The 57,671-nt window shown below is 33.5% G+C and carries 58 protein-coding genes (2 of these 58 only partly in view); 31 read left to right on the top strand and 27 right to left on the bottom strand.

The features are described from left to right. A protein-coding gene (locus MKS83_RS14750; protein ID WP_240580285.1) for a phosphoglycerate kinase crosses the window boundary here: on the top strand, nt 1-709 show its 3' portion. It extends 482 nt beyond the left edge of the window; 709 of the gene's 1,191 nt are visible here — the last part of the coding sequence; the start codon falls outside the window, past its left edge; it ends in the stop codon at nt 707-709. A 777-nt stretch (nt 710-1,486) separates the two neighbouring features. Here MKS83_RS14750 and MKS83_RS14745 read toward each other — a convergent pair. From MKS83_RS14745 to MKS83_RS14720, 6 genes are all read right to left on the bottom strand, one after another. After that, nucleotides 1,487-2,308 carry a class I SAM-dependent methyltransferase gene (locus MKS83_RS14745; protein WP_240580284.1) on the bottom strand — a complete coding sequence of 274 codons (822 nt, stop codon included), beginning with the start codon at nt 2,306-2,308 and terminating at the stop codon, nt 1,487-1,489. Nucleotides 2,309-2,421: 113 nt separating this feature from the next. Then, a complete protein-coding gene (gene mnmG, locus MKS83_RS14740) occupies nt 2,422-4,284 on the bottom strand; it encodes a tRNA uridine-5-carboxymethylaminomethyl(34) synthesis enzyme MnmG (RefSeq protein WP_240580283.1) in 1,863 nt (620 codons plus the stop codon). A gap of 104 nt (nt 4,285-4,388) precedes the next feature. Beyond that, nucleotides 4,389-4,808: an rRNA maturation RNase YbeY gene (gene ybeY, locus MKS83_RS14735; RefSeq protein WP_240580282.1), complete on the bottom strand. Its 420-nt coding sequence runs from the start codon at nt 4,806-4,808 to the stop codon at nt 4,389-4,391. Between the two features lie 5 nt (nt 4,809-4,813). Next, nucleotides 4,814-6,973: a patatin-like phospholipase family protein gene (locus tag MKS83_RS14730; RefSeq protein WP_240580281.1), complete on the bottom strand. Its 2,160-nt coding sequence runs from the start codon at nt 6,971-6,973 to the stop codon at nt 4,814-4,816. 4 nt (nt 6,974-6,977) lie between these two features. Beyond that, nucleotides 6,978-9,425 (bottom strand): bifunctional UDP-N-acetylmuramoyl-tripeptide:D-alanyl-D-alanine ligase/alanine racemase, encoded by a 2,448-nt coding sequence (locus tag MKS83_RS14725; protein WP_240580280.1) that lies wholly within the window; start codon nt 9,423-9,425, stop codon nt 6,978-6,980. Between the two features lie 149 nt (nt 9,426-9,574). After that, nucleotides 9,575-10,168, bottom strand: a complete 594-nt coding sequence (locus tag MKS83_RS14720) for a thymidine kinase (protein WP_100377536.1) — start codon at nt 10,166-10,168, stop codon at nt 9,575-9,577. A 61-nt stretch (nt 10,169-10,229) separates the two neighbouring features. Between MKS83_RS14720 and MKS83_RS14715 the strand changes: the two genes are divergently transcribed. From MKS83_RS14715 to fabG, 4 genes are all read left to right on the top strand, one after another. Further along, nucleotides 10,230-11,699 (top strand): hypothetical protein, encoded by a 1,470-nt coding sequence (locus tag MKS83_RS14715; protein WP_240580279.1) that lies wholly within the window; start codon nt 10,230-10,232, stop codon nt 11,697-11,699. A 2-nt stretch (nt 11,700-11,701) separates the two neighbouring features. Beyond that, on the top strand, nt 11,702-12,376 hold the full coding sequence (gene rsmI / locus MKS83_RS14710) for a 16S rRNA (cytidine(1402)-2'-O)-methyltransferase (protein ID WP_100377534.1): 675 nt from the start codon (nt 11,702-11,704) through the stop codon (nt 12,374-12,376). Nucleotides 12,377-12,382: 6 nt separating this feature from the next. Next, complete coding sequence (locus tag MKS83_RS14705) at nt 12,383-13,885, top strand: WG repeat-containing protein (RefSeq protein WP_240580278.1); 1,503 nt, start codon at nt 12,383-12,385, stop codon at nt 13,883-13,885. 184 nt (nt 13,886-14,069) lie between these two features. Next, nucleotides 14,070-14,813 (top strand): 3-oxoacyl-[acyl-carrier-protein] reductase, encoded by a 744-nt coding sequence (fabG, locus tag MKS83_RS14700; RefSeq protein WP_100377532.1) that lies wholly within the window; start codon nt 14,070-14,072, stop codon nt 14,811-14,813. Nucleotides 14,814-15,007: 194 nt separating this feature from the next. On the opposite strand, the gene MKS83_RS14695 is transcribed toward fabG, so the two are convergent. After that, the gene (locus MKS83_RS14695) at nt 15,008-16,045 is read right to left on the bottom strand and encodes a GMP reductase (protein ID WP_240580277.1); all 1,038 of its coding nucleotides are present in this window, start codon (nt 16,043-16,045) and stop codon (nt 15,008-15,010) included. A 339-nt stretch (nt 16,046-16,384) separates the two neighbouring features. On the opposite strand from MKS83_RS14695, the gene MKS83_RS14690 reads away from it, so the two are divergent. From MKS83_RS14690 to MKS83_RS14680, 3 genes are read left to right on the top strand one after another with little or no spacing between them, the layout of a single operon-like run. Further along, the gene (locus MKS83_RS14690; protein WP_240580276.1) at nt 16,385-17,203 is read left to right on the top strand and encodes a prolipoprotein diacylglyceryl transferase; all 819 of its coding nucleotides are present in this window, start codon (nt 16,385-16,387) and stop codon (nt 17,201-17,203) included. Nucleotides 17,204-17,213: 10 nt separating this feature from the next. Then, nucleotides 17,214-17,450: a hypothetical protein gene (locus MKS83_RS14685; protein ID WP_240580275.1), complete on the top strand. Its 237-nt coding sequence runs from the start codon at nt 17,214-17,216 to the stop codon at nt 17,448-17,450. A gap of 9 nt (nt 17,451-17,459) precedes the next feature. Next, nucleotides 17,460-18,863: a radical SAM protein gene (locus MKS83_RS14680; protein ID WP_240580274.1), complete on the top strand. Its 1,404-nt coding sequence runs from the start codon at nt 17,460-17,462 to the stop codon at nt 18,861-18,863. 290 nt (nt 18,864-19,153) lie between these two features. Here MKS83_RS14680 and surE read toward each other — a convergent pair whose 3' ends face one another. Beyond that, entirely contained in the window at nt 19,154-19,924 is a 771-nt protein-coding gene (surE, locus tag MKS83_RS14675; RefSeq protein ID WP_240580273.1) for a 5'/3'-nucleotidase SurE, read from the bottom strand. Between the two features lie 238 nt (nt 19,925-20,162). Here surE and MKS83_RS14670 point away from each other — a divergent pair, with 238 nt between their 5' ends. The 3 genes from MKS83_RS14670 (at nt 20,163) to MKS83_RS14660 (ending at nt 25,649) form a co-directional block, all read left to right on the top strand. Next, the gene (locus tag MKS83_RS14670) at nt 20,163-22,502 is read left to right on the top strand and encodes a TonB-dependent receptor (RefSeq protein WP_240580272.1); all 2,340 of its coding nucleotides are present in this window, start codon (nt 20,163-20,165) and stop codon (nt 22,500-22,502) included. Between the two features lie 3 nt (nt 22,503-22,505). Beyond that, complete coding sequence (locus MKS83_RS14665) at nt 22,506-23,312, top strand: DUF4249 domain-containing protein (RefSeq protein ID WP_240580271.1); 807 nt, start codon at nt 22,506-22,508, stop codon at nt 23,310-23,312. 207 nt (nt 23,313-23,519) lie between these two features. Continuing rightward, nucleotides 23,520-25,649, top strand: a complete 2,130-nt coding sequence (locus tag MKS83_RS14660) for a carboxy terminal-processing peptidase (protein ID WP_240580270.1) — start codon at nt 23,520-23,522, stop codon at nt 25,647-25,649. Nucleotides 25,650-25,701: 52 nt separating this feature from the next. On the opposite strand, the gene MKS83_RS14655 is transcribed toward MKS83_RS14660, so the two are convergent. Further along, complete coding sequence (locus MKS83_RS14655) at nt 25,702-26,205, bottom strand: superoxide dismutase family protein (protein ID WP_240580269.1); 504 nt, start codon at nt 26,203-26,205, stop codon at nt 25,702-25,704. A gap of 134 nt (nt 26,206-26,339) precedes the next feature. Here MKS83_RS14655 and MKS83_RS14650 point away from each other — a divergent pair, with 134 nt between their 5' ends. From MKS83_RS14650 to MKS83_RS14610, 9 genes are all read left to right on the top strand, one after another. After that, entirely contained in the window at nt 26,340-27,242 is a 903-nt protein-coding gene (locus MKS83_RS14650; RefSeq protein WP_240580268.1) for a GyrI-like domain-containing protein, read from the top strand. A 347-nt stretch (nt 27,243-27,589) separates the two neighbouring features. Then, on the top strand, nt 27,590-29,824 hold the full coding sequence (locus MKS83_RS14645) for a TonB-dependent receptor (protein WP_240580267.1): 2,235 nt from the start codon (nt 27,590-27,592) through the stop codon (nt 29,822-29,824). A 48-nt stretch (nt 29,825-29,872) separates the two neighbouring features. Then, entirely contained in the window at nt 29,873-30,523 is a 651-nt protein-coding gene (locus tag MKS83_RS14640; protein ID WP_240580266.1) for a hypothetical protein, read from the top strand. Between the two features lie 70 nt (nt 30,524-30,593). Then, nucleotides 30,594-31,916, top strand: coding sequence for a 2TM domain-containing protein (locus tag MKS83_RS14635; RefSeq protein ID WP_240580265.1), 1,323 nt, complete (start codon nt 30,594-30,596; stop codon nt 31,914-31,916). Nucleotides 31,917-31,918: 2 nt separating this feature from the next. After that, complete coding sequence (locus MKS83_RS14630; RefSeq protein WP_240580264.1) at nt 31,919-32,215, top strand: 2TM domain-containing protein; 297 nt, start codon at nt 31,919-31,921, stop codon at nt 32,213-32,215. Nucleotide 32,216: 1 nt separating this feature from the next. After that, a complete protein-coding gene (locus MKS83_RS14625) occupies nt 32,217-32,783 on the top strand; it encodes a methyltransferase family protein (protein ID WP_240580263.1) in 567 nt (188 codons plus the stop codon). Between the two features lie 175 nt (nt 32,784-32,958). Beyond that, complete coding sequence (locus MKS83_RS14620) at nt 32,959-33,255, top strand: 2TM domain-containing protein (RefSeq protein WP_100377517.1); 297 nt, start codon at nt 32,959-32,961, stop codon at nt 33,253-33,255. A 33-nt stretch (nt 33,256-33,288) separates the two neighbouring features. Then, the gene (locus MKS83_RS14615; protein WP_240580262.1) at nt 33,289-33,564 is read left to right on the top strand and encodes a 2TM domain-containing protein; all 276 of its coding nucleotides are present in this window, start codon (nt 33,289-33,291) and stop codon (nt 33,562-33,564) included. Nucleotides 33,565-33,621: 57 nt separating this feature from the next. Continuing rightward, on the top strand, nt 33,622-34,365 hold the full coding sequence (locus MKS83_RS14610) for a LytR/AlgR family response regulator transcription factor (protein ID WP_240580261.1): 744 nt from the start codon (nt 33,622-33,624) through the stop codon (nt 34,363-34,365). A gap of 64 nt (nt 34,366-34,429) precedes the next feature. Here the strand turns inward: MKS83_RS14610 and MKS83_RS14605 are convergent, their stop codons facing one another. Next, on the bottom strand, nt 34,430-35,326 hold the full coding sequence (locus MKS83_RS14605; protein ID WP_240580260.1) for a hypothetical protein: 897 nt from the start codon (nt 35,324-35,326) through the stop codon (nt 34,430-34,432). Nucleotides 35,327-35,439: 113 nt separating this feature from the next. Between MKS83_RS14605 and MKS83_RS14600 the strand changes: the two genes are divergently transcribed. Both MKS83_RS14600 and MKS83_RS14595 read left to right on the top strand, forming a co-directional pair. Then, nucleotides 35,440-36,150 carry a glycine-rich domain-containing protein gene (locus MKS83_RS14600; RefSeq protein WP_240580259.1) on the top strand — a complete coding sequence of 237 codons (711 nt, stop codon included), beginning with the start codon at nt 35,440-35,442 and terminating at the stop codon, nt 36,148-36,150. A gap of 15 nt (nt 36,151-36,165) precedes the next feature. Continuing rightward, nucleotides 36,166-36,516, top strand: a complete 351-nt coding sequence (locus MKS83_RS14595; protein ID WP_240580258.1) for a hypothetical protein — start codon at nt 36,166-36,168, stop codon at nt 36,514-36,516. Nucleotides 36,517-36,587: 71 nt separating this feature from the next. On the opposite strand, the gene MKS83_RS14590 is transcribed toward MKS83_RS14595, so the two are convergent. Together MKS83_RS14590 and MKS83_RS14585 are read right to left on the bottom strand one after the other, a co-directional pair. After that, on the bottom strand, nt 36,588-36,794 hold the full coding sequence (locus MKS83_RS14590) for a hypothetical protein (protein WP_240580257.1): 207 nt from the start codon (nt 36,792-36,794) through the stop codon (nt 36,588-36,590). A gap of 118 nt (nt 36,795-36,912) precedes the next feature. Continuing rightward, nucleotides 36,913-37,206, bottom strand: coding sequence for a hypothetical protein (locus tag MKS83_RS14585; protein ID WP_240580256.1), 294 nt, complete (start codon nt 37,204-37,206; stop codon nt 36,913-36,915). Between the two features lie 118 nt (nt 37,207-37,324). Here MKS83_RS14585 and MKS83_RS14580 point away from each other — a divergent pair, with 118 nt between their 5' ends. Next, the gene (locus MKS83_RS14580; RefSeq protein WP_240580255.1) at nt 37,325-37,546 is read left to right on the top strand and encodes a hypothetical protein; all 222 of its coding nucleotides are present in this window, start codon (nt 37,325-37,327) and stop codon (nt 37,544-37,546) included. A gap of 52 nt (nt 37,547-37,598) precedes the next feature. Here MKS83_RS14580 and mnmA read toward each other — a convergent pair whose 3' ends face one another. Continuing rightward, complete coding sequence (gene mnmA / locus MKS83_RS14575; RefSeq protein ID WP_240580254.1) at nt 37,599-38,786, bottom strand: tRNA 2-thiouridine(34) synthase MnmA; 1,188 nt, start codon at nt 38,784-38,786, stop codon at nt 37,599-37,601. A 116-nt stretch (nt 38,787-38,902) separates the two neighbouring features. On the opposite strand from mnmA, the gene MKS83_RS14570 reads away from it, so the two are divergent. Continuing rightward, entirely contained in the window at nt 38,903-39,430 is a 528-nt protein-coding gene (locus MKS83_RS14570) for a hypothetical protein (protein ID WP_240580253.1), read from the top strand. Nucleotides 39,431-39,494: 64 nt separating this feature from the next. Here the strand turns inward: MKS83_RS14570 and MKS83_RS14565 are convergent, their stop codons facing one another. The 5 genes from MKS83_RS14565 to MKS83_RS14545 form a co-directional block, all read right to left on the bottom strand. Continuing rightward, on the bottom strand, nt 39,495-40,064 hold the full coding sequence (locus MKS83_RS14565) for a hypothetical protein (RefSeq protein ID WP_240580252.1): 570 nt from the start codon (nt 40,062-40,064) through the stop codon (nt 39,495-39,497). A gap of 4 nt (nt 40,065-40,068) precedes the next feature. After that, complete coding sequence (locus MKS83_RS14560) at nt 40,069-40,443, bottom strand: hypothetical protein (protein WP_240580251.1); 375 nt, start codon at nt 40,441-40,443, stop codon at nt 40,069-40,071. Between the two features lie 72 nt (nt 40,444-40,515). After that, the gene (locus tag MKS83_RS14555; RefSeq protein WP_240580250.1) at nt 40,516-41,061 is read right to left on the bottom strand and encodes a hypothetical protein; all 546 of its coding nucleotides are present in this window, start codon (nt 41,059-41,061) and stop codon (nt 40,516-40,518) included. A gap of 4 nt (nt 41,062-41,065) precedes the next feature. After that, a complete protein-coding gene (locus MKS83_RS14550) occupies nt 41,066-41,446 on the bottom strand; it encodes a hypothetical protein (RefSeq protein ID WP_240580249.1) in 381 nt (126 codons plus the stop codon). Between the two features lie 144 nt (nt 41,447-41,590). Beyond that, nucleotides 41,591-44,128 (bottom strand): ATP-dependent Clp protease ATP-binding subunit, encoded by a 2,538-nt coding sequence (locus MKS83_RS14545; RefSeq protein ID WP_100377503.1) that lies wholly within the window; start codon nt 44,126-44,128, stop codon nt 41,591-41,593. A gap of 152 nt (nt 44,129-44,280) precedes the next feature. Here MKS83_RS14545 and MKS83_RS14540 point away from each other — a divergent pair, with 152 nt between their 5' ends. The 5 genes from MKS83_RS14540 to MKS83_RS14520 all read left to right on the top strand — a co-directional run bounded on the left by MKS83_RS14540 (nt 44,281) and on the right by MKS83_RS14520 (nt 47,360). After that, on the top strand, nt 44,281-44,505 hold the full coding sequence (locus MKS83_RS14540) for a uroporphyrinogen decarboxylase (RefSeq protein ID WP_100377502.1): 225 nt from the start codon (nt 44,281-44,283) through the stop codon (nt 44,503-44,505). Beyond that, nucleotides 44,505-45,608 carry a glycosyltransferase gene (locus MKS83_RS14535; RefSeq protein ID WP_240580248.1) on the top strand — a complete coding sequence of 368 codons (1,104 nt, stop codon included), beginning with the start codon at nt 44,505-44,507 and terminating at the stop codon, nt 45,606-45,608. Before MKS83_RS14540 ends, MKS83_RS14535 begins: the two co-directional genes overlap by 1 nt. Before the next feature lie 117 nt (nt 45,609-45,725). After that, complete coding sequence (locus MKS83_RS14530; protein ID WP_240580247.1) at nt 45,726-46,145, top strand: SufE family protein; 420 nt, start codon at nt 45,726-45,728, stop codon at nt 46,143-46,145. A gap of 2 nt (nt 46,146-46,147) precedes the next feature. After that, nucleotides 46,148-47,113 (top strand): glycosyltransferase family 9 protein, encoded by a 966-nt coding sequence (locus MKS83_RS14525; RefSeq protein WP_240580246.1) that lies wholly within the window; start codon nt 46,148-46,150, stop codon nt 47,111-47,113. Nucleotides 47,114-47,195: 82 nt separating this feature from the next. Beyond that, entirely contained in the window at nt 47,196-47,360 is a 165-nt protein-coding gene (locus MKS83_RS14520; RefSeq protein ID WP_240580245.1) for a hypothetical protein, read from the top strand. Between the two features lie 202 nt (nt 47,361-47,562). Here MKS83_RS14520 and MKS83_RS14515 read toward each other — a convergent pair whose 3' ends face one another. Next, nucleotides 47,563-47,985 carry a hypothetical protein gene (locus MKS83_RS14515; protein ID WP_240580244.1) on the bottom strand — a complete coding sequence of 141 codons (423 nt, stop codon included), beginning with the start codon at nt 47,983-47,985 and terminating at the stop codon, nt 47,563-47,565. Nucleotides 47,986-48,049: 64 nt separating this feature from the next. Then, entirely contained in the window at nt 48,050-48,574 is a 525-nt protein-coding gene (locus MKS83_RS14510) for a hypothetical protein (protein WP_240580243.1), read from the bottom strand. A gap of 436 nt (nt 48,575-49,010) precedes the next feature. Between MKS83_RS14510 and MKS83_RS14505 the strand changes: the two genes are divergently transcribed. Continuing rightward, nucleotides 49,011-49,247 carry a helix-turn-helix domain-containing protein gene (locus tag MKS83_RS14505; protein ID WP_240580242.1) on the top strand — a complete coding sequence of 79 codons (237 nt, stop codon included), beginning with the start codon at nt 49,011-49,013 and terminating at the stop codon, nt 49,245-49,247. Between the two features lie 234 nt (nt 49,248-49,481). Here the strand turns inward: MKS83_RS14505 and MKS83_RS14500 are convergent, their stop codons facing one another. The 3 genes from MKS83_RS14500 to MKS83_RS14490 all read right to left on the bottom strand — a co-directional run bounded on the left by MKS83_RS14500 (nt 49,482) and on the right by MKS83_RS14490 (nt 51,062). After that, nucleotides 49,482-49,862: a hypothetical protein gene (locus MKS83_RS14500; RefSeq protein ID WP_240580241.1), complete on the bottom strand. Its 381-nt coding sequence runs from the start codon at nt 49,860-49,862 to the stop codon at nt 49,482-49,484. A gap of 253 nt (nt 49,863-50,115) precedes the next feature. Beyond that, on the bottom strand, nt 50,116-50,358 hold the full coding sequence (locus MKS83_RS14495; protein WP_240580240.1) for a hypothetical protein: 243 nt from the start codon (nt 50,356-50,358) through the stop codon (nt 50,116-50,118). 113 nt (nt 50,359-50,471) lie between these two features. After that, nucleotides 50,472-51,062, bottom strand: a complete 591-nt coding sequence (locus MKS83_RS14490) for a hypothetical protein (RefSeq protein WP_240580239.1) — start codon at nt 51,060-51,062, stop codon at nt 50,472-50,474. A gap of 203 nt (nt 51,063-51,265) precedes the next feature. On the opposite strand from MKS83_RS14490, the gene MKS83_RS14485 reads away from it, so the two are divergent. Continuing rightward, nucleotides 51,266-52,108, top strand: a complete 843-nt coding sequence (locus MKS83_RS14485) for a hypothetical protein (protein ID WP_240580238.1) — start codon at nt 51,266-51,268, stop codon at nt 52,106-52,108. Here the strand turns inward: MKS83_RS14485 and MKS83_RS14480 are convergent. From MKS83_RS14480 to MKS83_RS14465, 4 genes are all read right to left on the bottom strand, one after another. Beyond that, nucleotides 52,085-53,551: a hypothetical protein gene (locus MKS83_RS14480; protein WP_240580237.1), complete on the bottom strand. Its 1,467-nt coding sequence runs from the start codon at nt 53,549-53,551 to the stop codon at nt 52,085-52,087. The two genes, MKS83_RS14485 and MKS83_RS14480, sit on opposite strands and share 24 nt — an antisense overlap. Nucleotides 53,552-53,605: 54 nt before the next feature. Further along, nucleotides 53,606-54,733, bottom strand: coding sequence for a DUF3871 family protein (locus MKS83_RS14475; RefSeq protein WP_240580236.1), 1,128 nt, complete (start codon nt 54,731-54,733; stop codon nt 53,606-53,608). 133 nt (nt 54,734-54,866) lie between these two features. Continuing rightward, nucleotides 54,867-55,790 carry an AAA family ATPase gene (locus tag MKS83_RS14470; RefSeq protein WP_240580235.1) on the bottom strand — a complete coding sequence of 308 codons (924 nt, stop codon included), beginning with the start codon at nt 55,788-55,790 and terminating at the stop codon, nt 54,867-54,869. Between the two features lie 96 nt (nt 55,791-55,886). Continuing rightward, nucleotides 55,887-57,671: the 3' portion of a DEAD/DEAH box helicase family protein gene (locus MKS83_RS14465; RefSeq protein WP_240580234.1), read on the bottom strand. 528 nt of this gene lie beyond the right edge of the window; the window shows 1,785 of its 2,313 coding nt (coding positions 529-2,313); the start codon falls outside the window, past its right edge; it ends in the stop codon at nt 55,887-55,889.

Below are 57,671 nucleotides of genomic sequence, written 5' to 3'. Positions count from 1 at the left end.
CTTTCCTTCAACTAAGTTTTTCGGTTTATTGATGGCTAAAGAGCTTCAGGCAATTGATAAAGTTTTGAAAAGTGGGGAACGTCCTGTAACTGCGATACTTGGCGGATCCAAAGTTTCTACTAAAATTACAATTATAGAAAATATTTTACCGGCAGTTGATAATTTAATTATCGGTGGCGGAATGGCATTTACTTTTATTAAAGCTCTTGGAGGTAAGATCGGAACTTCTCTGGTTGAAGAAGATAAATTGCCTTTAGCTCTTGAGATTTTAGGAAAAGCTAAAGAACATAATGTAAAAGTTTACCTTCCTTCAGATACTATTATTGCTGAGAATTTCAGTAATGATGCTGAAAGAAAAGAAGTGGATATCTATGCTATTCCTGAAGGATGGATGGGACTAGATGCAGGTTCAAGATCAAGAGACCAGTTTAATGATGTGCTTTTAAATTCAAGAACAATTCTATGGAATGGACCGATCGGAGTTTTTGAAATGTCAAACTTTGCAGCAGGTACAGTTGCTCTAGGTGATAGTATTGCAGAATCTACGAGACAGGGAGCTTTTTCTTTAGTAGGAGGAGGTGACAGTGTTGCTTTCGTAAAGCAGTTTGGTTATGGTGACAAAGTAAGTTATGTTTCTACCGGAGGTGGAGCAATGCTTGAAAGTTTGGAAGGTTTAGAACTTCCTGGAGTTGCTGCAATTAACAACTAAATTTTAAAAAAATATTAAAAGTCTGCTATTTTATGGCAGACTTTTGTTTTTTCTATTCCAAATTTCCCGAATTTCTTTGGTATGCCTTTACTTTTGACATTTTACTTTTACTGATAGAATATTTTCTTAAAAATTTTGGGGTTTTCTGTGTCTGCTGTACTGTATTATTATCAATTTTAATAAATCTAGACGATTCTCAGAGGGTTTGTTTGAAGTTCGGTAAAGCATTAAATTTAAAAAATCACATTAATTTTTCTAAGAGATGTAAAATTTTAAATTAATTGTGTTTTCTTTTCTAAATGATTGCTATTTTCTTTCTGTTGTACTGAACAATTACTAATTAAAAAATCTAGACGATTCTCAGAGGCTTAGTTTGAAATTTTGATATAGCCATATTTTATACATCATTTAATTCTTTCAAAAAAGGTAATATTTAAAAATTATTCAGTTTTCTTCTTTTCAATTTGTACCATTTCCTTTGTGTTGTACTGAACAATTACTAAGAGAAAAAAATATAAGCGATTCTCAGGCCACTTGTTTAAGATATAAAATATTTTGTTTTTCTGCTCATTAGAGTACTTACTAAGATATTATCCATATTTTAGAAATTAATATTAAATTTCCACATTTTCTATTTTTTTTGAAAAATCTTAATTTAAAATAGAAGAGGGAGGAGCTTAACAAAATTAAAAAACTCAGAAAAAATTTCTGAGTTTTAATTTTTTATACTAAAAATTCGAAAAATTGACCTTTATAAATAGGTTAAAAATCGATTTTCTATTTTTTTTCGATAATATATATCAAACTTGAATATTCGTTCGAAAAAAGGGCTTTTACGTTAGAAATCGTTCCGTAGATTGTTGCTTTTAGCCAAAAAAGTGGTGATTTCTTGTATTTTTCGCTCAACATCGAGATATAGTAAGAGTCAAGAACCAATGGTTTGATTTTTCTCATTTTCCAATTTGGTTTCTTAGCGATAAGATTTTCCATTCCAACTTTTGAGAAATGGTAGATGTGTCTAGGCACATCATAAGCTGCCCAATATTCTTTATAATGCTTTGCATCGTAAGAAGTAGGATTGGGAACTGCAATAATTAATAATCCTTTTTCTTTTAATTTATTATTAAAAATTTCAAGCATTTCATCTTGGTTTTCTATGTGCTCGAAAACGTGCCAAAGAGTAATAGCATCTAAACTTTGATCTTCAATAGTATTGATATTATCTAAAATTGTAGCTTTCGATATTTTATTTTTTGCAGCTTTTCTGGCATCGGAATCTGGTTCAAATCCGAACGTTTCAAAATCATTTTCTATAAACTTTACAAATTCTCCGGCGCCACATCCATAATCCAATACTCTTGAGCCTTTTTTAATTCTGTCCAAAAGTATTGTTTTTTTATATTGTAAATTGAATGACTGTAAAAATTTATAAAGCTTTTCTTTTAAACTTCCTGAATCCTGATGATGGGAAATGTAATCTTCGCTTTCATAATATTTTGAAATATTCGATGGAATAGCGGAGGTTTTAAATACTCCTTTTGTTTCTGTTTCTTTAATTTCAAATATTTCCTGTGAAAGAAAATGATCTTTAATTTTCATTGAATTTGTTTCTTTAAATATAAAAATTAAGATATTCAGAGTTTATAATAAGCTCATAAATACCTTAATTTTCGCCTTTATTTTATCTATGTTTCACGTGAAACATTTTGTATTTAACGTCCTAAATAGACCAGTAAAACGTTTATATCGGCAGGTGAAACCCCACTGATTCTTCCTGCTTGGGCGATAGTTTTTGGTCTTACATTTGACATTTTTTGTTTCGCTTCAGCAGACAAACTTGATATTTTTGTGTAATCAAAATCTTCTGGAATCTTGATATTTTCTAAACGATTTAGTTTTGCTACGTTCTCTTTTTCCTTTTCAATATAACCTCTGTACTTAATATTTACTTCGGCCTGTTCTCTCACTTCATCATCAAAAGTAGAAGAAACCTCATTGATGAAGTCAATTCCATCCAATTTTTCTAGTGTCATATTAGGTCTTGTAAGGATTTGGGCAGCTCTATAAGCCTGATCAACAGGACTACTTTCAATACTTTCAAGAATAGGATTAATCACTCCAGGTTTTAAAGAAGTTTCTCGAAGGAAGTTCTCAAGTTCCTCACTTTTAGCTACTTTTTCGTTTACTCTTTGTAATCTGTCTTCTTTTGCCAAACCTAAATCAAAAGCTTTCTGAGTAAGTCTAATATCTGCATTATCTTGTCTTAAAAGGAGTCTGTATTCTGCTCTGGAAGTAAACATTCTATAAGGTTCTTCCGTTCCTTTGGTGATCAAATCATCAATTAAAACTCCAATATAAGCTTCGTCTCTATTTAAGATAAACTCATCCTTTTCTTTTACTTTATTGTGAGCATTGATCCCTGCAATAAGACCTTGTCCAGCCGCTTCTTCATATCCAGTTGTACCATTAATCTGCCCAGCAAAGTATAAATTATCGATCAATTTTGTCTCTAAGGTATGCTTTAATTGAGTAGGAGGGAAGTAATCATATTCAATAGCATAACCTGGACGGAATACTTTTACATTCTCAAATCCCGGAATATGCTTCATTGCTTTGATCTGAACATCTTCAGGAAGGGAAGAACTGAATCCATTTACATAGATTTCTACTGTTCTCCAGCCTTCTGGCTCTACGAATAACTGATGTCTGTTTCTTTCTGCAAAGCGGTTGATTTTGTCTTCAATACTCGGACAATATCTTGGTCCTAAACTCTGAATAGTACCATTGAACATAGGGCTTCTGTCGAATCCTTCACGTAAAATATCGTGTACTGTTTCGTTTGTATAAACTATATGGCAACTTAATTGTTTGGTTAATTTAGGAGTATCTAAATAGCTGAATTTTTGAGGGTTTTCATCTCCTTTCTGTTCTTCCATTTTAGAATAATCCAGGCTTCTTCCGTCTACTCTTGGTGGAGTACCTGTCTTCATTCTTCCTGCTTCAAAACCTAAGGAAACCAACTGTTCTGTGATCCCAAAAGCTCTTGGTTCACCCATTCTTCCTCCTCCTAACTGCTTATCTCCAACATGGATCAGGCCGTTAAGAAAAGTACCGTTTGTAAGTACTACTGAACGTCCTTTTATCTCAATTCCTAATGAAGTAACAACTCCTACTACTTTGTTATTCTCTATAATAAGCTGTTTTACCATATCCTGAAAGAAATCAAGATTTGGAGTGTTTTCTAATGCTAAACGCCATTCCTCTGCAAAAAGCATTCTATCGTTCTGTGTTCTTGGGGACCACATTGCGGGACCTTTGGAAAGGTTTAGCATTTTGAACTGTATGGCAGATTTGTCTGCTACAATCCCTGAATAACCTCCCATTGCATCAATTTCCCTTACAATTTGACCTTTTGCGATTCCTCCCATCGCAGGGTTACAGCTCATCTGCCCAATTGTCTGCATATTCATTGTAATAAGCAGAGTCTTTGAGCCCAGATTGGCTGCTGCAGCTGCTGCTTCACATCCTGCGTGACCGGCACCAACTACGATTACATCATATATTTCTGATATCATTTTTATTGCTTGTTTTAAGCCTTAAATTTTAATCTTCTCTATAAATGTTTCACGTGAAACATTGTTTGAAAATACGCGCTAAAATAGCTTGTATTACGGTTTCTTTAGCTTTGTTTATAATTGTATTTTGCTAAATATTGATCTTCTTTTCCCCGCATTCCTTTTTCTTCTTCTTCAGTTTTATCCTTGTATCCGCAAAGATGAAGTATACCGTGAGCTAAAACTCTTCTCAGTTCTTCTTCATAATCTTTGGATAGGGTAGAAGCATTATCTGAAATGCGCTGCAAAGATACGAAAATCTCTCCGTTTATTGTTTTGCCTTTCACATAGTCGAAAGTAATGATATCTGTATAGTAATCATGTTGTAAATAATCCTGGTTTACTTTCAATAAATATTCGTCGTCACAGAAGATATAATTGATTTCACCAAGTTTTTTTCCTTCTGAAAGAATAATGTCTTCCAGCCAATTTTTATAATCTGTATTTACAGATTCCGGTAAGTTTTCGTAAAAGAATTGTATCATTGTTTTTAAAACCAGTGCCCTAAAATAACACTGAATATGCCTTTTTGATTATTTTTAAGTGAATGGCTAAAATTAATTTTTATCTGTCCGAAAGGAGATTTATAGCCTGCTGTAATTCCCAGTGAACTGTAATTTAACTTTACAGCATCTTCAAAACTAATATCATTTGATAGGTTTGCAAAAGAGAAGTTTCCACTTACGAAGTAGTTTTTATTAAACTTAAATTGAACATCGTTGGAAATTAAAATTAAATTATTGGTATTAAGCTGAGCAAAATTAAAACCTGTAAAGCTTTTAAAATTAACTACATTTTGTTCGAAAATGCCCCCCAATCTGTATTGATAGAATTGAGGAAGGTTCTCACCAATCGTAATTCCTCCATATAAATTAAGACGATAACTGAAATATTTTGTCAAAGGAATATTGAGTCTGATATCTGCTTTAATCTGAACCAGTCTTTTATCGACTTCAGATTTTAATAAGTCTATTACCTTACCCTCGGCGTTGATATAAATTCCGCGGGTAGGGAAGTCTTTATCATTCTGGGTATCGCTTTTTAAAAAGATGTAAGGATTGAGGAATCGGTTATACCTTTTATTCGTACCATTCGATTCTGCTTCGAAATAATCGTGGCTTAACCCTCCTCCGATTGCGAATTTATCTTTCCAGATTGATTGGATGTATATTTCATTTCGGAGCCATTCCCATTTGTCTATATCGTAATTATTAATATCTCTAAGGGTGAAGCTCATTCCGGATGAATAGATTCCCAATCCGGGAATATAGCCGTTATCTATAAAATAGTTTAAGTAATATCTTGGCTGGTCTCCTACAATTACATCCAATGATAAATTAGTGTTTTTAAAAAGAAGACGTTTGGCTGAATAATTTAGGAGTAATCCTGTTTTGAAAATTTCATCATAATGTAGCCCGAATTTCAAGAAATGGCGAGTTTCATCTTCTGTTACGTATAGTTTAAGATAATTTGCATCGTTTTCAGGAACTATATCATAATTGATGAAACGGTAATTATTGGTGGCAACAAGCTTATCAATTTTTTTGTTGATACTTCCGTAAGTTTCCAAAGAGGGGAGTCGTAGTCCCATTTTCCCCAGAACATAATTTTTACCGTATATTTTTCCTCCATCTATGGAAATGCTGTCAATCTTATAAACGTTTGAATAAATAGGGTTTATTTGCTGTCTGAGACGCTCAAATGGACGTTTAGGTAATTGATCAAGGATATTAACATATTTTAGTCCTTCCACATAGCCGCTATCGAGAATTTTTTTCTTATCATCATAGCTTGTGGCGGTCATTCCTTTCAGGTCAGGTTTAATATTAATATCGGTATATTTATACTGTCTTCTGGTATCTTTTTTAATACCGAAATCGATGACCTGGTTTAAAATCGCTATAATATTGTTTAAATCCTCTCTTTTTGATAGATCCTGATTAAGGTCCACACCGATCACAATATCGATTCCTTTGTCTTTTAAAGGCTTCGAAGGGTAGTTTACACTCATCGCTCCATCGATGTAAATGCTGTCACCTATTTTTACAGGATCCATTAAAGATGGAAAGGCCGAACTTGCCATTATTGATTGTACGAGATCTCCTTTTTCAAAAATCTGCATATTTCCGCTTTCGAGATTGGTGGCAACACACATAAAAGGTATCGGAAGTTTGGAAAAATCATCAATATTCGAAACGTTCTTAAAAAGTTCTTTCAATAAGTAAACATTTTTTTGTCCTGTACTGATGGAAGATGGAAGAGTGATTTTTCCGTTTTTTAAAGGAATTGATAAAAGATATTTATCTACGGATTTGTTATAAAAAGAAGTTTCCTGACGTTTTGCTTTAGGATCCATGATCAATGAATAGAAATCTGTATCCATTACGATCTTTTCAATCTCTTTTCCGGAATATCCGGAAGCGTACAGTCCTCCTACAATGGCTCCCATACTGGTTCCGGCAATATAATCTACTTTTACTCCCAAAGAATCCAATACTTTAAGTACTCCCACATGAGAAAATCCTTTAGCTCCGCCACCAGCAAGGGAAAGTCCAATTCTTGGATTCTTCGGAATCACTAAATCTTTCTTGATCTGAGACTGAAATAAAATCAGCTGAAATGCAAATAAAATGATCAGGATTTTTCGCATAGGCTTAATCTTTTATATAGATCCGTTTCACCCGGGGTGAAATAGAGGTTAGTACTTCATAGGTTATCGTTTGGCAGTAGCCTGCGAATTCTTTAAGGCTAGGATAAGCATTAAAAACGGTTACTGTATCTCCTTCTTTTACATTGGGAATATGATCTATATTAATCATCATCATATCCATACAAATGCTTCCAACAATAGGGGCTAGAGTTTTATTAATTCCCACATTTCCTACTTGATTTCCGATTAATCTTGGAATTCCATCTGCATATCCTACAGGAATTGTGGCGATTTTTGTTTTATGATCCGTCTTAAATCGTCGACTGTAACCTACTGATTCACCGCTCTCCACTATAGAAATTTGGGAAATCACCGTTTTAAAGCTTACAACGGACCGCAATTGTTTCTGTATTTCACTATTTGGTGATTCTCCTAACATTCCAATTCCTATTCTAACCATATCGTATTGATGGTCAGTATAACTTGTTATTCCAGAAGAATTTAATATATGTCTGATAGGAGTGTAGCCCAATTTTTCAATTAAATATCCTGAATTTTTCTCAAAGCTTTCCAGCTGATGCTTAGTAAATTCCTTCTCTTCAGGCATATCTGAAGACGAAAGATGGCTGAAAATACTTTGAACCTTAACATTTTTGTGCTTTAAAGTTTCACTTAGCTGCTCCAATTCATACTCTTTAAAACCAAGACGATGCATTCCGGTTTCCAGCTTAATATGGATAGGATATTTTTTATCATAACCCGATTTCTGAACCGCTTCATAAAATAATTCCAAAACCCTGAAACTATAGATTTCAGGTTCTAAATTATATTCTATTACTGTTTCGTAGCTATGTTGTTCCGGGTTCATAACAACAATAGGCACCGTAATTCCTTTTTTACGAAGCTCTACACCTTCATCTACGAAAGCAACTCCTAAGTAATCAATATGGTGGTGCTGTAAGAATTCCGAAATTTCATAACTCCCTAAGCCGTAAGAGTTTGCTTTTACCATGGCCATCATCTTAGTGGTGGGTTTAAGCAAAGACTTATGATAATTGATGTTATGTAAAATAGCATTCAGGTTGATTTCTAAAACCGTATCATGCTTTCTCAGTTCAAGAATATCTTTAAGCTTTTCAATTTCAAATTTTCTGGCTCCTTTTAACAGGATAATCTGATTTTCAATTTCAGTAATATGTTTACTTTCAATTAATTCCTGAGTGTTGATGAAAGTAAAAGTTTTAGCTTTAAATAATTCACTAAATTTTGATATTTCATTCCCGATTAAGAAAACAGAATCAAAATTCTGTTCATTTACCAACTCAGAGACTTCTTCGTACAGTTCTTTAGAATTGGAATTAACACCAACGATATCGGTGAGTACCAAAGATTTCTTCGGCTTATTGTATTCGTTTAAAAATTGCAGTGCCGTTTTTAAAGAATCCAGATCAAGATTGAAAGAATCATTAATGATAATATTTCCTTTAATTCCTTCAATAGCTTCAAGCCTCATTTCAACGGCCTTCAGAGCGTTGATTTTTTCGACGATCTTTTGATTTTCGACTCCTAACTCCTTTAAGACCGTTACAAGAGCCAGAGCATTGGTTAACGTCGCTTCGTCTCTTTGATGAACCGGAAAAGAGATTTCTTCACCAAAATATTGCACAACAACATTTTCGTCTTTTGAAATATTATTTTTAAAAGAGATCTGATTGTTTTCTTTAAATCCGTAAGAAATTAATTTTTTACTTGAATATAGCTCCTTTATTTTTTTATCAACCAATGAATTGTCTCCATTGTAAATGATGACTTCAGAGTGTTTGAAAAGCTTGATTTTTTCGTCAATAAGTTCTTCCTCCGATTGGAAATTGGCAAGGTGGGCAGTCCCGATATGGGTCAATAAACCGATCTGTGGATGGAAAATAGCTTCCAGCTTATCCATTTCATTTGGTTTGGAAATTCCGACTTCAAAAATTCCCAGTTCATGAGAAGTATTGATTTGAAGCAGAGAAAGAGGGAGACCGATCTGAGAATTGAAACTTTTCGGGCTTTTAACTGTAGGAAATTCATTCCACAGACATTGATACAGCCATTCTTTTAAAATCGTTTTCCCGTTACTTCCGGTAATTCCGATAGATTTTAAATGGGCATTTTCAAAATGAAATTTTGCCAGTTTTTGAAGAAAATTGACAGAATTCTCAACAATAATCCATGTTATATTCTCAAATTGATCATATTCATGTTCAGAAATAATAATATTGATTCCTCTATCAATAGCAGATTCAATGAACTTTTCACCCGAATTTTTATGGGTATTGATGGCGATAAATGCAGTATTTTTTGTGGAATATATGATTCTGCTATCAAAAGCTATATTTTTGATAATTAAACTCTTATCACCAATTACTTTAGCATTGGTGATGTCTGCAATTTGATTTACTGTATAGTTCATTGGTGCCCTTTCTGCTGGTATTTTGTGTTTGCTTTTTCTTGTCGATCATAAAGCATCTATATTATAATCAACTTATTTTATAAGCTGATTTGTACTGTTATGTTCAACAAAATATATTTTAAGATTTAAAATTTAATCTTATGTCTAATTTAACTATTTTTCTTCTTCGAAAGTACTTCATCAATAAAAACACGTCGGCTTACTGCTTCATAACTCTCTGTTTCGCCTAATTCAACTAAATTATTACCTTGAGAAATCCTCATGGAATAATTGGCCAGATTTCCTGTTCTCTTACAAATGGCATGCACTTTTGTTACATATTCTGCAGTTGCCATAAGATTAGGCATAGGTCCAAACGGACGTCCTAAAAAATCCATATCCAATCCTGCAATAACAACCCTGATCCCGCTATTGGCCAACTGATTGGCAACATCTACAATCCCCTGATCGAAAAACTGGGCTTCATCTATTCCAATGACATCGCAATTGGACGCTAACAAAAGAATTTCGTTAGGATTTTCTACAGGTGTGCTTCGTATTTTATTCTGATTATGAGAAATCACATCTTCTTCAGAATAACGAGTATCCAGTTTTGGTTTAAAAATTTCCACATTTTGCCCCGCCATTTCTGCCCTTCTAAGCCTTCGGATCAACTCTTCGGTTTTTCCGGAAAACATTGAGCCACAAATAACTTCCATCCAACCGCTTTGTTTGGAGTGATTAATTGTATTTTCTAAAAACATTTGTTAAATTAGCCGTATATTTTTAAGATCAAAAGTAAGCAATTTTAATAAGATTCTTAATATGCAAAACATCCAAGATTTAAAGGAAAAGATTTTTTTTGAATCCAAGAATATCATTGATATTTTGGAGAAAATAAATAACGTAGATGAGCTGCTTTCTAAGCAGGATCTTGTGGATGAGCTTGCCAACAGAATTTCATTTTTAAGGTTGCTCGAAAAAAATATTGAGTACTTCATTACAGAAAATACGTTTTCTGTTTCAGAAAATAATGAGCTTAACAACAATGAAATTATTGAAGAAGAAGCTATTTTCAATAATGAATTGAATGAAATCGATGAAAAACAAGAGGTTTTTGCAGAGAATATTGAGGAAGAAGAGGCTATTTTTAATAATCAGCTGAATGAAATTGCTGAAAATGAGTATCACGAAAACATAATAAGCTTTGTAGGTGAGAATCTTGAACCTGCGAATACTAATGAGAGTTCAGCTTCTGCATATGATCAAAAAACAAAGGAAGAAGCTGTTTATGATGAGCAACTTAAAGAAATAGAAGAAAATAGCCTTTCGGAATATCATGAGAGTGCATTGGATTTTGTAGATGAAGAGAGAATTCTTGCGGAAGCAAAACCTGATAATGCAGATGATATTTCAGAAGAAATGTTTCATCAGAAAGTTACTGAGGAAGAAGCTATCTTTAATAATCAGCTGAACGAAATCGAGGAATCTGAAAATAAGTATGATGAGGAAGAAAAGAATTTTGCTGAAGAAACAATAACCAAAGAATCTTCAGAAATTTCTGAAACCATTCCAAGTATTTTTGATACGGAAATGTATGAAGAAGAAGCGATTCTGATTGAGGAGGATGAAGATCAGTTTATCGTTTCAAATGTTGCTATAGAGCAGGGCGAAATGATCACAGAAACTTCCAATGTAGAAAATATTCTGACAGAGATAAAGCATGAAGATTCAACAGCAGAAGAGGAGAAAGAAGAAGCAGTAGTTGTTGAAGAAGACAACAGAAGAGGCAAAATAGTAGATTTTGAAACACCTCCTTCTGCAACGGAAAAAGAAAAGCCTGCGTCTGATGAAAGTTTTGAAAACCTGGAAAAATATCACCAGGACAAAAAGATAAGGTTGGCCAATATCAGAGGATTGAAAGCAGTACAAACGCTTTTTGATGATGATCATCTGGAAACACCGGAAAATTTTCAGCAAAAGCCTGTTGAAGTAAAAAAAGAAGATACGGGAAGTCTGTTGAAAACGAATGTTTCAACAGAATATATGGAAAAAGAAAAAGAGAAATCAAAACCTGAATTTAAACTGGATTTAAATGACAGGATTGCTTTTTCAAAAATGCTGTTCGGAGGAAGCCAGTCTGAACTGAATGAAGTGGTTGCAGACCTGAACGGTTTCAAAAATCTGGAAGAGGCGAAGGAATATCTGAGTGATCTTTACTATGATAGAAAATGGGAAAAGGTGGATGAATACGCTCAGAGACTATGGGTATTGGTAGAAAATAAATTTTTATAATTTTGAGCGGTATTCTTTATTTTGTTCCGACACCCGTCGGAAATTTGGAAGATATGACCTTCAGAGCAGTAAACGTACTGAAAGAGGTTGATTATATTTTATGTGAAGACACTAGAACTTCCGGAATTTTATTGAAACATTTCGAGATTTCTAAGCCTTTAAAATCTTATCATTTACATAATGAGCATCAGGCGACCGAAAAAGTGATTACAGACCTTAAAAACGGTCAGAATATTGCCCTCATTACGGATGCAGGAACTCCCGGAATTTCAGATCCGGGATATTTATTGGCAAAAGCAGGATCAGATCATAACATTGAAATGATTTGTCTTCCGGGAGCAACAGCTTTTGTACCGGCTTTGGTGGTTTCAGGACTTCCGAATAATGAATTTCTTTTTGCCGGTTTTCTACCACAAAAAAAAGGGAGACAAACCAAGCTTAAACAGCTTGCAGAAGAAAAAAAGACGATCGTTTTGTACGAAAGTCCACATAAGATAAACACTACTTTGGAACAGATTAAAGAGTTCTTTGGTGAAGAAACCAAAGTTAGTTTAAGCCGTGAAATTTCGAAAAAATTCGAAGAAACTAAAAGAGGGACAATCAATGAATTAATTGAGTTCTCCAAAACAAAAACTTTAAAAGGGGAAATTGTTCTTATTGTAAATAATGCTATTTAATTTTAATTGAAAACACTAGTTTTTGTATTGTTGTCAACTGTTTGTACAGCACAGCAAACAGATCAATACACCCAGATACTTTTATCAAAAAAACTTGGCAAGGAAGTCAAATTTTACTCAAATGGATATGGCATAGCCATCAATGCAGAATCCACAGAATATGGTATTGTAGACTCTACAGGAGTGATTACCTATACTGCTCCAGCTAAAAACGAAATATCTCATCTCTATAAAGACCGATTTGTTGTAAAAATTAAAGATAAAGATCCGAAGAAAGAGAATATGGCATTAGTGGACGAGAAAGGAAGGCTGTTAATTCCCTTCGATACCCACAAAATTAACCCTTCCTGGAGTATTAAAAGAAGACTTATCGTATCTAAAAACGGAAAAGAAGGAATTTATGACTACGAAGGAAATGAAATCATTCCTTATACTGATAAAATAAAATTTGCAGGAGACAAGCGTTTTTTTGTAAAAAAAGATAATATCTGGCAGATTTATGATTCCGAAGGAAAATTAAAAAGCGACAGAGAGTTCAAAGAAAATCTTCATTTTTATAAGAATAAGGTTTACATCCCTACAGGCGAAAAGCAAGGAGAAATCATTGATAACGATGGAGTAACATTAAATACCATATCTAACAACAATGTAGATAATATCGGGGCGTATCCTTTCTTGATCACAAAAAATCCTGCAACCAGTAAATACGGAATTATAGACACTCAGGAGAATCGTCTTGCTGATGAGATGTATGATGAAGTGTTTTTAGGAACACGGTATATTTATTTCATTAGAAATGAAAAAATAAACATCTTTTCAAAGGAAGCGAAAAAGATTTATTCTACTGATTTCGACTATGTAAAATCATTGTTTAACGATTTATTCAGTACTCAGAAAAGCCTTAAAAATCCTAAAATGGCGGTGATACGTATTGATGGAGAGATTGTTATTCCGAAGGAATATGACAATATTGAAGGAATTAAAATAGCCGGGAATAATTTTATTTACTTGATAAAAGGTAATGAGCAAAGGCTTTTGGATAAAAATTTAGAAGATGTTCTGGAACCAGGTTATCAAATTGAAAAGATTTTTCCTAATGGTTTAATTGTGAAAAAAGAAGGGGTATTCTATAAGTTTTCGGTAACGGATAAAAAATATGAGGAACTTAAAAAAGTGGCTTCCATAAAAGAAAATGGAATCTTTTATTACCCTCAAAATATGTTTCCTGCGATCGTTTGCAAGAATTATGATAATTTATACGGTATTATAGATGAAAACGGAAAAGAGATTGTTCCTTTTATTTATGATGATATCAATGCTTTTCTTCCTGATAATGAAATTGTTGTACAGAAAGAAAAAAAATATGGAGTTACCAATTATCAGAATGAACCTTTGAAAGATGTGATATATGACAGGTTTTCAGTGGATAAGGACGGTATAAAACTGACAAAAGATAAATCTACTGAATATCTGAATTTTACAGATTCTGAAACAGATAATAATCTATAATAAAGTTATTTAATCATAAAAAGACTTAAAATTTCTATAATTTGACGAGATAAAATGTATTGAATAACAAATTATAATATCTTTGCGGTCATTTAAATTTTATCTCTGTAAAATAATTACATATTAGTCTGCTTTCAAAAAATAAGACTGATAAGTTATAATAAAGAAATAATTGTCAATAAATATGAAACTATTAGAAGGAAAAGTAGCGCTAATTACGGGAGCTACAAGAGGAATCGGAAGAGGAATCGCTGAAATGTTTGCTCAACAAGGGGCAAAGGTTGCATTCACTTACGCCGGTTCTGTAGACAAAGCGAAAGAATTAGAAGAAACTTTAAGTTCTGTAACTCAAATTAAGGGGTATCAGTCGGATGCATCAGATTTTGATGCGGCCCAGACATTAGTAGATGAAGTAATGGCTGAGTTCGGACAGATTGATATTCTGATTAACAATGCAGGTATTACCAGAGACAACTTGTTGTTGAGAATGTCTAAAGATGACTGGGATACCATTATCAAAGTAAACCTGGATTCTGTTTTCAACCTTACCAAAGCAGTTATTAAGCCAATGATGAAGGCAAAGTCAGGATCTATCATCAATATGACCTCTGTAGTAGGGATCAGCGGAAATGCAGGACAGGCAAATTATGCGGCTTCTAAAGCAGGAGTAATAGGATTTACAAAATCTGTGGCGTTGGAGCTTGGTTCAAGAAACATTCGTTGCAATGCGATTGCTCCTGGATTTATTGCTACTGAAATGACGGCTGCCTTAGATGAAAAAGCCACTCAGAAATGGAATGAAGCAATTCCTATGAAAAAATTAGGAAAACCTGCAGATATTGCCAATGCTTGTGTTTTCTTAGGAAGTGAAATGTCTTCTTATATTACAGGACAAACATTAAATGTTGACGGGGGACTGTTAACTTAAAAATATCAAAAAAGACAACTTTTATGTCGCTTTTTACAAAAAAATACCTCATATGAGGTATTTTTTTGTGTTCATGATAGATTTACCTTTGTTGTAAACTAAAGCCAAAAAAACTAATATCATGAGAATCTTTTTCTTTTATTATCAGTTAGTTAGAACCAAGCGCTAATTAATAACTCTACTTTTTAAAAACATTAATTAAAAACCTGGTTTTCCTGCTCCTGAACTCGTATGAAAGTTGTTCTTTTAGACAGTTCCTTTAAAGTAGATGCACCTACATAAGTGCAAGTAGAGCGGACTCCTCCCAAAATATCTTTTACCGTTTCCGAAACAGGTCCTTTATAAGCCACTTTTACGGTTTTTCCTTCCGAAGCTCTATATTCTGCAACACCTCCCGAATGTTTGTCCATGGCAGTTTTAGAACTCATTCCGTAAAATAACCTGTATTTTTTACCGTTTTCTTCTACGATTTCACCGCCACTTTCATCATGACCGGCAAACATTCCTCCTAGCATGACAAAATCTGCTCCTCCACCAAATGCTTTGGCAACATCTCCCGGAACTTTACAGCCGCCATCTGCAATGATATGACCTTTCAGACCATGTGCTGCGTCTGCACATTCAATAATGGCTGAAAGCTGAGGATAACCGACTCCTGTTTTTACGCGCGTCGTACATACAGAACCGGGACCGATCCCTACTTTTATAATATCTGCACCGGCTAATAACAGTTCTTCCACCATTTCTCCGGTTACCACATTTCCGGCGATAATAATCTTATCAGGAAAATTTGCCCTTGCTTTCTTCACAAATTCCACAAAATGCTCAGAATACCCATTGGCTACATCTATGCAGAGAAACTCGATTTTTGGGTGCTTTTCGAGGATTATTTTTATTTTTTCTTCATCGGCTTTTCCAGTTCCTGTACTTAGCGCGATATACTGATAGATTTCTTCAGACTGGCTATTCAGAAAATAGGACCATTCTTCAGAAGTGTAGTGTTTATGAATGGCAGTAATGATCTTTTCTTTTGCCAGTTCCACAGCCATTTCAAAAGTTCCCACCGTATCCATATTGGCAGCAATGATGGGTGTGCCTTTCCATTTCTTGTTAGTATGTCTGAAGGTAAACTCTCTTTCTAAATCAACTTCTGAACGGGATTTTAAGGTAGAACGTTTCGGACGGAACATTACATCTTTAAAACCCAGTTTTATATCATATTCTATTCTCATAATTTGGAAAATTATTTTACTTAAATTTAGGAAAAAGATTGATTTGAAATTTGATTTAGAAAGATTTTATAAATAATTTATGAGTTAATTTTCTTTTGTCTTGAAACAAAAGAAACAAAAGTTCAAGACTTGGAAACTTCCGCTAAAAATTAATTCTGTTCTCTAAAAATTCTAAAACTCGCGCGAATTCAGTATTTGTTCTTCGGTTCAAATGTTGTCTCACGCTCAAACAGTAGAATTTTTTAACGTTCACAGAATTAATTTTCTTAACACCCCATTTTCTTAAGTAATTTTCGCGTCAAGATTTACAGAATTATCTGTGAAGATTTGTGAAAATCTGTGGGAAATAAAATAAAAATCGACAATAGAAAAAGCATTAAAGTTTTAGTTAAAAACAATATTTTTGAAACCATGGATTTTCCTGTTACATTTCACATTTTCGGTAAAACGATTCTTGCGCATCCTGTGTTTGAAACATTGGGCATTTTTATCGGAATGCGGTTTTACTTCTATTTGAAGCGAAAATCTAAAGAAAAAGTATCGTTCAATACTTCTGCGGCAGTACTTATTGGTGCAACGGCAGGAGCTTTATTGGGGTCAAAACTGATAGGAAACCTTGAAAATCCCTATAAACTTTTCGAACATTTTGATGTTAAAACATTCTGGACCAATAATACGATTGTGGGCGGACTCGCTTTTGGCTTAATTGGGGTAGAGTTGGCCAAGAAAATTGTGGGACATAAAGAAAGTACGGGAGATTTAATTGTTTTTCCTTTGATGTTAGCCATGATTATCGGAAGAATAGGCTGTTTTCTAACCGGAATTCATGAAGAAACTTACGGATTACCGACAGATTCTATTTTCGGAATGCATCTTGGAGATTCCTATCTGAGACATCCTGTTGCATTATATGAAATTGCTTTTTTAATTGTTCTTTGGATAGTTTTAAAAGTAATTCAGAGAAAAGAAAAATATCCTTCAGGTTTTGTTTTTCAACTGTTTATGCTGAGTTATTTCACGTTCAGGTTGTTGCTGGATTTTATTAAACCAAGGTTAGAACTTATCGGAAATTTGGGAACTATTCAGTTGGTGTGCATAAGTGTAATTATTTATTATATTTTTAAAATCAGAAAAACAAAAACCGTAATTTCACATTAAAATTCACAATATGAAAATCTTAACAATACTGGAGGTTGGTGGTTTGGGCGGTCTGGTTGCAATGATTATTGGTATTATAATTCTTGTGGCGCTCTTTATTTCGTTTATTATCACAACTTTTGTGAAGCTGATTTATGAATCAAAGGACGACAGAAAATTTTCAAAAAAACAATATTGGCAAACCATGTTGATTTGTCTGCTTCTTTGTGGTTTGGTGAGTGGTGCAATTTGTGGTGGTGGACTTTAATTCAATATTATGCCAGTAAGAAACTATACCTATTACGATTATACAATCAGTCTTTGTCCTGAATGCCTGAAAAGAGTAGGCGCAAAGATTATCATTGAGGATGAAGCGGTTTTCATGACGAAAAGATGTCCTGATCACGGATTTTTCAAAACTAAAATTGCTTCCGATGTTCACTATTACAAGAACATCAGAAACTACAATAAAGCCTCTGAAATGCCCATACATTTCGGAACAGATGTAGAATACGGATGTCCTTATGATTGCGGTTTGTGTGTAGATCATGAGCAACACAGCTGTCTTTCTATTGTGGAAGTGACAGATCGGTGTAATCTCACTTGTCCGACCTGTTATGCCATGTCATCACCGCATTATGGAAACCACAGAAGCCTTGAAGAGATTGAAGCGATGTTTGATATCATCGTAAAAAATGAAGGTGAACCCGACGTTGTTCAAATCAGTGGAGGCGAGCCGACCATTCATCCGGAATTCTTCAAAATCATGGATATTGCCAAATCAAAACCCATTAAACATTTGATGCTCAATACCAATGGTGTCCGAATTGCCAATGACCCGGGTTTTGCAGAAAAACTGGCTACCTATGCTCCTGAATTTGAAATTTATCTTCAATTTGATTCTTTTAAGCCCGAAGTTCTACAGGATTTTAGAGGAAAAGATTTGACTGATGTTCGAATGAAGGCTTTGGAAAAGTTAAATGCTTTAAATCTCTCTACAACGCTTGTAATCGTTCTTCAGAAAGATAAAAATATAGACGAAATTGGTAAGATCATTGAGTTTGCTTTAAAACAGAAATGCGTCCGCGGAATTACTTTCCAGCCTGTTGAAATTGCAGGAAGAAACAGGGAGGATTCTGCTCATGAAAAAATTACATTGACGGAGGTAAGGCATGAGATTCTGAACCAGTTTCCTTTACTGAATTCGGACGATATTATTCCCGTTCCCTGTAATCCGGATGCTTTGGCAATGGGATATATTTTAAAACTGGAAGGTGAAACCATTCCTTTAACGAGATACATCAATCCTGCTGATTTACTGAATAATGAAACTAGAAATACTATTGTCTACGAACAGGATACCGGATTGCAGATGCAGCTTTTAGACATCTTCAGTACCGGAATCTCCGTAGATAAAGTGCAGCCTAAAGTAAATCAGTTATTGTGTTGTCTTCCTGAGGTTTCCGCCCCGAATCTGGATTATGATAATCTGTTCAGAATTATTATTATGAATTTTATGGATGCTCATGACTTTGATGTTCGAGCAGTAAAGAAATCCTGCGTCCATATTGTAAACAAAGATTTAAAATTAATTCCTTTTGAAACGATGAACCTTTTCTACAGGGATGATAAAAGCAAATATTTGGAGGAATTGAGAAAAGAGGATAGGGTTTTATTTTAAATTTCCCACAGATTTCTCAGATTTACACAGATTATGTTAACGACCTGGGAAAATGGAGCGTTAAGAAAATTAATTCTGTGAACGTTAAAAAAATTCTACTGTTTGAGCGCGAGACAAATATTGAATTAGAGAGAATCAATTTTCAATTCGTGCGAGTTTTAGAATTTTTAGAGAACAGAATTAATTTTTAGCGGAAGTTTCGAAGTCTTGAATTTTTCGTTCTTTTGTTTCAAGACAAAAGGACATAAAAAACAAAAAATAAGGCGTAAATAATTTTACGCCTTTATATTTTAATCAAAATTCATTACTTCGCTCAGCGTATTCATATACTCGTAAGCGGTTAAATCAAATTTTACCGGAACAATAGAAATATATCCGTTGGCAAGAGCTGTTTCATCAGCATCAGAGGACTCATCCATATTGTTGAAATATCCTGTTAACCAGTAATATTTTTTACCGTGCGGATTTACCCTTTCATCAAAACTTTCTTCCCATTTTGCGTGGGCCTGTTTGCAGACTTTTACGCCTTTTATTTCTTCTTTTAAGAGCTTCGGGATGTTTACATTTAAAACAATTCCTTTTGGCATTGGGTTTTCCAGTGTTTTTCTGACGATATTCTGAATATATTCTTTTGCCTGCATGAAATCAGCTTCCCAACTGAAATCCAGTAAAGAAAATCCTATTGCAGGAAGATTCTCTACACCCGCTTCCACAGCTGCAGACATCGTCCCGGAATAGATAACATTGATTGAAGAGTTAGCACCATGATTAATTCCTGAAACAACAATATCCGGTCTTCTCGGTAAGATTTTATCAAGAGCCATTTTTACGCAGTCTACAGGAGTTCCGCTGCATGAAAAATCCTTTTGAGGACCATCCAGATGTACTTCTTCGTAACTTAGGGTAGAATTGATAGTGATAGCGTGACCTTTACCGCTTTGTGGAGAATTGGGAGCTACAACAACGACTTCTCCGATTTCGTTCATAAAGCTTACAAGATTTCTGATACCAGGTGCTGTAATTCCATCATCATTAGTAACCAGAATAAGTGGTCTTTCCATATTAAAAAAATAATTTTAACAAATATACAACCTAAAATACATAATTCATGATAATTTTAAATGAAGTACTGAAGGGCTAATTCTGGATGAAATATTTTTGAATAATCTAAAAAGAGAGAAATATTTTGACTATTTAAGCGTTTTGTATTGCAGTAATACAAGATTATTGTAACAATCCATGTAATTTAAAAACTAATCAGAAAATAAGTATAAATACATACTCACAAAAAATAAACTAATGCAAATATCCTTTTTAAAGGCAGCTACTTCGGCGGCGGCAATTTGTTTTTGTACGGTTGCTTTTGCTCAGCAGCAATATTCGGTAAGCGGAACTATAAAAGATAAGAAAAACGGAGAACTGCTTATTGGAGTGACTGTAAAAGTAGCAGAAAATCCCAATATTTCTGTTGTAGCTAACGAATATGGCTTTTATTCTCTTTCTCTTCCCAAAGGAACTTATCATTTATTGATTTCGAATCCCGGTTTTAAAGATTTTCAGCAAAGTATTTCTGTAGAAGATAATATAAAACAGGATATTGAGCTGGTTGCCGGAGAAGAAGAAAGAGTAAAAACCATTGATGAAGTTGTTATTTCTGGGATTAAAAAAGATAAAAACCTGAGTTCTGCCCAGATGGGAACTGAAACTTTAAGCATTAAAAACATTGAAAAACTTCCGGTATTGTTTGGAGAAAAAGATGTGATGAAAACAATACAGCTTTTACCCGGGATTAAAAGTAACGGAGAAGGAAGCAGCGGATTCAGCGTGAGAGGAGGTGCTACGGATCAGAATCTTATTTTGCTTGATGAGGCTGCGGTATATAACGCTTCCCATTTATTGGGTTTTTTCAGTACCTTCAACAGTGATGCCCTGAAAGATGTGAGCATCATTAAAGGAAATAGCCCTGCACAGTATGGAGGAAGGCTGTCCTCAGTTTTGGATGTCAAAATGAAAGATGGAAACAATAAAGAATATAATGTAAACGGAGGAATCGGATTGATCAGTAGCAGATTGAGTGTTGAAGGACCAATTCAAAAAGAAAAATCATCTTTTATTGTTTCAGGAAGAAGAACCTATGCCGATTTATTTCTAAAAACTACGGATGATTATAAAGACAGTAAATTGTATTTTTATGATTTGAATTTAAAAGCCAATTATCAGATCAATGAAAACAACAGGTTGTATTTATCCGGATATTTTGGAAGAGATGTACTGGGGTTAGGTGATACTTTTTCTACGGATTGGGGCAATACAACGGCTACTTTAAGATGGAACAGCATTATCAGCAGTAAATTATTTTCCAATACTTCGTTGATTTACAGTAACTACAGTTATAATGTTAGCTTAAGCAGTAATAACAATACTTTCGGACTAGACTCTCAAATTGAGGACTGGAATCTGAAACAGGATTTTTCATGGTTTGCAGGAAATAAACATTCAGTGAAATTTGGTTTACAGTCTATTTATCATACCATTACACCAAGCAGTGCTTCCGGAACCAGCGTGAGCAGTTTTCCGAGAAATCCGCGATATTCATGGGAAAACGCACTATATATCAACGATGATTTTAAAGCAACCGAAAAATTAACGATTAATTACGGAGCGAGGCTTTCAATGTTCAGCGTTTTAGGAGGCGATACTTTTAATACTTATCAAAATGGAGTTCTTACTGATTCTGAATTTTTGGAAAAAGGAAAATTTGGAAAAACTTACGTGAATCTTGAACCGAGAATTACTGCCAATTACAGAATTAATGAGGTCAGCAGCGTAAAAGGAGGATATTCCAGAAATACTCAAAACCTTCATTTATTAAGCAACAGTGGAAGCGGAAATCCTACCGACCAGTGGATCGGAAGCAGCTACACCGTAAAGCCGGAAATTGCAGATCAGGTCAGCGTAGGCTATAGCCGAAATTTCAACAATAATAATTATGAAGTAAATGCCGAGGTTTATTATAAATCCATGCAAAATCAGATCGATTATAAAAACGGAGCTCAGATTTCATTTGATACGGCAGCAGATGTAGAAAGTGAGCTGTTGTTCGGAAAAGGGAGAGCTTATGGATTAGAATTAATAGCTAAAAAGAAAAGCGGAAAATTAACGGGCTGGATTTCCTACACTTTGTCAAAAACAGAAAGAAAGATTAACGGGATCAATAATGATGACTGGTATAATGCAAGACAGGATAAGACCCATGATCTTTCGGTGGTTGCAACCTATCAGCTGAATCCGAAATGGTCTTTTTCAGGATTATTTTTATACAGCACAGGAAATGCAGTGACTTTCCCGACCGGAAAATACGAACTGAACGGACAGACTGTTTTCCAATACAGCAGCAGAAATGCCGACAGAATGCCGGCTTACCACAGAATGGACCTGAGTGCAACATATGAACCGAGTGCAGGATCTAATAAGCGTTTCAAAGGTTCTTGGTCTTTTGGAATTTATAATGTTTATGGACGGGAAAATGCTTATACTATCAATTTCGAAGACAATCCGGATAAACCAGGAACGACCCGTGCTATGCAGACATCATTGTTCCGTTGGGTACCCAATATCACGTATAATTTCAAATTTTAATTCATGAAAAATATATTTTTAATCATATTGTCACTTTCTTTAGTAATTTCTTGTGAAAAGGAAATTGATCTTAATTTGGAGGATCAAAGCGGGCAAATCGTGATCGAAGGAAATGTAACCGATCTGGCAGGTCCGTATTTTGTGAAAATTACAAAGTCAGTGGCTTTTACGGAAGCCAATCAGTATCCTGCAGTGGAAAATGCACAGGTTGTTTTAAGTGATAATACCGGACAGACTGAAACGTTACAGTACGCAGGAAATGGAACCTATAAAACTTCTAATTTTGTAGGACATTCCGGAAGAACATATACTTTAAAAATAAATGCCGAAGGAAAACAATACTCAGCACAAAGTATAATGCCTGAAGCAGTTTCATTTGATGGTCTGGAACAGGACTCTTTCAAGGTGGGAGGTGAAACAAGTTATACACTTTTACCTCTCTTTACCGATCCGTCTCCACTTGGAAACCGTTATCTTTTTGTTTATACGGTAAATAATAATCCAAAAAAATTCTTTTCGGAGTTTTCTGATAATGTAAATAATGGAATGCCAAATCAAAGACCTTTGATTCTTCCTAACGATGATGCCAATGCAGATGATATAAAAGTGGTTGTAGGTGATATGATTCATGTTGAAATGCAGTGTATAGACGATCCTGTGTATACTTTTTATTCTGCACTTCTTCAGCTTTCCGGTGGTGGACCCGGAGGAGGAGTTACACCGGCAAATCCTCCAAGTAATATCACAAACGGAGCATTAGGCTATTTTTCAGCCCATACAGTGAGAACAAAAAGTATTGTGATCCAATAAATAATGGCGATATATCTTTATTATTCAAAATAATTTTATTGGAAAGCAGGGTATGAAAGTCTAAAATAATAACTATTTTAACAAAAAAAACTAAAAGTATTCGATATTTATAAATAAGGTGCTAAATTTGATAGTTTGTAACAGAAAATTATTTGTTACTACTAATCATTCTACTATTTATAAAAAATTAATAAAAACAGACAGTTTATGTGGAAAAATTTTAAGCTGAATAAATTTTTACTACTAATTCCATTGACAAGTCTAATGTTTTGCTTCAATTCGCCTAAAAATGATGATGAGAAAATGCAGACGATAATGGTGAGTGTAAAAAACACCCTATCTTACTTACATTACAGCCCGAAACCCATTAATGATGCTTATTCCAAAGATGTGTACAAGCATTATTTTGAGATGATCGATCCTGCGAAAAGATACTTTTTGCAGTCGGATATGGACGAGTTTAGTAAGCATGAAACTAAATTGGACGATTATCTTAATCAGGGAGATTTAACGTTTTATAAACTGACGGTTGACAGATTGTACCAAAGAGTAGATGAGATCGACAAGATCACTCAGGATATTTTCAGCAAACCAATCAATCTTGAAGAAGACGAAACGCTTACTCTTGAGCCAAAATTAAAAAAAGTACCAGCTAATAAGCAGGAACAGTATAATGAATGGAAAAAATTCATCAAATACAACATCCTTCAGGAAGTTGAGTCGATGAACAGCAAAGAAGAAGCTCAGAAAGAGAAAAAAGATTCTGTTCAGAAATACAATTTAAAAGATACCATCAAATACAAGCCTCTTTCTCCGGAAATGAAAATAAAGCAGGCTACAGATGAGGTAAAAGATCTTGTGAAAGAAACCTTTACGAGATTCAAGAAGAGAAAGAAAATGGACTGGTTCTCGGTATACATGAATGCTTATACAGAAGTTTTTGATCCGCATACCAACTATTATTCTCCAAAAGATAAAGAAGATTTTGATACCAATTTTACAGGAAAAGTAATTGGAATCGGAGCGATTATCCAGGAGAAAAAAGGAAATCTTTATTTAGGTGCTCTTACCATTGGAGCTCCGGCCTGGAAATCAAAGCAGCTTTCGGAAGGAGATAAAATCTTAAAAGTAAAATCAAAGCCGAAGGAAGATGCTGTAAATGTGGTAGGAATGCTTTCTGATGAAGCGGTAAGACTGATCAGAGGGGAAAAAGGAACTCCGGTTACTTTAACGGTTCAGAAAAAAGACGGAACGATAAAAGATGTGACCATGATCCGTGAGGAAGTGGCGATAGAGGACACTTTTGCAAGAAGTATCGTGGTAAATGCTCCGAACGGTAAAAAGTACGGTTTCATCAACTTGCCAAGTTTCAATGCTGATTTTGAAAACGATAAAGGAAGAAATGCTTCTGACGATATCAAAAATGAAATTATTAAACTTAAACAGCAAAACATCGAAGGAATTGTTTTAGATTTAAGAAATAACGGGGGAGGATCTTTAACAGAGGTAGGAGATATTATGGGATTGTTTATGAATGCAGGACCATATGTTCAGGTAAAAGACGGAAACGGGAAAATCCAGACGCTGAAAAATAAAAATGAATCACCAATCTGGACAGGATCATTAGTGATCATGCAGAACGAACTTTCTGCTTCAGCTTCAGAAATTCTTGCGGGAGTAATGCAGGATAACGGAAGAGCTTTAGTGATCGGATCTCCACAGTCATTCGGAAAAGGAACCGTTCAGACTTTTGTAGACCTGAACAGATTCTTAAATACAGAAGACGATTTCGGATCTTTAAAACTGACGATTCAGAAGTTCTACAGAATTACTGGGGAATCAACGCAAAGAAAAGGTGTGGTTTCTGATATTCAGATGAAAGACTTCTTTACCTATGCTGAGATAGGAGAGAGATATGATGATTATGCTTTAGCTTGGGATAAAATTCCTGCTACGAAATTCGAAAAGCTGAACTATTTTGATATTCAGGCTTTAGAAAAAGCAAGTGCAGCAAGAATGGCAAAAAATTCAAATTATCAGTTGCTGATTGAATCTGCACAATGGAGAGAGAAACTGGATAAAGAAGAAACGATTACATTGAATATCAATAAATTCAACGAGCTGATGAAGCAGAGAAAAGCCCAGATCGAGAAATTCAAAGTACTTACCAAATTCGATAACGGACTTAAATTTACAATGTTCCCTGCAGAACTTGAAAGAGAGAAAAAAGATGAAGCCTTCAAGAAGAAATCTGAACTATGGGTGAAGAACCTTAGAAAAGATACTTACCTTCAGGAAGCGATGAATATTCTCGCAGATATGACTACAAAACAATAAAAAAAATAACCGCTAAGAAATTAGCGGTTATTTTTTTACTTATTATAGGCAATTATTTAATCTCTACGCATCCCACTCTTCCTCCCGCATTCCCTGTAGGCTGGGTATGGAAATCGTCGGCTGCAGCATGGATGATAAGACCTTTACCAATGATATTTTTAGATTCATCAGTACATCCTAAACACCATTTATCAGTTTTGAAAGTAAGCGTTGCCACTCCGTCCTGATTAGCGGTCAAATTTCCGATATCTCCCATGTGGAAATGCTCAGCTCCCCATTTACCGTGATCGTTCTTTGAAGGGTTCCAATGTCCTCCTGTAGAAGTTCCGTCAGCTGCAGAGCAGTCTCCTTTCTCATGAATGTGTACAGCGTGTATTCCAGGAGTAAGATTTTTTACATCCAGTTTCATAACCACTTCATTTTTTTTCTGGGTAAACTTTGCAGTCCCGTCGGTTTGTGTTCCACTTTTGGGGTTTATAGTGTACGTTTTTGTAGTACAGCAAGAAGCTGCCAAAAATGCACTCCCCAGCAATAATGACATTGTTTGTATTTTCATTGTAAATGATTTTTCTATAAAATTAAAAAAGATTTCCCGAAACACTTTATGGCTTTCATTCTTTTTTTACAACCAGCAATAAATGACAAATAATTTTCACCCGATCTTGGTACCTTTGCCGGAAACACTTTGACGTGGAAGAATACAAAAAAAGAATCGTAAAAACCATTCAATTCATTGATAATAATCTTGATACAGAGCTTTCCTTAGAAAAAGTTGCAGAGATTGCAGCGTATTCCCCGTTTCATTTTCATAGGATTTTCCGGATGATCACAGACGAAACAGTTCAGAATTATATTACCCGGAAAAGAACTGAAAAAAGCGCTTTTTATTTAGCTTTAAGAAAGAATTTGACTGTAAAGGATATTTATCATCAGTTCGGTTTTTCCAATCATTCGGCATTTAATAAAACCTTCAAAAAATATTACGGAAAATCGCCCTCGGAATTTCGTAAAACGGCACCTGAAAATTTTCATAAGATCCAGAATAAAGAAAGCAAGAACGGACAAATTGATACGGTTTTCGACCAATACATTTGCAATATCGAAAACCTATTAAATTGGAGAAATATGAATTTAAAAATTAAAGTAACCGAACTTCAGGAAATGAATTTGGCAGCTGTAATGAGTCTGGGAATTGCTAATGTTGAGCCTTCTTACAATATTCTGGTTGATTGGGCAAAGAAGAAAAAGCTATTCCCAAAAGATAATGTAAAAATGCTTTCCGTTTACCACGACAGTTTTAAAGTCACGCCACCGGATAAAGTAAGAATTCATGCCTGTATGCTGTTGGATGAACCTTTAAAGAAGCAGGAAGGTGAAGTTTTCCCGGAAACGATTGAAGCCGGAAAATTCATCATCGGGAGTGGTGAGGTTACCTTACATGACTTCGAGCAATGTTGGGTTTCTCTCTTTTTATGGATGAAAGAAAACAATTATGCCGTTCGGAAAGTCTTCCCTTTCGAAATTTATCACACCAATTTCAAAGAACATCCCGAAGGAAAAATGCTTGTAGATTTTTGTATTCCTATTCATTAAAATGAGGCATTCGTAAAGTAAATAGTTATAAAATTCCCCTCCTTTGGAGGGGTGTCGAAAATTCGAAAGAATTTTTGACGGGGTGGTTAAAATTTACCACATTAGATTTGTCATTCTGAAAGAAGCAAAGCGTATTGAAGAATCTATAAAGAACAAAATAGAGATTCTTCCTTCGTCAGAAGGACAAAATACTCATTCACTTCCTTGAACAAAAATTGTTCAAAAATCAAAAAAATATCTGCGTTAAACCCAAAATTACCACTCAGAATCAAAAACCAACCATTCAGCAACAAAAATTTATAGACTTCAAAAATTCATCCTACTTTTGAATCGAAATAAAAACAGCTATGAAAACAAAATTATCATTTCTCGCCTTTTTTTTATCACTTACTTTAAGTTTTGCCCAAACCAGAATCTCAGGAAAAGTGAGCTTTAAAAATAAAGGAATTAATGAGGTGAATGTTACTTTAAAAGATACTTATGACGGAGCAACAACCGATGCGGAAGGAAATTTTTCTTTCGAAACCTCAGAAAAAGGAGATCATGTGCTGAGTTTTACCCATCCTAAATATATCGAAGTCAATAAAAATATTGAGATCGGTGATCAGAATGTCGTAGTGAATGCGGAATTAAAAGAGCAGATCAACGAAATAGATGCTGTTGTTGTTTCTGCAGGGTCCATTGAAGCAAGCGATAAAAAAAGAGCAACAGCACTTTTAACTCCTATAGATATTTATACTACTGCAGGAGCAGACGGACAGATTTCTTCAGCGTTGAATTATCTTCCGGGTGTTCAGAAAGTAGGAGAGTCGGAAGGACTGTTTATTCGTGGAGGAACCGGAACCGAGTCTAAGATTTTTATGGACGGAAGTTTGATCAATAATTATTTCTCCAATTCAATTCCGGGAATTGCAGGGAGAGATCAGTTTAATACTTCTCTTTTTAAAGGAAATGTATTTTCAAGCGGAGGCTATTCTGCGTTGTACGGGCAGGCTCTTTCCGGAGCATTGATGCTTGAAAGTGTGGATCTTCCGGATCAAAGCTCTTATGACTTCGGAATTTCACCCATCTTTTTAAACGCGGGTTTCCAAAAATTAGATGATAAAAAGACCTATTCTTACGGAGCAAGTGCAGGATATTCTTTATTAAGTTTAATGCAGAAGGTCTTTGATTTTAACACTGATTTTATAGATGCTCCGCAAGGTTTCAACGGAGATGCCAATTTTAGAATCAAAACCAAATCCGGCGGACTTTTCAAATATTACGGGATGTATAATACCAATAAAATGGGGGTGAAAACGGAAAGCCTTGAACCTGAATATGATTTCGCCTTGGTTCGTTTAAAAGGAAAAAATACCTATCATAATTTATCTTTTAGACAAAAATTCGGAAAATATCTTCTGAATGTGGGAACTTCCTATTCTTACAACAGATCAGACCTTAATTTCTCCACCGAAACAAATACTCTTGAATCTGAAAAAACGGAGCTTCTGAATGATGGAAATTACATTAACCTTAAAGCCGTTTTAGAAAAAAAAATCAATAAAATAAGTGCACTGAGAGGAGGTTTTGAGCTGAATAATGCCAGTGAACAATTAAATTTTCAGGACATTCAAAAAAATTATAAAGATCTGATCTCGGCAGCTTTTATGGAAACAGATTTTGGTTTCAGCAATCAGTTTTCTGCAAAAATCGGACTAAGAGGAGAATATTCTTCTTTCCTGGGCAAAGCCAACATAGCGCCACGTTTTGCGTTAGCTTACCGTTTAGCAAAAGATTGGACTACTTCTCTGGCTTATGGATTATTTTACCAGAATCCGGAAAGCAAATACATCAATTCACCTTCAAACCTTGATTTTCAGCAGTCTCAGCATTATATTTTCCAGATTCAGAGAGCATCTGAAGGAAGAAGCTTAAGACTGGAAGCTTTTTACAAAAAATATGATGAATTGGTCAAAGTGAAGAATATAGGAGAAATAAATGGACAATATCAACCTGTTCAGACTGCTGTAAACAATGACGGATATGGTTTTGCAAAAGGATTGGAGCTTTTCTGGAGAGACAAAAAAACATTCAAAAATATTGACTATTGGATAAGCTATTCTTATCTGGATTCAAAAAGAGATTTTATGAATTATCCGATGAGTTTAAAACCCAATTTTGCATCAGAACATACTCTTTCCGTGGTAGCAAAAAGATTTTTTCCTGAACTGAAATTCGGAACCAATCTTTCTTACAGCTACTCCAAAGGAAGACCCTATTATGATATTGCTACAAAAACAGTAAATGGTGAAGAAGTGAACTTTATAAGAAATGAAGGCAGATTAAAAGATTACAGTGCCCTGAATTTCAGCTTTAATTATCTTCCGAACCTTGGAAAAAAAGATTCAAAAGCCTTTACCGTTCTTGTATTGAGTGTTTCCAATATATTGGGATCAAAAAATATCTATGGCTATAACTTTTCCCGAAACGGAAATCAAAGCTCTGCTATAGTTCCTCCGGTAAATACATTTGTTTTTGTGGGCGCATTCATTAGCTTTGGAGTAGACAGAACACAAGATGCCATTAACAATAATCTATAAAAAACAACTACATTTAAATAAAAATAATCTTCAAAAAATTTAGAAACTATGAAAAAATACATTTTAACTGCTGCTTTAAGCTGTGTTAGCTTAATCACTTTTGCTCAGGCAGGTTATGAGAAAATTATGACAGAAAAAATCGCTAAGATCGAAACCTGCAAATCTGCAGAAGACTTTCAGAACCTTGCGAATGATTTCCAGCGAATCGGAGATAAAGAAAAAGGAAAATGGCTTCCCAATTATTATACCGCATTTTCGTATATTCAAAAAGGAAGAGTATTGATGAGAGAAGGTAAAATGGAAAGTCTTGATGAGGTGGCAGATCAGGCACAAAAATATATAGATGCTGCGGAAAGCACGGAAAAAAATAATTCTGAAATCCATTTGCTGCAAAAAATGGTCTTTTCTCTGAAAATGATGGTCAATCCGCAACAAAGGTATATGACTTACGGAACGCAGGCTGCAAACGAATTGAAAAAAGCAGAAGATTTTGATCCTGCCAATCCAAGAGTGGCTTTAATAAAAGCAGAAGATGTATATTTCACTCCGGAGCAATATGGCGGGAGTAAAGCTAAAGGGCTGGAGCTTTTTAAAGTATCTTTAGAAAAATTTAATGCTTATAAGCCAAAAACGACCTTGGATCCTAATTGGGGAAAATCTGAGGCAGAATATTTTCTGAGTATGGGAGATAAAAAATAGTACTTTGGTCTTCCTTTCCGGAGGGCCAAATTTTATATATCACTGATTTGAAATCAGGTAATTTTTAAATATGAAACGTAAAAATATCATAACGTTATTCTGGATATCATTGGCAACTTCAATGTTTTTCTTCTTTGTATTTACAGACGAGAGAAATATTGAAAACTTTGTTCTTACCATTCTTATTTCCTTTATCTATTCATTCGTTTTAGGTTTCGGAAACTGGGCAATTAATGACTTTCTCAATAAAAAGTTTCCCTGGTCTGAAGCGACTACAAAAAGAGCGGTTATAAGTATTATTTCAATCCTGATTGCCAATATTATCCTGGTGTATTTCTGCAATTACCTGAATTTTGTGGTTATTCAAAAAGCGGCTACGGCCAAGGAATATTTTTCTGGAAAATATAATTTCATCAACTGGTTTACCATCAATATAGCATTATTGATTTCAGCTTTTCTCCATGCCAAAAGTTTTATGGAGGAACTGAAAAAGACCTCAAAAAAAGAAGTCGTAGAACAGAAACTGATTGCCCGGTCTGCCAATGCGCAGTTTGAAAGTCTTAAAAACCAATTGGACCCGCATTTTTTATTTAATTCCCTGAATGTACTAAGTTCTTTAATTGATGAAAACCCGAAGCAGGCACAGAAATTTACCGCTTCCATGTCAAAAATCTACCGATATGTTCTGGAGCAGAAGGACAAGGAATTAGTAACGGTAGAAGATGAAATTGAGTTTGCGAAAACTTATTGTGAGCTTCTAAAAACAAGATTTGAGGACAGCGTAGACTTTGAATTTAATATTAATACTGAAGATTTAAGACAGTTTGTGGTTCCGCTTTCTCTACAGCTGTTGTTGGAAAACTGCATCAAGCATAATTTTGCCACTTCTTCAAAGCCGTTGATTATAAAAGTCTTTTCTGAAAACGATACGCTTTGTATCGAAAACAACCTTCAGGTAAGAGAACAGATGAAAGAAAGCGCAGGAATCGGATTGGCTAATATTGTTCAGCGGTATTCTTTGTTGACGAAGCGAAATGTTTTTATTGAAAAATCAGATGATTACTTTAAAGTAAAACTTCCGATGCTTTTAAGTAAACCTAATGTAGTCAGTGAAAAAAATGAATCTGAAGATAAGGCCTATGAAAAAGCACAAAAAAGAGTGAAAGAGATTAAAAGTTTCTATAGTAACCTTTTCTCATATATCATAGTAATTACATTCTTAGTAATTCTTAACCTTATTACTTCTCCTAAACGTTTATGGTTTTACTGGCCGATGTTAGGATGGGGAATAGGGATTGCTGCTCATGCAATAAGTGTTTTCTCAATCGGTAGAACCTGGGAAGAGAAAAAAATACGGGAAATATTAGAAAAAGACCAACATAAAAACAGATAAAGATGGCTCATATAGACGAAAACGATATTCGCTACAAAGAAGCGGAGAAACGTGTAAAAAAGATCAAAGGATTTTATATCCATTTGATGGTATACTGTTTTACAAATTTGCTGGTTATCGCCCTTCAGTTTTTTGATACTGATGATAAGGAACAATGGAGCTGGAAAATGCTTCAGTTACCGTTGTTTTGGGGGATTGGTCTTGCCGCGCACGGATTAAGCGTTTTTTTACCGCCTTTTGTGCTTGGCAAAAGTTGGGAAGAGAAAAAAATAAAAGAACTCATGAATAAAGAAAAATAACATGAAAGAGCTTACGGTCATATTTTATATTTCGATGGCAATTTGGTTTCTAAGTGAGTTGTACTACAAAAAAGTATTTACATCCACCCAAAACGCTAAGAAGAAAGATAAATCGACATTAAATGTTTTATGGATCGTTATTATTCCGTCGATATCTCTTGCCATATTCATTTCAGACGTGTCGAGATTTCCAATCAGTAAGGGAGAATGGATCTATTTTCTCGGTGAAAGTTGTATTGCGATCGGAATTCTTTTCAGATGGATCATTATCAGATCTTTAGGTAAGTATTTTACGGTAGATGTGAGCATCAGAGAAGATCATCAGATTAAAAAAGAAGGATTTTATAAGTACATGAGACACCCTTCATATACCTTTGCACTGCTTACTTTTGTAGGCTTAGGTTTATTTCTGAATAATTGGGTTTCATTTGCCGTAGCTTTTATTCCTCCGTTTCTGGCGTTCAATTACAGGATTAAAGTAGAAGAGCAGGCTCTGATTGAGCAGTTTGGAGATGAATATATTCAATACAAAAAACAAACAAGAAGGCTGATTCCCTTTATTTATTAAGATAAATAAGCCATAAATAGTCATAACTGAAATCCCGATTCTCCGTTGAGTCGGGATTTTTACAATTCAGGAACCATTTTCTACGGTTCGGTAAGATAAAATTGATTTGAGGCGGTTGGCAGACCTACATTTGTATCAACAAAAACAAACAGTTAAACATTTAAAAATTATAATTATGGAAAATTTATCTTATCAAAAAGAAGTGTTGGCTTACGAAAAAGCATCAAAAAGAGTAAAAGACCTTAAAAGTTTCTACGGAAATCTCAGCTCTTATTGTCTTGTAATTCCTTTCTTATTTGTTTTAAACATCATTACGTCTCCTGAACATTTATGGTTTTACTGGCCGATGTTAGGTTGGGGAATCGGAGTTTTAGCTCATGCGGTAAACACTTTCGGAATCGGTAAAGACTGGGAAGAAAGAAAAATAAAACAACTGATGGAAGAAGAAAAAAGCAGAACAAAATCACTTTAATTAAAAAATAATAACCTTTTAAAAATGAATACTATGAACTACAATCAGGCACAACAGAGAGTACAGGATTTAAAAAGATTCTACAAAAACATTTTATGGTTCGGAATCGTTGCTTTTATCATTTACTTTGATGATATTTTCGAGAAAGGAATTTTCAATATCTCACAATGGAACGGATCAATTATTCTGGCAATTTGGGGAATTATCTTAACAGTAAAAGCAGTAAAACTATTTCTGTTGGATTCTCAGTGGGAAAAAAATGTGATCGAAAAGGAGATGAGAAAATCAAAAGAACCGATTAAGTTTTAAAAACCAGTATTTTTAAGTAATTTTATTTCGGAAATTTAAACTAAAATCGGGAGCTCAATGATCAAAACAGTTATTATCGAAGACGAAAAACCGGCTTCAAGGAAATTGGAAAGAATGCTTAATGAATTTCCTGAAATTGAATTAATTGGGAAAATAGAATCTGTGGAAGAAGGCGTTCAATGGTTTTCAGAAAATGAGCATCCACATTTGATATTTTCAGATATTGTTTTGGGAGACGGCTTATCGTTCGATATTTTTGAGAAAGTTCCTACAAAGGGATTTATCATCTATACCACAGCTTTTGATCAGTACACTTTAAAAGCCTTCAAATTAAACAGCATAGACTATCTTCTGAAGCCTATTCTGGATGAAGACTTAGCCGGAGCAATCGAAAAATACAAATCATTTATTCCTTCAGATAACTCTGTCAATTCGCAAGAAATTAAGCAGTTAATTAAAAAAGAAAAGACGACACTTTCCAGAATTTTGGTGAAAATAGGATACAACCTGAAAATTGTGCAGACTCACGAAATAAGCTGCTTTTTCAGTGAAAATAAAATAGTTTATCTCCAAACCCAGGAAAGATCCTTTCCTTCAGATTTTACACTGGATGAGCTGGAAGATGTGTTGGATGAGAAGAAATTCTTCCGAACGAACAGACAGTTTATTATTAATTCCGATTATATTAAAAATATTCATACTTCCCCTAATTACAAAGTCGAACTGGAATTCCAGCCACAGGAAGAGATTACGGTAAGCCGTGATCGTGTCAAAGATTTTAAAGATTGGCTGATAAGTTAACTTAAAAAGCAAAATAATAGTGAATAAATAAAAATACTTGAAACAATCAACTAACAACCAATAACTATTTATAATCTATCCGGTTAGCTTCCGTATCTTCAAGTTGTTTTATAATTGATTTCGGGATTTCATCACTGTCAAAAGGGAAACTTATTGAGTCCGGAATGAAGTTTTTTCTGTCTGCTTTCTGGAATATTTCAAACAGGGCTATAGGCTCTTGGTTAAAACTAATACATGTACTTATAAAATGCAACTCATGGAGCTTATATTCTGGATTCTTCAGCTTTTCATTGATGTCTTTTATCCTTGAAATAAAATGTCTCTGCCGAATGAACGTATTGCTGTTCATAATGATGAAAACATAATCTGAATAGGCAGTCACTTTTCCAAAATATTTATGACGGTCACCGCCACTTCTTTCTATGAAATACTCGCCGGAAGTTTCGGATTTGTAGATTTCTGTTGCAGAACGCCAGATTCTGTCTTCTTTTGCCTGTAAAGGGTTTTCCGGAAGGTTTCTGTTATAAGAATACCAACAGCCGACCAATCTGTCCAGCAATTCCGTATTCTGCTTTACATTATTCATATCAATTCTAAGATCATTAAAATTGAACGATTCTGTATTCGAATTAATAAAGTCTATATAATTTGAGTAACCTAAAACTTTGACAATCAGACTTAATTTCGCCAGATTGGGTTTGCTTAAAATTGTATTTTCGTTTTGGTAATATTTCTTTAATTTATTGATAATCAAATGTTCGTAAAGATAATTGGATCCCAACAAATCCGGATTTTTCTTTATATTTTTTTCTGAATTTTCATTAATAATTAAATCATTAAGCTCTGCAACAATGTACGACCATTCGGTTTTTGAAACGTCCTCCCAATGATTTTTCTTTAAAAAGTGCAGGCTCAAGAAATTCATTAATTTCTCTAAATGCTGAATATCTTCTTTTTTCATTTTAATATTTTGTAAGACTAATATAAGATTATTTTAAAACTAAAAAAGACTATTGTGAGACTTTTATATTATAAAATCAATAGAAATTTGAGTAGAAACTAAAAGTTGAAGCAATGGAAACAAAAATCTTATTACAGAATGATCTGCTTTGGATTAGGCTCCAGGGTTTTTCGTTAGATAATCCCGATGCCGATTTTCCTCTCTCAAAAAAATTAGCAAAAGAAGAGAACTGGACGGAAAACTTTACGAAAAAAGCGATAGAAGAATACAAAAAATTTGTTTATCTCTGTTGCGCTTTCCCAAACGGAGCCTCACCCAGTGAAATTGTAGACAAAGTCTGGCATATGCATTTAATATATACTCAGAATTACTGGGAAGAATTTTGCCTGAATATTCTGCAGCAAAAACTCCATCATCATCCTTCAACAGGAGGAATTGTAGAAAAAATAAAACATAAGAATTGGCTGGAAGATACATTGAAAAATTACGAAAATACCTTTCAGCAGAAACCACCGGAAGATATCTGGAATCCTGATGAAATAAAGAAAAAAAGAGCCCGGAAATTAAAATTTCTTTTTTTAGCAGTTGTAGGATTTGTAATCATTTGTTTTTCTGATGATTTTATGGAAGTTTTCATCAAAACATTAATACTGGGAGTTATTTTTTTAGTCACATATTTTATTTCTTTAGTTCAGGATCCAGGAAAAAGAATGACAAAATCGGATGGAAGCGGTTGTGGATTTGGTTGCGGAAATGGAGGAGGATGTAGCGGATGCGGAGGTGGCTGCGGTGGATGTGGTGGATGTGGAGGATGCAGTGGTTAAACAAAATAAATTATTATGAAAAAAATAATCATTCACACTGTTCCGGTTGTTATAAGCTTTATCTGGCTTTTTACAGTTAACCATACTTTTGATCCGATTTCTTTGAAAGGACCTCATTTTCTCAAATTCTATTTAATTCTCGTATTCGGATTTTATGCTTCAGTCTTTGCATTAAAAGTATTCGGAGAAAGTATTTCAAAAGCCACTTTTTACTTTATGATTTCTATTTTCCTTGTAGGAGCTGTAAAATCGATCAAAGGAATTTTATTAGCAAAACCTGTCGGGTTTTTAATTATGATTTTAATATTGGAATTCATTGTAATACTGTTTGTTAATTCAAATAAATTAAACTATAAAATGAAATAATTTGTTTGACTTTAGTAAAAAATAACCCGAAACAAAAAACGCTTCGGGATTTATATTAAGTCAGAATAAGGTTAAATTTTTTCTTTTTTATTCTTGATTCTATAGCCGTATTTTTTACAGGCATAATAAGTAAAAGCTAATAAAATAATACTCAATGTAAGATGAGATTTTTCAGAATGTACAATTGCCTGATACAAATTATATCCAAAAATGGCAGATACAAACGCAATCAAAATCTGGTTGGCAATAATGTGTTGGTTTCTTAAAGTAGTTTTCATAATTGATATTTTAATTGTTATCTATTAAGTAAGTATAACATTCTAAAATATGTTACAGGATTTTTGAAAAAATAAAACCCAAAACTTTTGCTTCGGGCTTATAATCAATTCAGTTTTCTTATCTTCTGAAAGGTTTATTAAAGGCTATCTCTCCTCTGCGAAAATCATTTCTCTGATATTGTGCATACTGTTCTCTTGAAAGAATTTTTCTCAATTTTGCGTCATATTCTCTTGCGGTCAGTCTTTGTTTTGACAAAGCAAAGATCTCTCTTTCCTGTCGTGGAGATAATTTCAGCCTTCCGAAATCGTTCTGACGATATTCTACTTTATCATTTCTGAATCCTTCTTGTTTGTATTGTGCATTGGCAGCGAATGCGATGAATAAACCAGCTGCTAAAACTAACTTTTTCATAATAATCAAATTTTAAGATTTATATTCTGTTTTTGTTCTTCTTGCTATAGAATAAACAATGGACATGCCTGAAAAAGCCATCAGTAAAGGCTTATAGAAGTATAAGTCTTTTTTATAGATGAATGGTAAAATTGAATCGACGATTGTGATATTTAAGGTTTTAGTGAACTGGCTCATTACAGCGATAAAATATTTATTTGAAGCTATTCCGCTTTCGCTATTTGCTTTTTTGGAATCGGCGGCGGCAAAGCCGCCGCCGATTCCAAAAAAAGAACTCAAACAAGCCGCTCAATCGGGACTAGGAATTTGTGACGTCATAAAAAACGTCATAGGTTTTTAAAACCTATGACGTTTGAATCTATAAAGTTTGTCATCAGAAAGACAAATAAAATTTATGCAATCACACCGCTTCCCAGTAATTCTTCGCCATCATACCATGCTGCAAACTGACCTTCTGCAATCGCAGACTGAGGATCTTCGAATTCAACATAAAAAGCATTTTCAAATTGGTATAAAGTCGCTTTCTGTAAAGGCTGTCTGTATCTGAACCTTGCCATTACTTCCATCGATTCTCCATTTTTCAGTCTCAGATCTTCACGAACCCAGTGCAATTCAGAATTATCGATCTTTAAAGCTCTTTTTAGCAATCCCGGAAACTGATGTCCTTCTCCTACGAAAAGAATATTGTTTTCCATGTCTCTGGAGATGATAAAACAGCTTTCTTTATGTCCTCCGATTCCCAATCCCTTGCTTTGTCCGATCGTGAAAAACTGGGCGCCTTGATGCTTCCCGATAACTTTTCCGTCAGTCTTTTTATAATTGATTTTCTGGCTTAAAAATTCTAATTCTTCCTGTTTTGAAGAAAATTTAGGAGTTTCCTGGGCGAAAAGTGGAGAATCTTTGAAAATTTCAACGATCTCACCTTCTTTAGGGACCAATTGCTGCTGTAAAAACTGAGGAAGGCTTACTTTTCCGATAAAGCATAATCCTTGAGAATCCTTTTTATCAGCCGTTACCAGTCCGATTTCTTTTGCAATTTCTCTTACCTGAGGCTTTGTCAGTTCTCCGATCGGAAACATTGCTTTCGACAACTGGTCCTGACTTAATTGACATAAAAAGTAAGATTGATCTTTATTATTATCCTTTCCGGCTAACAAATGAAAAATTTCTTTTCCATTTTCATCAATTGTTGAATCAACTCTTGCGTAATGTCCGGTTGCTACCTTATCTGCACCCAAAGACATCGCTGTTTTCATAAAAACATCGAATTTTACCTCTCTATTGCATAAAACATCGGGATTCGGAGTTCTTCCTTTCTGATATTCATCGAACATGTAATCAACGATTCTTTCTTTGTAAAGATCACTCATATCAATCACTTGGAAAGGAATTCCAAGCTTTTGAGCAACCATTAGAGCATCATTACTGTCTTCGATCCATGGACATTCGTCTTCCAACGTAACGGATGCATCATTCCAGTTCCTCATAAACAAAGCCACTACGTCATGGCCCTGTTGCTGTAACAAATAAGCTGTTACACTTGAGTCTACGCCTCCGGAAAGGCCTACTACTACTTTCATTGTATTTCAATTTTACGAAACTCTTAACGGGAGTTCTTAGTTTGACGCCGCAAAAATACAACTAAATAAATTCGTAAAAAAACTATAATTTTAAGCATCGATAAAAACAATATAATATGACAAAATTTATTATCCCTTTATTCTTACTCATTTCGGGTTCAGTATTTTCTCAAGTCGCGGTCGGAACTTCACCGGAAAGCAATAATAGATGGACTTTCGGAGGCGGAATCGGGTTGGGCTTCGGAAGCAATAACTATTTTAATCTTTCTGCAGCACCAAGGGTTGGATATAAGCTTACCAATGATCTTGAAGGCGGAGTTTTGGGAAGTATTTCGTGGCAGAAATCCAATGCTTATAGTTCAACGATGCTCGGAGTCGGCCCGTTTCTGAATTACTACGTGGCAAGAACATTTTATTTAAGTGCGAACTATCAGCATTATTTTATCAATTATAAAGATAAGATTTACGATTATAAAGCGAATACGAATGAAGATGCACTGTATCTTGGAGGAGGTTATATGCAGAGAATCGGGAACAATTCTTATTTACAGTTAGGTTTGATGTATAATGTTCTTTATAAAGAAAATGAGAGCATTTTTTCAAGCGGATTAGTTCCGAATATTGGATTCGTAGTTGGACTTTAATACAATTGAATATAAAAATCCCGAAGTAATTTTCGGGATTTTTTTAACTGTATTTTTCTAAACGTTAATAAATCACAATCCAGGTTGCTCCGCCTGCGGTAAAGAAAGCTCCGCCTGACATATTTGCAGGAATAACATTTCCCGTTAAATCTGAAATGACGGTTGAACTTCCGCAAATTTGTCCCAGGTAATAGTATCCTCCGGTATTAACTCCGGATTGATCCTTTATTCCGAATTTAGTTCCAGTCCAAGTGGTCGCTGTACTGAAGGTTGTAAGAACACCCGAAGGGGCTGTAAATGGAGCGGCATAGTTAGCATTCACAATCCATCTTCCAACCTGAGGGGTGGTGGGAACAGCAGTATTAAGGGCAAAAGTATTGTTTACATTACCATCATAATTAGCATCAATTGATACTGAGGGGTTATTTGTAAACCCTAGTTTTAATAAATTATTGGTAGCATCTCTTGATTCCAGGGTGGGAGTGCATCCCCCTCCAACATTCCCTAAATTGGATTTATTAAGAGTAAACTCAACATAATTGGGAGTATAGTTTTGTATATAAACAGGTGGCAATGATTGTGCTGAAAGAGAAAAAGATATAAATGCTGCTGCCAGTAAAAATAATTTTTTCATAAACTTAATTTTGTGATTTGTAATTTTGGTTAATTTCCTTGTTGTATTCACCATAGACTTCTACAGCCCATTTTAGAATCTTTTCCCTGTCGTTTTCTGTTCTTTTTTCAATTTCGGAATAAGTTACTCCTGTACTTGCTATAAGATCTTTGGCAGCCGGAATCAGCATGTCTTTCTTGTAATCACTCAGTTCTGCTGACGTCCTTGGTCTTTCTGGCGCCGGTTCTTTTTCCATGGCTACTTTTTTAATGGCCAGGTTGAATTTTTGAACGGCTTCAGGTTTAGAAATCTCAGGTGTGGCAGAAGTGGCCATATTTTCGTTGGCACAGGATAAAATGGTAAGTAATGGAATACTTAACAGTAAAAATGTTTTTTTCATGATATTAATTTGTTGCTTAAAAATTGGTAAGGGATTATTATATTGGTGACAAAATAGATATGAACTAATAAATTAATAAAGAACAAACCAATCTGCACCGCCAAATTGAAAATAACTTCCCTGAATTACTCCTGAAAAAGCTGTTACAGGTGTTGCTGATCCGCAAAAATGGCCTAAAGAATAATATCCTCCGATATTATTTCCGAAGTGATCCTGTACCCCAAGTTTAATACCTCCCCATTGCGACCCTGTAATATAAGCTGTAGGAACAGGATTTGACGGAAGGGTGTAAGGAGTAGAATAATTACTGTCATACGTCCATGCATCAATTAAAGGTGTCAATGGATAACTTGCATTAAATGTATTGGAAGTATTAATATCCCCGTAATAATAAGCTTCAGAAGGAACTGTATTGACTACCGGAGCATAGGTTAATGTAGACAGGCCTCCGGAACTCGTTGACTGAAGATTCGGGCTACAGTTTCCTGCGATATTTGAAGGATTCAATCTCCATACAACAAATTGGATCACCGTATCTGTATAATTTTGAATATAAAGATCTTGTGCTGAAATGCAAAAAGAAGAGAAAAATGTGGCAAGTAAAATTAGTTTTTTCATGGCTTTAGTTTTGTGATTTGTAATTTTGGTTGATTTCCTTGTTGTATTCTCCATAGACTTCTACAGCCCATTTTAGAATCTTTTCCCTGTCGTTTTCTGTTCTTTTTTCAATTTCGGAATAAGTTACTCCTGTACTTGCTATAAGATCTTTGGCAGCCGGAATCAGCATGTCTTTCTTGTAATCACTCAGTTCAGCTGAAGTCCTTGGTCTTTCAGGTGCCGGTTCTTTTTCCATGGCTACTTTTTTGATAGCCAGGTTGAATTTTTGAACCGCTTCGGGTTTAGAAATTTCAGGTATAGCAGAAGTAGCTACATTTTCATTGGCACAGGATAAAATGGTAAGTAATGGAATACTTAAAAGTAAAAATGTTTTTCTCATTTTCATATTAATTAATTTTATGTTCAATAAAAATAATGATTTTTATTAATTAATCATTATTTAGTGAAAAAATAAATTAATTATGTTGCTGAAAATGAAAAAGCTCCAGGGGGAATCCTGGAGCTTTTTTAATATGATTAAATTATTTATTTACGATTGAGAAGACTTTTCAGCCGAAGATTTTTTTCCTTTTGGTGCTTTTCCAATCAAGCCGTCTTTTGCTTCGTTAAGATCAAGAATTACAGTTTCTCCTTCGCTTAATTGCTTATTCACAAGCATTTCTGCCAATAAATCTTCAATATATTTCTGGATCGCTCGTTTCAATGGTCTTGCTCCGAAATCTTTATCCCAGCCTTTTTCAGAAATAAAGTCTTTAGCTTCATCAGTTAATTCAACTTTATAACCTAATTTTTCTAATCTTCCGTACAATTTGCTCAGTTCAAGATCAATAATCTTCTTGATATCTGTCTGCTCAAGAGAGTTAAAGATAATAATATCATCAATTCTGTTCAGGAATTCAGGAGCAAATGCTTTTTTAAGGGCATTTTCTATAGTGCTTCTTGCTCTTGTATCAGAAGTTGACTTTTTAGCAGACGTACCAAATCCTACACCGTCTCCGAAATCTTTGATATCTCTTGTACCGATGTTTGATGTAAGAATGATAATGGTATTTCTGAAATCTATTTTTCTTCCTAAACTGTCGGTAACGTGACCTTCATCCAAAATTTGCAGCAAGATGTTGAATACGTCAGGGTGAGCTTTTTCAATCTCATCCAGAAGAACCACAGCATAAGGTTTTCTTCTTACAGCTTCTGTTAGTTGTCCACCTTCCTCGTATCCAACGTAGCCCGGAGGCGCACCCACCAATCTTGAAACCGCGAATTTTTCCATGTATTCACTCATGTCAATTCTGATCAATGCTTCGTCAGAATCGAATAATTCTCTTGCCATTACTTTGGCTAACTCGGTTTTACCGACTCCGGTTGTTCCTAGGAAGATAAATGTACCAATCGGACGGTTCGGATCTTTTAGACCGGCTCTGTTTCTTTGAATTGCTTTCACAACTTTTTTTACAGCGTCTTCCTGACCGATTACTTTTCCGTTTAGCTTATCATCCATCTGAGCTAATTTATCAAGCTCATTTTTACCAACCTTAGTTACAGGAACTCCACTCATCATAGAAACGACTTCCGCTACATTTTCTTCTGTTACGGTTTCTTTTTTCTCTTTAACGTCTTTGTCCCATTTGTCCTGAGCAGCATTTAACTCCATCTGAAGCCTTTCTTCTTCATCCTTCAGCTTTCTTGCTTCAAGATAATCCTGTGCTTTTACTGCTTTCTGCTTCAGTTCTTTGATTTCTTCAATTTTCTTTTCGAAATCAATGATCTCAGTAGGAACTTTCATGTTTTTAATATAAACACGTGATCCTGCTTCATCCATCGCATCAATGGCTTTGTCCGGTAAGAAACGGTCTGTAATATATCTTGATGTCAAATTGACACACGCTGCAATCGCTTCAGGAGTATAAATTACGTTATGATGCTCTTCATACTTATCTTTGATTTGATTTAAAATCTGGATGGTTTCATCAATAGAAGTCGGTTCCACCATTACTTTCTGGAATCTTCTTTCTAGGGCGCCGTCTTTTTCAATATACTGACGGTATTCATCCAGAGTTGTTGCTCCGATGCATTGAATTTCACCTCTTGCCAAAGCCGGTTTAAACATATTGGATGCATCTAAGCTTCCTGTTGAACTTCCTGCACCTACAATGGTATGAAGCTCATCGATAAATAAGATGACATCTCTGTTTTTCTCCAGTTCCGTCATAATGGCCTTCATTCTTTCTTCAAACTGACCACGGTATTTGGTTCCGGCAACCAAACTTGCCAGATCCAAAGTGATCACACGTTTTCCGTAAAGAACTCTCGACACCTTTTTCTGTTGAATTCTTAATGCCAAACCTTCCGCAATCGCAGATTTACCAACTCCGGGCTCTCCAATAAGAAGAGGGTTGTTTTTCTTTCTACGTGACAAGATTTGAGAAACCCTCTCAATTTCTTTCTCACGACCGATTACAGGGTCTAATTTTCCATCTCTTGCCAAAGAAGTTAAGTCTCTACCAAAGTTATCCAATGTAGGAGTTTTACTTTTTGCAGAACCTAAATTTCCTGTAGGCTTTCTCATCTGCTCAAATTCCTCTCTTTCATCATCGTCGTCATAAGCACTCATTTGTGGTGCCTGTCCGGAATTTTTAAGCATAGTCTGATATTCTCTTGAAACTCCTTCATAATCGATGTCGTAAGCTCCTAAAATATTTGAAGTAGGGTCCTCATATTTATAAAGAATGCCTAAAAGCAAATGAACGGTATTAATTTCATTACTTTTATATTGTCTGCATTCTAACTCCGCACGCTTGATGGCGTGATCTGCCATCTTCGTGAAAGAAATATTGGTAACCTCCTCAGAAATAGGATTAAGACTTGCTGTATTTAAAGTTTCAATTTTTCTTCTGATTTGTGTTAAATCCGCATTAAGGTTTTGAAGGATTTCTTTTGCAGAGTTTTCCGTTTTTATAATACCTAAAAGTAGATGTTCTGTATTAAGAAATTCACTTTTGAGCCTTTTAGCTTCGCTCTTGCTTTGTTTGAACACCTGGCTCAAACCTTGTGAAAACTTATAATCCATAATATATCTCATTAGAATAAAAGCAACATTGCCATTTATTCACTATCTAAATTACAAATATTTTACCAAAAATCAATAAATGACTTTATGGCAGAAAAAATTTTATTATCTTATTGAAAATGATTAAGTTTGTTATCCTGAAAATTTTTCTCATGATTCCCGAAATTGCTACTTATATCGGATATTCCGCCTCACTTTTCATTGTGCTGAGTTTCATATTGAAAGATATAAGAAAAATCAGAATTGTGAATATGATAGGTTGTATCTGTTTTGTCATTTATGGCATTTTCAGTGGAATGCTCTGGCCAGTAATTATTCCCAACGGACTGATTTGCTTTATACAAATTTACCATCTTTTGACGGATAAAAAGAAGTAATGAGTAATAAAAAAGTGATTACTTCAGCGTTCAGCAACTTATATACGGATCAGCGTATAGAAAAGGTTTGCAGAACGTTATATGAAAACGGTTATGATATTGAGCTTATTGGAAACGACTGGAACGGAGCGGAAGAGATGTCACGACCTTATCCATTTTCCAGAATAAAATTAAAATCAAAAATTTTAAAAACAGCTTATTTCGAATTCAACTGGAAATTATACCATCAGCTAAAGAAAAGAGCAGATAAAAATACTATTCTTCATGCCAATGATCTGGATGCATTGCTTCCAAATTATCTGCTTGCAAAAAAGTTAAATATTCCGTTGATTTTTGACAGCCATGAAATTTTTTCCGAAATGCCTGCAATTCAAGGCAAAATGTCACAAAAATTATGGAGATATCTGGAAAGGACTATTGTTCCAAAGATCAAATTGATGATTACAGCAAGTTCAGGATATGCCACCTGGTTTAAAGCTCAATATGGAATTAATCCTGTTGTTGTTCAGAATGCGCCAAGGAAATTGAATTTTAATCAGGAGATTTCAGATAACAATCCTAAAATTCTTTTATACCAAGGAGCAATTAATCCGTTTCGGGGGATTGATAAGGTAATTTTGGCTATGCATCATGTAGAAAATGTTGTTTTTCAAATTGCAGGAGATGGACCAAGAAAAACAGAATATGAAGAATTGGTGATTAAGGAAAATCTCCAGGATAAAGTTCAGTTTTTAGGAAAATTGCATCCTGATGATTTAAGAAAAATCACACTGACCGTAGATTGCGGGATGAGTATCGAAGAAAATGGAGGAGAAAGCTATTATTATTCTTTACCGAATAAAGTTCTGGATTGTATTCAGGCAAGAGTTCCTTTAATTTTATCCAATCTTCCGGAAATGTTTGCTATTAAAAGTCGGTTTGATGTGGGAGAAATCATTAAAAATCATGAACCTTTACATATTGCAGATGCAATAAATGCTGTTATGAATAAAGGAAGAAAAAACTATCTGCATGAACTTGAAAGAGCTGCAAATATACTTTGTTGGGAAAATGAGGAGATAAAATTGTTGGAAGTTTTTCAAAAGGCCGCTGAAAGTTTTTAAAAGCTAAATTCTTATAAATCAAAATATTTGATAATAATTCAATTTATTTGGTTCTAAACTTAACATAAAATTTAAAAACTCTAAAATTAGTATCTTTGCACAAAAGAAAGTATAGAAATGACCATTAAGGAAAAACAGCAGGAAATTATCGACGAATTTGCATTTCTTGACGATTGGGAGCAGAAATATGAATATATTATTGATCTTGGAAAGGAGCTAAAAGGGCTTTCTGATGATAAAAAAACTGACGAAAATCTGATTAAAGGATGCCAAAGTAAAGTTTGGATCGATGCAGAATTCAAAGATGGGAAATTGTTTTTCAATGCTGATTCTGACGGTATTTTGCCGAAAGGAATTGTTTCTCTTTTAGTGAGCATTTACAGTGGTCATTCTACACAGGAAATTTTAGATTCTGATTTCGAGTTTATCTCTGAAATCGGTCTGCAGGAGTTTCTTTCTCCTTCTCGTGCTAACGGATTGATGGCGATGACAAAGCAGATTAAATTTTACGCAGTTGCCTATCAGTTGAAATCCTAATTGTGACAAGAATTTTAGCATATCGTTTTTCTGCTTTTGGTGATGTTGCAATGACAGCTCCCGTTTTCCGTGAGTTTTTAGAGCAAAATCCGGATGTGGAAATTATAATGGTTTCACGACAGAATTTTCAAGACTTATTTGCCGGCATTCCAAATGTTATATTTAAAGGAATCAATCTGGACGATTATAAAGGTTTCTTTGGTCTGAACAGATTGGCGAATGAACTGATTAAGGAATTTAAACCTGATTTGATAGCCAATCTTCATGATGTTATCAGAACGAAGGTTTTAGATAAAATTTACAGAAGAAAAGGCTTAAAAGTCTTCAAGATCAATAAAGGAAAGGAGGAAAAAGAACGGTTAACAGACGTTTGGAATCTGAATAAAGTTCAGCTGAGAAAAACGGTTGAGCGTTATGCAGATGTTTTTCGCGAAATGGGTTTTAAAGTTGAATTGTCACACCAACTGAGACCGGCCTCAATAAATAAATCAGGGATTGGTTTTGCTCCTTTTGCCCAACACCAAGGGAAAATGCTTCCGTTAGAAAAATCTTATGAATTAGCAAGGATTTTGGCTCAAAAACATAAGGTTTATTTTTTTGGCGGAGGTAAAAAAGAAACTGAAACTTTAGAAAAATGGGAGAGGGAAATCCCTAATACTTACAGTTTATCAGGAAAACTGAGTCTTGCAGAAGAATTGAATAAGATTTCCGAACTGGAACTGATGATCTCTATGGATTCTGCCAATATGCATTTGGCGAGCCTAATGGGAACAAGATGTATTTCTGTTTGGGGATCAACGCATCCTTATGCGGGCTTTTTAGGATTCGGACAAAGTGAAGATGATGTTGTTCAGATAGAAGATTTAACATGCAGGCCGTGTTCTGTTTTTGGAGATAAAGAGTGTTTCCGAGGAGATTGGGCGTGTCTGGAAGAGCTTGATGTACAAAAAATCGTCGAAAAAGTTTAATTAGGCAAATCTTTCTGTTCTTTTAAAATTGCTGATACTATAATGGCATAATTTTTTATAACTTTATTCAAAAGTATTTATAATGAAAACACTGAAACAAATAGGAGTAATGGTTTTATTAGGAATGTTTCTTACATCTTGCGTTGCAGTAAAGTCTAATGGCAATCATGGTTTACCTCCCGGACAGGTTAAAAAGGTAACAGGCTCTAAATCAGCAAAACCATATGCACCGGGACAGAATAAGTGATTATTTCTAAAGGAGGCTATAAACTTAAATAAAAGAAATCTGAAAAGCCTTTTTACATTAAAATTTATATAATAAAAAAAACTCTCTTGAGAAAGAGAGTTTTTTGTGGGTCCTGAGGGATTCTCCATAATTCTTATTTTCTCTGTATTCATTATACTTTGTAGGGATTTCATTTCTTGGGTATGCCTAAAAGTATGCCTTTTCATTCTAAAAGCACATTGATATAGGTAAAAGAATTTGAAAAGTAAATCAGTCTTATTTCTTTACTAGCAGGGAAATAGATATTCCAATAGGTTACTTTACTAGTTATAAACTTATGTATAATCATCCCATCAGGCAGAATTTCAAAATTTACTCTTGTAACCCTATCAGATAAGGCTTTATTTATCCTGTTGTAGTAATGTTCAGATTTCTTATCAAATTCCAGTATTACAACATCTAATATATCCCAATAAAATATAAGTTCTGTTCTGTGAGGTATAAAGTTAAAAAAATTCTTTATTTCACTTCCTACCCACAAATAGCTACAATAAGAATTGTTAGGTATACTGTCTGCTATGCTCATTAGATTTAGCTCCCAATTATCATATTGGTAGCCTATTTTAAAAGGTATTTTTGGTTTCATAAAGGTTGATGTATTAAAAAACCACTCTTTTTAGGAGTGGCTTCTACTGCAGACTAGTGAATTATCACTTATAATAGTATTCTACATAATTATCATCAACACCATCTCCATTATGATCATAATGGTAATTTACTCTGCATTCATATTCTCCAGTGGTTAACTTTAAAATATCTCCATAAAAAGCATTATTAATGTTTATTTTCTTTGTGCTTGAATCATAATAATAACTTTTTGTTTGTGTTGGTGAAGAAACACAGGAATTATTTGAATTTAAATAGAATTCTTTTGTAATAAGTTTTCCATCACCTGTAAATTCAGATGTTGATTTTTTCTCACAATCATCTGCTGGATAATAAGTTGCAAGAACTTGATTGTTTTGTCCACTATAAATGACTTCTTTGCTTTTTTTCCAAACTCCAATTAAGTTTGATTCATTTGTATCTGAGCTTTCTGTAGAATCACTTCTACTACAAGAATTTGCAAGTATAAATGATATACAAATTATAATTAGCTTTTTCATTGTTTTAGTTTTTAATTCATTATTTTCTTCAAGAAATTTGCTTTGACTAAATAAAAAATTGTTTTTCATATTTGATTTAATTGTTAATGTATGTTATCAATAGTAAAATGTTAGTAAGACCTAGACTAATTATTAAATATATTTTTGATTTGTTGCTGATTTTAAGAGTATTAATTATTATCAAAAAAGTTATTAAGAAGTATAATACAATGTATTTAAGTAAAGCCCAATACCACTTTTCATTTAGAAATAATATTATCATAGGAGCTAGAATTGATAATATTTGGAATAGTTTAAGAATTTTAATTTGTCCCAGAAAATATTCTGTGATTTCTTCTCCAACTTCATCTTTCATTTTACCTTTTAAAGATTGATGTAGCCCCACTATGATAAAAGAAATAATTAAGATTGAGTAATAAGTGTATTTCATAGTTAAAATTTCATTATTGCCATATATGACATTATAAACTTAAGGAACTTTTCTTTAATTGCCAAATATGTCAATATGGAGAAGTTAGAAATTTTAAAATCAGTAGGAAATAAGATTAAGGAGATAAGGCTAACTAAAGGTCTTTCTCAGCTTGATCTTGTAGGAAAAATGGAAGGTAATATTGATGTAACTAATATTTCAAGAATAGAACAAGGAAGAACTAATCCTACTGTTTATACTCTTTTCAGAATTGCAGATGCTTTAGAAATTCACCCTAAGGAATTCTTTGATATAAAAATTACAGATGCCTAAAAGGCTATCTATATAATATCCTTGTATTTTGATATAAAGGATTTTTCACCCAATATCCCTGGCCTTTTGAACCTACATGTGAGCCTCTAGGGTAAAATATACTATTATATTCATTGCATTACCATGATAATTTGTACCAGATTTTGTGATCTTACTTATATAGATGATTGCAAAACTTGGTACAGAAATAAGATTTAATAAAAAATACCACCCTATTAATAAGGTGGCATTTTATTAAGCATTTTCTAGCTGTAGAGTATCAGCTACAAATTCTTCAAAATCCTCTGAGGTATCTACCTTTATTATCCTAAGCTTACCTACAAAATCACTAGCTTGCAATGTCTCTATGGCTGATAATTCCTTAGATATTGCCATGAAGTTAAATTGTCTTCCATACAAAGGATCTGCTTCTATTTCATTAGCCTGAAACAGATATATACTTCCTTCATATATTCCCATTCTTTGAGCTACAGTACCACTAATAACAGTTTTACTAGGGATTTCACCAGCAATACCTATTAGGATTACTGGCATAAGCCCATTCTTATCTTCACTGGCTCTTTCAGATTTTAACATTTCAACCTTAGCTACAAATGATTTAAATGACTTTTTCATATTGATTTATTTTTGAGTTATACTCAAAATATGTCAGAGATGATGAAGAGTTGTGGGATGGCAGTGAGTTAGAGTAAAAAGATATGAGGTGATTCTAAAGATGTAAATAAATCAGAATATCTTTATTTCTGTCCAGAGAATTTATCTCAGTAGTTCAGAAGGGGGTGGGGTATTTACTTTTTTGAAAAAGGGCATACTTGATATGAGGGAGCCTATGTATAAGTGACTCCTCAAAAAAAATTAAATTAAAAAATTAGGGCTTAGATTCCTTCTTGTAGTACTCTAGGTAATAATATTTAGCTTTCCTTACTAATATATCTAGTTTATCTAGGGTAGAGTAATAATCTTCTTCATCTTCAAGGATAGAATGTTCATGTGCTAAAAATTCAGCCATATCATCAAATATATCTGTTGTTGGGTCAAAGTTTTCAGAGACATTAAATTTAAGCTCTATTCCATTAAGAATATATTCTAGTGTTATTTTCTTTTCATCCATATTTGAAAGTGTAGATATTAATGCTTTCTCTAGAGATTACATTAATTATTTGTAATATATTTATTCTTATTCTAACCTAATATTAAGAGGTAATACATTTTATATCTTCTGCTTTACAGATATTCTCTAGAGAAGAAAATATCTAATAAGGATTTCATTTTTTGAGAATTGAAACCAGGGTAAGAAGGATGGTAGACCCCAATGCCATGGCAAACTCCACTCTGATAATTGAATTTCCAAACTGTTGCTTCATATTTTGTTTTCTGATCAACAATAGTTTCTACATATTCTCCCCAAGATATATTTTGAGGTAAGCCATAATTCCAAACTCTCTTGGAAAATACAACCATTTTATTAGGTTTAATTTCTTCTAAATAATCTTTAAGAGCTGGTTCTACAGTTTTGAAATCTTCTATATTGGGCTTTTGGCTTGCCTCTTTCATGCCAACTTGTATTGCATTTGCAAAGGCTGCTTTAGAGAAGATTTCTGTATAATCACTAGGATTAAAAATTTTACCAACTTCTCTAAAGAATTTTATAAAGGAATAATCAGCAATCTCAGAAATAATATCTTTAGTAAAGTTAGAAAGATCCTTCTCTTCATGCTTTATATAATGAGAATCTCCTACTAAAAATAATCTGCCTAAATCTGAATTTCCATAATTTTTAGGAATGTAAGGTTTAAATATATAATTCTTTCTCATGTCAATATTTTGTATTGAAATACTTTGTTTTAGAATATTACAAGTTAATAAAATTCTTTGTTGCAAGATAAATTAATTACCATTTATGTTGTGTTTGAATTACTTAAGTATTGAATGAATTTCAATGAGAAATACAAAGTAATGTTTAGTTATTTTTGTGATATCAATCATTTATATTAAATTACTTCAACATTTGGAAAAGTATGGAAAAGAAAAATAAAGTCAATCAAATTAATGATTTTTACAAAAGATGGAATATTGAACTGGATGAAAAAGAGATATGGATTAATTTTAAAAAAAGATTCTTAAATACATTCACAAAACATTTAGAATTTAAAGTATTACATAATGAGGAAATTGAAAGAGAATTTCTTGAATTTGTTGGAGAACATCATAAAAAAGAATCTTCTTTAATTGATCCTGTAGGGTTTGATAAAAAACTTTCTGAAAATCATGTATATCTATATTTCTATCTTCAAACAGATTTTAAAATGTTCTTCTTAGGAGTACAAGCTTTGTTTTCAATAGACACTATAGGGCAAGGTATAAAAGATGTCTTATACAAAGATTTACTGGATATAATTAGTTTAACAGGTGTTCAAATAGCAATAAAAAAGGCTAAAAAAGATATAATTGTATATCCTAAAGGTGCAAAAATATTAGATGAAAAACTAGTTAATGATGCACTAGATTGGCTAGTGCAATATCCTAAAATATATGAAAAATATAAGTTAGCATTATCATATGTTGATGTTCAAGGAAAAGAAAGAATAGTCCTAGACAACCTTAGATTTGCCTTTGAACTCCTATTGAAGGAAAAATTAGGAAATAGAAAAAGTTTGGAAAACCAAAAAGAAGAATTAGGAAAGTTTTTAAAGTTTCAAATCCAATCTACAGAAATTTCAAATTTGTTCTGGAAAGTTTATGATTTCTACTTAAAATATCAGAATGAAAATGTTAAACACTCTGAAAATATCAATAAAAATGAAGTTGAATTTATGCTTTATCAAACAGGAATCTTGTTAAGATTTATTCTTAGAGAATAATATGTCAAATTTTTTATATTCTTCTTGTAGATAGTTGAGAGTAATAGTTCCCATTTCAAACTTATCTAAATGGCTACTAAATATTAGTGATTTTTCAATATTATTAGAGTTTTTGGCTTGTTTTAAAATTTCAAAGAGACTGATATTTTCATTTTTTAGTATTTGAACTATTTTGTCCCAAGTTAAGAGATCAATTATAAATACATTTTCTGGTGGGAGAGGATTTTTTTTAAGGTTATTTTTAGTACAAAACTTTTCAACATCATCTTTCAATATCTCCCATAAATCTTGTAAAGAAGAATAGTAAAATGTTTTATAAGTTATAATAATCCCAAAGTACTCTTTTTCATTCTTTTTATTCTTTATTACATTAAGCATTTGCTGTGTATATGCCTTTATAATTGAATCTTTAAGGGCATTATAAACTAGATTTATTGATGGATTTACTGATGGTAAAGGTTTTGGTTCAATTCCTTTGCATTCAATAAGAACACAGTCATCTACTAAATAATCAACAACTTTTTCATTTTTACCATACAATATCCTTAATTCATTTTCTGTTATAAAATTTATTTTAGCTTCTAAAAGTCCTATCTCTATATACTTTTCCAATCTTTTTCCAAACTCTTCTGTAAAGCTTTCATCATTTTCCTTCAAATAATCATAGATATAATAGCAGCATGTGTGAGCAAATATTGATTTATGAATAATATTGATGCTATTGGATAAATTCTGAAATGGGAACATTGTAAAAAAGGAAATTTCAAATGGTTGAAATTCATTTTTAATAAGAGATTTCTTGTATGAATTAATTATTTTTTGAGCATTCTTATCTTCTAATAATAAAAGCTTTAGGTACTTATCAAGTGTTTCAGTAGGCAAGCAGTAGGAATAAGCTTCATAAACATCTGTACCAATAAAACCATTGTAAGTATATTGTTTTAAAATAGAATTCATATTTGTGTACATCCAAAGTATAAAAGAAGTAGCTAGAAAATCATAGATAGTTATTCCTGTTTTACTTAAAAATGATTTTTCAATATTATACTTTGAAATAATAGATGTATAAAGTTTAAGTTGTTGTGCAAAATACACCCAGTGAATTTGTTTTTGTAAATAGAGCTGTTGATAACCAATTATTTGAAAAAAGCTGTCCCAATCATGTTTTTTAACATAAGGATTAAGGGTTGTACTTTCAAACTTTTCTATATAATTAAGTAACTGTAGAATTTCATTATCTGAAAGCTTTTTAGGCTTGTAAGGTTCTTCACCATTAAGATATGTCCATTTTATTAAAAGAAATACTTGCCATATAGCAGAAGGTTTGTTGTCATCTTTTAAATCAACTCTTTTTAAAAGTGAATATAGACTTATCAATAGTTCTTTTCTACTGAACTTTTTTATTTTATTTCTAATGTAGTTATAAGTAATGAATTCCTGCATACCAACAATTATAAAAAATAAAATCCACCCCACAAAATTGTGAGATGGATAAGGTTAACTCAAAAACCAATGATAATCTGAATTACCATTGAGTACTTTCTGAATACCTTTTGAAAACTCAAAGGCATTCAAATTCCTGTCAAGGAAAGTATCTATATAAGAAGACTTATTGGCTTGTGTGAAGAGGTTATACACTGACCATAAATTGATATTTCCATCTTCCTGTCTGCAGAAATTCTTATCCTCATAATAATCCTTTGCAATAGTATTAATATGGCTATCATTAAAATTAAGTAGAGGAATATTCTGTTTCTCTGTTTTAGGTAAATGTTGATATAGCCTACTCTTACCTATAAGCTGGGCAAATTGATGTTCAGATAAATAATCTTGTGTAAGTTCCTGCATCTCCATGAGATGTAATTCTGCATTATAGTTCTGCATAGTTTCTACTGCTTTGTTGTATAAATCATTAGCATTAGAAGTTCTTATATCTTCAAGGAATCCATCTGTAGATACACAAAGGTTGCAGCATACTTTATTCTGAAACCCAATAAAGAACTTGAACTTTTCTAAGGATTTCTTACTGTAGAGATTCTCCTGATTGTATGCTCTTACCCCTCCAATAGTGAGAGAAAGTTCATTACCATTCACTATATCAGTAATGGAAGGAATTTTAATAATAAATGCCATTCTTTCATAGTAGATAGTCTTTTCATGCTCTAGAAGTTCTTTTACAGGCTTATGAATAGCTGAAGGAGTTCTACCCTTAATTTGATGAGATACCCTGATTTCAGGGGCTGTAATGCTGTGGTAAGGGAATGCTTTATTTATAGCATTAATAACACATTCTATAAATTCCTGATGTGCAATAGTTTTCTCATTGTCTCTAGAGAATACAGGAATGATACAATCATTCTGTAAGTGATGTAATGTAGCTTCCAGTGTATTAGCCATAATAAATGGGCTGGGCTGATTATTTCCAGCAGTAATATCACTAGAGTAACTTTCTACTTTGGAATTGGACATAAAAGAAGCCTGAACTACATTTAAAGGTTCAGGCTTATTATCTACTGTGCTGGATTCACTTTTAGGCTGGTCAGGAATATTCATCCTGCTTGGATAGAATATTTCTGCATCTTCAATCTCCTCATTATCAAGGAAAATATCATCTAGAGATTTCATATCTGATAAATCATTTACTCTCTTAAGCTGTAAATCAGGAGGGATAGGAGTATTCCTATGATTTATCTCTATTATATTAGTAGTTTTTGAAGTCTCTACATCAAATGCTTCCTCTAAAGAAGCAGGTTTAATTTTATTTTTCATATCCATTTCTACTGAATTGATTATTAGGGTTAGTGGTGTGGATTAATAATGTTTTCCTAGCTTCAAAGTCTGGCTTTAAAGTCTTGTGATATTGGGGAAACTCTTTATATAAAGTTAAAAGTTCAGCTATAGAGTTGCATCCCTGAATAGCTTTATATACCTCTTCTTCTGTAGAGACTCTCTGCTGAATTTGGGGAGGAATTTCCATAGGGATAGATTTACTTTCAGACTCTATACCTGAATTACACCAATCTAAAATCATCTTTCCTGTTTCAGAGGTGATGATAAATTCTGGCTGGTTCATGAAGAGCCCTGTCCTGTCTTTACTAGCCTTAGTTAAATGGTTCTCATTCACTAGCTCAAAATTAATAGTTAGTTCATACTCAAAGCCATCTCTGGTAATTTCCTTAGTGCCATGCTTTACTACTTGGGTTTTACCATTACTAGCTACATCTAGAGAATAGTCTATCTTTCTTCTTGTAGTGGTTATGACATGGCATGTTGACTGTAGTATCTTATTAATAAAAGCCTGATGTCTTGGTGTGACATTAGCCCAGTCTTGGAATCTTCCTCCTAGTTTCTCATGAATGTCAAGACATCCACCAGTACCATTCCATTCATGGGTAATAGAATCTATAATAATTACTTCTATTCCTGAGTTTTCACACAGTTCTATGGCTTGTATGTATCTTTCAGGAGAGTAAGGAGCTTGTAGGTCAAGTACATTGTAATTACCTAAGTCTGAATATAAGGAAGCAGAGGAATTTTCTGTATCTATAACAGCTATTTTACTCCAATCCTGTGTCATTCCATAAGCTAATAATAAAGCTGATTTGGTCTTTCCAAAGCCTGATGCTCCAGATAAGCCAAGTCTTAACTTGACCTGTTGTCTTTGTGATTGTTTTAATTGCATATGTTTAAAATTTAATTGTTAGAATTTGGGCATAAAAAAGCACTCAATAAGTTTGAGTGCTTGTGCCAAAATTTGTGATTTGCTATATATAAATGATCACAGATTCTGGTAGTTTATTGTTTCTATAATCTTTTTAAAATCCTTTTTAATATTATTTATTATTGGTCTTGTTCTAAGGGATATATATAGGTTTTCAGATAGATATTTATACATTTTTTCTCCTGCATTAGTCTCATTAATACCTCTAAAAAACTTTGCTTTTGATAATACTAGGGCAGGATTTCTTTCTCTGATTATTTTAATAATCCTTAGGATTTCTGCTTTATCTCTTTCAAATATTTGATTGTCAGTGTATTTTTTGATATATATTGTTTCTTCATGAAGTAAGAGAGAATTATTAAATCTGTCAATATATCCTTTCAATTTATTTACTAATTCCTCTGATTCCTCATCAATATAATTTTGGAATCCATTATACTCAGAAACTAAGTATTTGAAGGATTCAGATTTCAGATGTTCTAATTCTGTTTCAGATATAAGTTTAGTAAAAATCTTTTCTTTAATGTATCTTTTTTGATTGGAATCAAATAAATTATTTGTTCTGTTTAATAATAGATTCCTTATTTCAGAATACTTCTGAGAAATGGATTTTTCAGAGTTTTGTGTATTAGACATATACTCATCATAAACCCTTGTAAGTACTGGATCAATTTCATCAATATTAAATCCTTCTGTAGAATATATTCTTGCTAATCTAGCATTATAGAATTGATTTGTAAATGCAGCATAAGTTACATAACAAGCTAAGTCTCTGCCTAGAAATCCATTTTGTGTTAAAATCTTCTCTGCTTTTTCTAATGTATACTCTACTTTATCAGGAAAATCTAAATTGAATCTATTTGCATCCAATATTGGGATTAGTAGTCTTTGAGCAAGTTTCTCATAACTTTCATTTATTAATTGTTTATGTTCTGAAAAGCTAATAATTGTGTTTAAAGGAGTACTAACATTATTTCTATTTCTTATTGCTGTGACAGGTATAGCAATTCTATTGTAGGCTTCTTCAAATCTCTCTCTTTGAATTTCAGACATACCTCTTAGGCTGCTATAATCCATCTCTATTGGATTGGGTAATATTATGTGTATTTTTCCAACTGTTCTTTGTCTGGCTAAAGCTTGAATTACAGAATTTATCCCTTCTGTAAAGATTCCATTGTTAGATTTATAAGTTCTTCTACTGCTTTTGGGAGGTAAAATAATAATTAAGGTATGATTGGGTTTATCAATACTTACTCCTGATTTAAAATTAGTTCCTACATTACAGAAAGAATTGTCATATCTATTCATGGGCTCTTCATCATCTGAATCAATATCTTCTATTTTTTTAGAAACACAGAGTTTTACTTCACCATATTTTTCATAGAGTAAGCTGCCAATTGTAGATTCTCTTGAAACTATTTTGTCAGATAAGGTTCTGGAATAACAGATGATATCTAGTGTTCTATTACTGTTAATAGTATCTTCAACAACTTCTCTTAAAGTTGATAGGTTATTAAAATAGTCTGAATTATCATAATGTAAAAATAGTTTGCTTTGTGCTCTTTTTACTATTCTTTCAGAGTCTAAAATTTTGATTTTATTATCAGTTAGTAGAGAGAAATACTTAATTACAGAAATAGATGCAATATTATAGGTAGCACTTAAAACAATAATTTTCTTTACAATATCTTGCCAGAAAAATAAATGGAGAATACCAACTTTAGAAAAATTGGAGATAGCTTCATGTATTTCATCAAAAGTTATATATACATCTTTATTAGGCTGTTTTAAATTGTTAGTTAAAGTTTGAATATATTCAAATTTAGCATCAGATTGCATTAT

Source organism: Chryseobacterium sp. Y16C, from assembly GCF_022488405.1.
GTDB lineage: Bacteria > Bacteroidota > Bacteroidia > Flavobacteriales > Weeksellaceae > Chryseobacterium > Chryseobacterium geocarposphaerae.
Note: the sequence above shows the minus strand (reverse complement) of the source record. Positions and strands in the feature narration are given on the sequence as shown.

Coding starts and splice junctions, on each gene's coding strand:
- MKS83_RS14745 (WP_240580284.1), bottom strand. CDS start 2,308: ATGAAAATTAAAGATCATTTTCTTTCACAGGAAATATTTGAAATTAAA.
- mnmG (WP_240580283.1), bottom strand. CDS start 4,284: ATGATATCAGAAATATATGATGTAATCGTAGTTGGTGCCGGTCACGCA.
- ybeY (WP_240580282.1), bottom strand. CDS start 4,808: ATGATACAATTCTTTTACGAAAACTTACCGGAATCTGTAAATACAGAT.
- MKS83_RS14730 (WP_240580281.1), bottom strand. CDS start 6,973: ATGCGAAAAATCCTGATCATTTTATTTGCATTTCAGCTGATTTTATTT.
- MKS83_RS14725 (WP_240580280.1), bottom strand. CDS start 9,425: ATGAACTATACAGTAAATCAAATTGCAGACATCACCAATGCTAAAGTA.
- MKS83_RS14720 (WP_100377536.1), bottom strand. CDS start 10,168: ATGTTTTTAGAAAATACAATTAATCACTCCAAACAAAGCGGTTGGATG.
- MKS83_RS14715 (WP_240580279.1), top strand. CDS start 10,230: ATGCAAAACATCCAAGATTTAAAGGAAAAGATTTTTTTTGAATCCAAG.
- fabG (WP_100377532.1), top strand. CDS start 14,070: ATGAAACTATTAGAAGGAAAAGTAGCGCTAATTACGGGAGCTACAAGA.
- MKS83_RS14695 (WP_240580277.1), bottom strand. CDS start 16,045: ATGAGAATAGAATATGATATAAAACTGGGTTTTAAAGATGTAATGTTC.
- MKS83_RS14685 (WP_240580275.1), top strand. CDS start 17,214: ATGAAAATCTTAACAATACTGGAGGTTGGTGGTTTGGGCGGTCTGGTT.
- MKS83_RS14680 (WP_240580274.1), top strand. CDS start 17,460: ATGCCAGTAAGAAACTATACCTATTACGATTATACAATCAGTCTTTGT.
- surE (WP_240580273.1), bottom strand. CDS start 19,924: ATGGAAAGACCACTTATTCTGGTTACTAATGATGATGGAATTACAGCA.
- MKS83_RS14670 (WP_240580272.1), top strand. CDS start 20,163: ATGCAAATATCCTTTTTAAAGGCAGCTACTTCGGCGGCGGCAATTTGT.
- MKS83_RS14665 (WP_240580271.1), top strand. CDS start 22,506: ATGAAAAATATATTTTTAATCATATTGTCACTTTCTTTAGTAATTTCT.
- MKS83_RS14660 (WP_240580270.1), top strand. CDS start 23,520: ATGTGGAAAAATTTTAAGCTGAATAAATTTTTACTACTAATTCCATTG.
- MKS83_RS14655 (WP_240580269.1), bottom strand. CDS start 26,205: ATGAAAATACAAACAATGTCATTATTGCTGGGGAGTGCATTTTTGGCA.
- MKS83_RS14645 (WP_240580267.1), top strand. CDS start 27,590: ATGAAAACAAAATTATCATTTCTCGCCTTTTTTTTATCACTTACTTTA.
- MKS83_RS14640 (WP_240580266.1), top strand. CDS start 29,873: ATGAAAAAATACATTTTAACTGCTGCTTTAAGCTGTGTTAGCTTAATC.
- MKS83_RS14635 (WP_240580265.1), top strand. CDS start 30,594: ATGAAACGTAAAAATATCATAACGTTATTCTGGATATCATTGGCAACT.
- MKS83_RS14630 (WP_240580264.1), top strand. CDS start 31,919: ATGGCTCATATAGACGAAAACGATATTCGCTACAAAGAAGCGGAGAAA.
- MKS83_RS14625 (WP_240580263.1), top strand. CDS start 32,217: ATGAAAGAGCTTACGGTCATATTTTATATTTCGATGGCAATTTGGTTT.
- MKS83_RS14620 (WP_100377517.1), top strand. CDS start 32,959: ATGGAAAATTTATCTTATCAAAAAGAAGTGTTGGCTTACGAAAAAGCA.
- MKS83_RS14615 (WP_240580262.1), top strand. CDS start 33,289: ATGAACTACAATCAGGCACAACAGAGAGTACAGGATTTAAAAAGATTC.
- MKS83_RS14610 (WP_240580261.1), top strand. CDS start 33,622: ATGATCAAAACAGTTATTATCGAAGACGAAAAACCGGCTTCAAGGAAA.
- MKS83_RS14605 (WP_240580260.1), bottom strand. CDS start 35,326: ATGAAAAAAGAAGATATTCAGCATTTAGAGAAATTAATGAATTTCTTG.
- MKS83_RS14600 (WP_240580259.1), top strand. CDS start 35,440: ATGGAAACAAAAATCTTATTACAGAATGATCTGCTTTGGATTAGGCTC.
- MKS83_RS14595 (WP_240580258.1), top strand. CDS start 36,166: ATGAAAAAAATAATCATTCACACTGTTCCGGTTGTTATAAGCTTTATC.
- MKS83_RS14590 (WP_240580257.1), bottom strand. CDS start 36,794: ATGAAAACTACTTTAAGAAACCAACACATTATTGCCAACCAGATTTTG.
- MKS83_RS14585 (WP_240580256.1), bottom strand. CDS start 37,206: ATGAAAAAGTTAGTTTTAGCAGCTGGTTTATTCATCGCATTCGCTGCC.
- MKS83_RS14580 (WP_240580255.1), top strand. CDS start 37,325: ATGAATGGTAAAATTGAATCGACGATTGTGATATTTAAGGTTTTAGTG.
- mnmA (WP_240580254.1), bottom strand. CDS start 38,786: ATGAAAGTAGTAGTAGGCCTTTCCGGAGGCGTAGACTCAAGTGTAACA.
- MKS83_RS14570 (WP_240580253.1), top strand. CDS start 38,903: ATGACAAAATTTATTATCCCTTTATTCTTACTCATTTCGGGTTCAGTA.
- MKS83_RS14565 (WP_240580252.1), bottom strand. CDS start 40,064: ATGAAAAAATTATTTTTACTGGCAGCAGCATTTATATCTTTTTCTCTT.
- MKS83_RS14560 (WP_240580251.1), bottom strand. CDS start 40,443: ATGAAAAAAACATTTTTACTGTTAAGTATTCCATTACTTACCATTTTA.
- MKS83_RS14555 (WP_240580250.1), bottom strand. CDS start 41,061: ATGAAAAAACTAATTTTACTTGCCACATTTTTCTCTTCTTTTTGCATT.
- MKS83_RS14550 (WP_240580249.1), bottom strand. CDS start 41,446: ATGAAAATGAGAAAAACATTTTTACTTTTAAGTATTCCATTACTTACC.
- MKS83_RS14545 (WP_100377503.1), bottom strand. CDS start 44,128: ATGGATTATAAGTTTTCACAAGGTTTGAGCCAGGTGTTCAAACAAAGC.
- MKS83_RS14540 (WP_100377502.1), top strand. CDS start 44,281: ATGATTCCCGAAATTGCTACTTATATCGGATATTCCGCCTCACTTTTC.
- MKS83_RS14535 (WP_240580248.1), top strand. CDS start 44,505: ATGAGTAATAAAAAAGTGATTACTTCAGCGTTCAGCAACTTATATACG.
- MKS83_RS14530 (WP_240580247.1), top strand. CDS start 45,726: ATGACCATTAAGGAAAAACAGCAGGAAATTATCGACGAATTTGCATTT.
- MKS83_RS14520 (WP_240580245.1), top strand. CDS start 47,196: ATGAAAACACTGAAACAAATAGGAGTAATGGTTTTATTAGGAATGTTT.
- MKS83_RS14515 (WP_240580244.1), bottom strand. CDS start 47,985: ATGAAACCAAAAATACCTTTTAAAATAGGCTACCAATATGATAATTGG.
- MKS83_RS14510 (WP_240580243.1), bottom strand. CDS start 48,574: ATGAAAAACAATTTTTTATTTAGTCAAAGCAAATTTCTTGAAGAAAAT.
- MKS83_RS14505 (WP_240580242.1), top strand. CDS start 49,011: ATGGAGAAGTTAGAAATTTTAAAATCAGTAGGAAATAAGATTAAGGAG.
- MKS83_RS14500 (WP_240580241.1), bottom strand. CDS start 49,862: ATGAAAAAGTCATTTAAATCATTTGTAGCTAAGGTTGAAATGTTAAAA.
- MKS83_RS14495 (WP_240580240.1), bottom strand. CDS start 50,358: ATGGATGAAAAGAAAATAACACTAGAATATATTCTTAATGGAATAGAG.
- MKS83_RS14490 (WP_240580239.1), bottom strand. CDS start 51,062: ATGAGAAAGAATTATATATTTAAACCTTACATTCCTAAAAATTATGGA.
- MKS83_RS14485 (WP_240580238.1), top strand. CDS start 51,266: ATGGAAAAGAAAAATAAAGTCAATCAAATTAATGATTTTTACAAAAGA.
- MKS83_RS14480 (WP_240580237.1), bottom strand. CDS start 53,551: ATGCAGGAATTCATTACTTATAACTACATTAGAAATAAAATAAAAAAG.
- MKS83_RS14475 (WP_240580236.1), bottom strand. CDS start 54,733: ATGAAATCTCTAGATGATATTTTCCTTGATAATGAGGAGATTGAAGAT.
- MKS83_RS14470 (WP_240580235.1), bottom strand. CDS start 55,790: ATGCAATTAAAACAATCACAAAGACAACAGGTCAAGTTAAGACTTGGC.